The sequence below is a fragment of the Caulobacter segnis genome (genome assembly GCF_023935105.1).
GTDB lineage: Bacteria > Pseudomonadota > Alphaproteobacteria > Caulobacterales > Caulobacteraceae > Caulobacter > Caulobacter segnis_B.
Genome location: NZ_CP096040.1, coordinates 1,952,651 through 2,008,089 on the forward strand (window position 1 = coordinate 1,952,651; position 55,439 = coordinate 2,008,089).

At 68.3% G+C, this 55,439-nt stretch carries 55 protein-coding genes and 1 pseudogene (2 of these 56 running past the window's edge); 37 read left to right on the forward strand and 19 right to left on the reverse strand.

All coding sequences use genetic code 11. The features are described from left to right. The 7 genes from thiC to MZV50_RS09550 all read left to right on the forward strand — a co-directional run. Positions 1–1,126 carry the 3' portion of a phosphomethylpyrimidine synthase ThiC gene (gene thiC / locus MZV50_RS09520; RefSeq protein WP_252634220.1) on the forward strand. It extends 713 nt beyond the left edge of the window, so 1,126 of the gene's 1,839 nt are visible here — the last part of the coding sequence; the start codon falls outside the window, past its left edge; it ends in the stop codon at positions 1,124–1,126. A 46-nt stretch (positions 1,127–1,172) separates the two neighbouring features. After that, positions 1,173–2,546, forward strand: a complete 1,374-nt coding sequence (locus MZV50_RS09525; protein WP_252634222.1) for a S41 family peptidase — start codon at positions 1,173–1,175, stop codon at positions 2,544–2,546. 65 nt (positions 2,547–2,611) lie between these two features. After that, a complete protein-coding gene (locus tag MZV50_RS09530; RefSeq protein WP_252634224.1) occupies positions 2,612–2,965 on the forward strand; it encodes a DUF1428 domain-containing protein in 354 nt (117 codons plus the stop codon). 331 nt (positions 2,966–3,296) lie between these two features. Then, entirely contained in the window at positions 3,297–6,062 is a 2,766-nt protein-coding gene (locus MZV50_RS09535) for a TonB-dependent receptor (protein ID WP_252634226.1), read from the forward strand. 99 nt (positions 6,063–6,161) lie between these two features. Beyond that, complete coding sequence (locus MZV50_RS09540) at positions 6,162–6,551, forward strand: hypothetical protein (RefSeq protein ID WP_252634228.1); 390 nt, start codon at positions 6,162–6,164, stop codon at positions 6,549–6,551. Positions 6,552–6,623: 72 nt separating this feature from the next. Continuing rightward, a complete protein-coding gene (locus tag MZV50_RS09545) occupies positions 6,624–6,959 on the forward strand; it encodes a GIY-YIG nuclease family protein (RefSeq protein ID WP_252634230.1) in 336 nt (111 codons plus the stop codon). Next, positions 6,959–7,519 (forward strand): DUF2239 family protein, encoded by a 561-nt coding sequence (locus MZV50_RS09550; RefSeq protein ID WP_252634231.1) that lies wholly within the window; start codon positions 6,959–6,961, stop codon positions 7,517–7,519. Before MZV50_RS09545 ends, MZV50_RS09550 begins: the two co-directional genes overlap by 1 nt. On the opposite strand, the gene MZV50_RS09555 is transcribed toward MZV50_RS09550, so the two are convergent. Together MZV50_RS09555 and MZV50_RS09560 are read right to left on the reverse strand one after the other, a co-directional pair. Then, positions 7,516–8,556, reverse strand: a complete 1,041-nt coding sequence (locus MZV50_RS09555) for a ThuA domain-containing protein (RefSeq protein WP_252634232.1) — start codon at positions 8,554–8,556, stop codon at positions 7,516–7,518. The genes MZV50_RS09550 and MZV50_RS09555 overlap by 4 nt on opposite strands. Positions 8,557–8,563: 7 nt before the next feature. Continuing rightward, positions 8,564–8,950: a VOC family protein gene (locus MZV50_RS09560; protein WP_252634234.1), complete on the reverse strand. Its 387-nt coding sequence runs from the start codon at positions 8,948–8,950 to the stop codon at positions 8,564–8,566. A 102-nt stretch (positions 8,951–9,052) separates the two neighbouring features. On the opposite strand from MZV50_RS09560, the gene MZV50_RS09565 reads away from it, so the two are divergent. Further along, positions 9,053–9,556 (forward strand): hypothetical protein, encoded by a 504-nt coding sequence (locus MZV50_RS09565; RefSeq protein WP_252634236.1) that lies wholly within the window; start codon positions 9,053–9,055, stop codon positions 9,554–9,556. On the opposite strand, the gene MZV50_RS09570 is transcribed toward MZV50_RS09565, so the two are convergent. Continuing rightward, positions 9,553–10,557: an SDR family oxidoreductase gene (locus MZV50_RS09570; RefSeq protein WP_252634238.1), complete on the reverse strand. Its 1,005-nt coding sequence runs from the start codon at positions 10,555–10,557 to the stop codon at positions 9,553–9,555. The genes MZV50_RS09565 and MZV50_RS09570 overlap by 4 nt on opposite strands. Positions 10,558–10,705: 148 nt before the next feature. Between MZV50_RS09570 and MZV50_RS09575 the strand changes: the two genes are divergently transcribed. Further along, on the forward strand, positions 10,706–12,094 hold the full coding sequence (locus MZV50_RS09575) for an MATE family efflux transporter (protein WP_252634240.1): 1,389 nt from the start codon (positions 10,706–10,708) through the stop codon (positions 12,092–12,094). A 20-nt stretch (positions 12,095–12,114) separates the two neighbouring features. On the opposite strand, the gene MZV50_RS09580 is transcribed toward MZV50_RS09575, so the two are convergent. Continuing rightward, complete coding sequence (locus MZV50_RS09580; RefSeq protein ID WP_252634241.1) at positions 12,115–13,011, reverse strand: cobalamin biosynthesis protein CbiG; 897 nt, start codon at positions 13,009–13,011, stop codon at positions 12,115–12,117. An 88-nt stretch (positions 13,012–13,099) separates the two neighbouring features. Then, positions 13,100–15,091, reverse strand: a complete 1,992-nt coding sequence (gene mdoH / locus MZV50_RS09585) for a glucans biosynthesis glucosyltransferase MdoH (RefSeq protein WP_252634242.1) — start codon at positions 15,089–15,091, stop codon at positions 13,100–13,102. A 287-nt stretch (positions 15,092–15,378) separates the two neighbouring features. Here mdoH and MZV50_RS09590 point away from each other — a divergent pair, with 287 nt between their 5' ends. Continuing rightward, positions 15,379–15,726, forward strand: a complete 348-nt coding sequence (locus MZV50_RS09590; protein WP_252634244.1) for a copper-binding protein — start codon at positions 15,379–15,381, stop codon at positions 15,724–15,726. Between the two features lie 6 nt (positions 15,727–15,732). Here MZV50_RS09590 and MZV50_RS09595 read toward each other — a convergent pair whose 3' ends face one another. Further along, positions 15,733–16,758, reverse strand: coding sequence for an NADP-dependent oxidoreductase (locus MZV50_RS09595; protein ID WP_252634246.1), 1,026 nt, complete (start codon positions 16,756–16,758; stop codon positions 15,733–15,735). Positions 16,759–16,872: 114 nt separating this feature from the next. Here MZV50_RS09595 and MZV50_RS09600 point away from each other — a divergent pair, with 114 nt between their 5' ends. Both MZV50_RS09600 and MZV50_RS09605 read left to right on the forward strand, forming a co-directional pair. Continuing rightward, on the forward strand, positions 16,873–17,790 hold the full coding sequence (locus MZV50_RS09600) for a Gfo/Idh/MocA family protein (protein WP_252634248.1): 918 nt from the start codon (positions 16,873–16,875) through the stop codon (positions 17,788–17,790). A gap of 14 nt (positions 17,791–17,804) precedes the next feature. Further along, positions 17,805–18,449 (forward strand): LysE family translocator, encoded by a 645-nt coding sequence (locus MZV50_RS09605; RefSeq protein ID WP_252634250.1) that lies wholly within the window; start codon positions 17,805–17,807, stop codon positions 18,447–18,449. On the opposite strand, the gene MZV50_RS09610 is transcribed toward MZV50_RS09605, so the two are convergent. The 5 genes from MZV50_RS09610 to erpA form a co-directional block, all read right to left on the reverse strand. After that, on the reverse strand, positions 18,439–20,313 hold the full coding sequence (locus MZV50_RS09610; protein ID WP_252634252.1) for a potassium transporter Kup: 1,875 nt from the start codon (positions 20,311–20,313) through the stop codon (positions 18,439–18,441). The two genes, MZV50_RS09605 and MZV50_RS09610, sit on opposite strands and share 11 nt — an antisense overlap. A 206-nt stretch (positions 20,314–20,519) precedes the next feature. Beyond that, positions 20,520–21,482 (reverse strand): hypothetical protein, encoded by a 963-nt coding sequence (locus MZV50_RS09615; RefSeq protein ID WP_252634253.1) that lies wholly within the window; start codon positions 21,480–21,482, stop codon positions 20,520–20,522. 57 nt (positions 21,483–21,539) lie between these two features. Continuing rightward, positions 21,540–22,328, reverse strand: a complete 789-nt coding sequence (gene xth, locus MZV50_RS09620; RefSeq protein ID WP_252634255.1) for an exodeoxyribonuclease III — start codon at positions 22,326–22,328, stop codon at positions 21,540–21,542. Positions 22,329–22,418: 90 nt separating this feature from the next. Next, positions 22,419–22,967 carry an alpha/beta hydrolase gene (locus MZV50_RS09625; RefSeq protein ID WP_252634257.1) on the reverse strand — a complete coding sequence of 183 codons (549 nt, stop codon included), beginning with the start codon at positions 22,965–22,967 and terminating at the stop codon, positions 22,419–22,421. Positions 22,968–22,975: 8 nt separating this feature from the next. Continuing rightward, positions 22,976–23,308, reverse strand: a complete 333-nt coding sequence (erpA, locus tag MZV50_RS09630) for an iron-sulfur cluster insertion protein ErpA (protein ID WP_252634258.1) — start codon at positions 23,306–23,308, stop codon at positions 22,976–22,978. 88 nt (positions 23,309–23,396) lie between these two features. Between erpA and MZV50_RS09635 the strand changes: the two genes are divergently transcribed. The 5 genes from MZV50_RS09635 to scpB all read left to right on the forward strand — a co-directional run bounded on the left by MZV50_RS09635 (position 23,397) and on the right by scpB (position 28,084). Beyond that, positions 23,397–24,581: a deoxyguanosinetriphosphate triphosphohydrolase gene (locus tag MZV50_RS09635; protein WP_252634260.1), complete on the forward strand. Its 1,185-nt coding sequence runs from the start codon at positions 23,397–23,399 to the stop codon at positions 24,579–24,581. A 146-nt stretch (positions 24,582–24,727) separates the two neighbouring features. Next, on the forward strand, positions 24,728–25,552 hold the full coding sequence (gene ftsN / locus MZV50_RS09640) for a cell division protein FtsN (protein WP_252634262.1): 825 nt from the start codon (positions 24,728–24,730) through the stop codon (positions 25,550–25,552). Next, the gene (gene nagZ / locus MZV50_RS09645; protein ID WP_252634264.1) at positions 25,549–26,589 is read left to right on the forward strand and encodes a beta-N-acetylhexosaminidase; all 1,041 of its coding nucleotides are present in this window, start codon (positions 25,549–25,551) and stop codon (positions 26,587–26,589) included. The genes ftsN and nagZ overlap by 4 nt, the downstream gene beginning before the upstream one ends. After that, entirely contained in the window at positions 26,586–27,410 is an 825-nt protein-coding gene (locus MZV50_RS09650; RefSeq protein WP_252634265.1) for a segregation and condensation protein A, read from the forward strand. The genes nagZ and MZV50_RS09650 overlap by 4 nt, the downstream gene beginning before the upstream one ends. Then, positions 27,407–28,084: an SMC-Scp complex subunit ScpB gene (gene scpB / locus MZV50_RS09655; RefSeq protein WP_252634266.1), complete on the forward strand. Its 678-nt coding sequence runs from the start codon at positions 27,407–27,409 to the stop codon at positions 28,082–28,084. Before MZV50_RS09650 ends, scpB begins: the two co-directional genes overlap by 4 nt. Before the next feature lie 21 nt (positions 28,085–28,105). Here the strand turns inward: scpB and MZV50_RS09660 are convergent, their stop codons facing one another. Further along, positions 28,106–28,417 carry a hypothetical protein gene (locus MZV50_RS09660; RefSeq protein WP_252634267.1) on the reverse strand — a complete coding sequence of 104 codons (312 nt, stop codon included), beginning with the start codon at positions 28,415–28,417 and terminating at the stop codon, positions 28,106–28,108. A gap of 272 nt (positions 28,418–28,689) precedes the next feature. Here MZV50_RS09660 and tatA point away from each other — a divergent pair, with 272 nt between their 5' ends. From tatA to tatC, 3 genes are all read left to right on the forward strand, one after another. Then, positions 28,690–28,914 carry a twin-arginine translocase TatA/TatE family subunit gene (gene tatA, locus MZV50_RS09665; RefSeq protein WP_252634269.1) on the forward strand — a complete coding sequence of 75 codons (225 nt, stop codon included), beginning with the start codon at positions 28,690–28,692 and terminating at the stop codon, positions 28,912–28,914. A gap of 87 nt (positions 28,915–29,001) precedes the next feature. Next, positions 29,002–29,601 carry a Sec-independent protein translocase protein TatB gene (gene tatB / locus MZV50_RS09670; protein WP_252634271.1) on the forward strand — a complete coding sequence of 200 codons (600 nt, stop codon included), beginning with the start codon at positions 29,002–29,004 and terminating at the stop codon, positions 29,599–29,601. Next, positions 29,598–30,500: a twin-arginine translocase subunit TatC gene (gene tatC, locus MZV50_RS09675; protein ID WP_252634272.1), complete on the forward strand. Its 903-nt coding sequence runs from the start codon at positions 29,598–29,600 to the stop codon at positions 30,498–30,500. The genes tatB and tatC overlap by 4 nt, the downstream gene beginning before the upstream one ends. Before the next feature lie 71 nt (positions 30,501–30,571). On the opposite strand, the gene MZV50_RS09680 is transcribed toward tatC, so the two are convergent. Then, the gene (locus MZV50_RS09680) at positions 30,572–31,027 is read right to left on the reverse strand and encodes a hypothetical protein (protein ID WP_252634274.1); all 456 of its coding nucleotides are present in this window, start codon (positions 31,025–31,027) and stop codon (positions 30,572–30,574) included. Positions 31,028–31,396: 369 nt separating this feature from the next. On the opposite strand from MZV50_RS09680, the gene serS reads away from it, so the two are divergent. The 4 genes from serS to dipM all read left to right on the forward strand — a co-directional run bounded on the left by serS (position 31,397) and on the right by dipM (position 36,118). Next, positions 31,397–32,692, forward strand: coding sequence for a serine--tRNA ligase (serS, locus tag MZV50_RS09685; protein ID WP_252634276.1), 1,296 nt, complete (start codon positions 31,397–31,399; stop codon positions 32,690–32,692). After that, entirely contained in the window at positions 32,689–33,483 is a 795-nt protein-coding gene (gene surE, locus MZV50_RS09690) for a 5'/3'-nucleotidase SurE (protein ID WP_252634278.1), read from the forward strand. The genes serS and surE overlap by 4 nt, the downstream gene beginning before the upstream one ends. Then, the gene (locus MZV50_RS09695; RefSeq protein WP_252634279.1) at positions 33,480–34,148 is read left to right on the forward strand and encodes a protein-L-isoaspartate(D-aspartate) O-methyltransferase; all 669 of its coding nucleotides are present in this window, start codon (positions 33,480–33,482) and stop codon (positions 34,146–34,148) included. Before surE ends, MZV50_RS09695 begins: the two co-directional genes overlap by 4 nt. A gap of 92 nt (positions 34,149–34,240) precedes the next feature. After that, complete coding sequence (gene dipM, locus MZV50_RS09700) at positions 34,241–36,118, forward strand: cell division endopeptidase DipM (protein ID WP_252634280.1); 1,878 nt, start codon at positions 34,241–34,243, stop codon at positions 36,116–36,118. A 39-nt stretch (positions 36,119–36,157) separates the two neighbouring features. Here dipM and MZV50_RS09705 read toward each other — a convergent pair whose 3' ends face one another. The 3 genes from MZV50_RS09705 to MZV50_RS09715 form a co-directional block, all read right to left on the reverse strand. Beyond that, complete coding sequence (locus MZV50_RS09705) at positions 36,158–36,907, reverse strand: AraC family transcriptional regulator (protein ID WP_252634281.1); 750 nt, start codon at positions 36,905–36,907, stop codon at positions 36,158–36,160. Next, on the reverse strand, positions 36,904–37,281 hold the full coding sequence (locus MZV50_RS09710; RefSeq protein WP_252634283.1) for a VOC family protein: 378 nt from the start codon (positions 37,279–37,281) through the stop codon (positions 36,904–36,906). The genes MZV50_RS09705 and MZV50_RS09710 overlap by 4 nt, the downstream gene beginning before the upstream one ends. A gap of 104 nt (positions 37,282–37,385) precedes the next feature. Beyond that, a complete protein-coding gene (locus MZV50_RS09715; RefSeq protein WP_252634285.1) occupies positions 37,386–38,237 on the reverse strand; it encodes an ATP-binding protein in 852 nt (283 codons plus the stop codon). Between the two features lie 131 nt (positions 38,238–38,368). Here MZV50_RS09715 and yajC point away from each other — a divergent pair, with 131 nt between their 5' ends. From yajC to MZV50_RS09745, 6 genes and pseudogenes are all read left to right on the forward strand, one after another. Continuing rightward, entirely contained in the window at positions 38,369–38,674 is a 306-nt protein-coding gene (gene yajC, locus MZV50_RS09720) for a preprotein translocase subunit YajC (protein ID WP_252634287.1), read from the forward strand. A 53-nt stretch (positions 38,675–38,727) separates the two neighbouring features. Next, positions 38,728–40,326, forward strand: coding sequence for a protein translocase subunit SecD (gene secD, locus MZV50_RS09725; protein WP_252634289.1), 1,599 nt, complete (start codon positions 38,728–38,730; stop codon positions 40,324–40,326). 11 nt (positions 40,327–40,337) lie between these two features. After that, a complete protein-coding gene (gene secF, locus MZV50_RS09730) occupies positions 40,338–41,288 on the forward strand; it encodes a protein translocase subunit SecF (RefSeq protein ID WP_252634290.1) in 951 nt (316 codons plus the stop codon). Then, entirely contained in the window at positions 41,288–41,641 is a 354-nt protein-coding gene (locus MZV50_RS09735) for an Mth938-like domain-containing protein (RefSeq protein WP_252634292.1), read from the forward strand. Before secF ends, MZV50_RS09735 begins: the two co-directional genes overlap by 1 nt. A gap of 140 nt (positions 41,642–41,781) precedes the next feature. Beyond that, complete coding sequence (locus MZV50_RS09740; RefSeq protein ID WP_252634294.1) at positions 41,782–42,396, forward strand: urate hydroxylase PuuD; 615 nt, start codon at positions 41,782–41,784, stop codon at positions 42,394–42,396. A 71-nt stretch (positions 42,397–42,467) separates the two neighbouring features. Next, positions 42,468–43,180: pseudogene (locus MZV50_RS09745) on the forward strand (squalene/phytoene synthase family protein). Between the two features lie 151 nt (positions 43,181–43,331). On the opposite strand, the gene MZV50_RS09750 reads toward MZV50_RS09745, so the two are convergent. Continuing rightward, entirely contained in the window at positions 43,332–45,437 is a 2,106-nt protein-coding gene (locus tag MZV50_RS09750) for an alpha/beta hydrolase family protein (protein ID WP_252634296.1), read from the reverse strand. A 285-nt stretch (positions 45,438–45,722) separates the two neighbouring features. On the opposite strand from MZV50_RS09750, the gene lpxC reads away from it, so the two are divergent. From lpxC to MZV50_RS09780, 6 genes are all read left to right on the forward strand, one after another. Beyond that, positions 45,723–46,619, forward strand: a complete 897-nt coding sequence (gene lpxC / locus MZV50_RS09755; protein ID WP_252634298.1) for a UDP-3-O-acyl-N-acetylglucosamine deacetylase — start codon at positions 45,723–45,725, stop codon at positions 46,617–46,619. 99 nt (positions 46,620–46,718) lie between these two features. Further along, positions 46,719–47,648, forward strand: coding sequence for an outer membrane protein assembly factor BamD (locus tag MZV50_RS09760; RefSeq protein ID WP_252634300.1), 930 nt, complete (start codon positions 46,719–46,721; stop codon positions 47,646–47,648). A gap of 95 nt (positions 47,649–47,743) precedes the next feature. Further along, positions 47,744–49,441, forward strand: a complete 1,698-nt coding sequence (recN, locus tag MZV50_RS09765) for a DNA repair protein RecN (RefSeq protein ID WP_252634301.1) — start codon at positions 47,744–47,746, stop codon at positions 49,439–49,441. A gap of 67 nt (positions 49,442–49,508) precedes the next feature. Beyond that, positions 49,509–51,860: an NAD-dependent DNA ligase LigA gene (ligA, locus tag MZV50_RS09770; RefSeq protein ID WP_252634303.1), complete on the forward strand. Its 2,352-nt coding sequence runs from the start codon at positions 49,509–49,511 to the stop codon at positions 51,858–51,860. After that, positions 51,836–52,471, forward strand: coding sequence for a 3'-5' exonuclease (locus tag MZV50_RS09775; protein WP_436792215.1), 636 nt, complete (start codon positions 51,836–51,838; stop codon positions 52,469–52,471). Before ligA ends, MZV50_RS09775 begins: the two co-directional genes overlap by 25 nt. A 120-nt stretch (positions 52,472–52,591) precedes the next feature. Further along, positions 52,592–53,008, forward strand: a complete 417-nt coding sequence (locus tag MZV50_RS09780) for a DUF2147 domain-containing protein (protein WP_252634306.1) — start codon at positions 52,592–52,594, stop codon at positions 53,006–53,008. 3 nt (positions 53,009–53,011) lie between these two features. Here the strand turns inward: MZV50_RS09780 and MZV50_RS09785 are convergent, their stop codons facing one another. Continuing rightward, the gene (locus tag MZV50_RS09785) at positions 53,012–53,464 is read right to left on the reverse strand and encodes a MarR family winged helix-turn-helix transcriptional regulator (RefSeq protein WP_252634308.1); all 453 of its coding nucleotides are present in this window, start codon (positions 53,462–53,464) and stop codon (positions 53,012–53,014) included. 104 nt (positions 53,465–53,568) lie between these two features. On the opposite strand from MZV50_RS09785, the gene MZV50_RS09790 reads away from it, so the two are divergent. Next, on the forward strand, positions 53,569–54,912 hold the full coding sequence (locus MZV50_RS09790; RefSeq protein ID WP_252634310.1) for a chloride channel protein: 1,344 nt from the start codon (positions 53,569–53,571) through the stop codon (positions 54,910–54,912). Here MZV50_RS09790 and MZV50_RS09795 read toward each other — a convergent pair. Next, positions 54,909–55,439, reverse strand: partial view of an aminopeptidase P family protein gene (locus MZV50_RS09795; RefSeq protein ID WP_252634311.1) — the end only. It continues 1,281 nt past the right edge of the window; only the last 531 of its 1,812 coding nucleotides appear in the window; its start codon lies beyond the right edge, outside the window; its stop codon occupies positions 54,909–54,911. The two genes, MZV50_RS09790 and MZV50_RS09795, sit on opposite strands and share 4 nt — an antisense overlap.

Here is a 55,439-nt window from a genome sequence, read left to right on the forward strand (position 1 = left end):
GGCTACGCGCTGGGGCGCCGACACGGTCATGGACCTGTCGACCGGCCGCAACATCCACAACATCCGCGACTGGATCATTCGCAACAGCTCGGTGCCGATCGGCACGGTGCCGATCTACCAGGCGCTGGAGAAGGTCAACGGCGTGGCCGAGGACCTGAACTGGGAGGTGTTCCGCGATACCCTGATCGAGCAGTGCGAGCAGGGCGTCGACTACTTCACGATCCACGCCGGCGTGCGCCTGCCGTTCATCCCGATGACGGCCAAGCGCGTGACCGGCATCGTCTCGCGCGGCGGCTCGATCATGGCCAAGTGGTGCCTGGCCCACCACAAGGAGAACTTCCTCTACGAGCGCTTCGAGGACATCTGCGAGATCATGCGCGCCTACGACGTGTCGTTCTCGCTGGGCGATGGCTTGCGACCGGGCTCGACCGCCGACGCCAACGACGAGGCCCAGTTCTCGGAGCTGCGCACCCTGGGCGAACTGACCAAGGTCGCCTGGAACCACGGTGTCCAGGTGATGATCGAGGGGCCTGGCCACGTGGCCATGCACAAGATCAAGGCCAACATGGACGAGCAGCTGAAGCACTGCCACGAGGCCCCCTTCTACACCCTCGGCCCGTTGACCACGGACATCGCCCCTGGCTACGACCACATCACCTCGGCCATCGGCGCGGCGATGATCGGCTGGTTCGGCACGGCGATGCTCTGCTACGTTACGCCCAAGGAGCACCTGGGCCTGCCCGACCGCGACGACGTCAAGACCGGCGTCATCACCTACAAGCTGGCCGCCCATGCCGCCGACCTCGCCAAGGGCCACCCGGGCGCGGCGATGTGGGACGACGCCATCAGCCGCGCGCGCTTCGAGTTCCGCTGGGAGGACCAGTTCAACCTGGGCCTGGATCCGGAGACCGCCCGCAAGTTCCACGACGAGACCCTGCCGAAGGAGGCGCACAAGACCGCCCACTTCTGCTCGATGTGCGGCCCCAAGTTCTGCTCGATGAAGATCAGCCAGGAAGTCCGCGACTTCGCGGCCGGCAAGGCGCCCAACAGCACCGAACTGGGCATGGCCGAGATGAGCGAGAAGTTCAAGGAACAGGGCTCGGAGATCTATCTGAAGACGGAGTAGGCCGATTTCACTGGCGCGGCGGCGGGGACATCTTCACCGTCGCGCCATGAAACGCCTGAGTCTCCTAGCGGCCGTCGCCAGTCTCGCCATCGCCGCGCCGGCTTTCGCCGAAAGTCCGTTCTGGCCGGTCCAGGCCAAGGGCGGAATGGTGGCGGCCGAGCTGCGCGGGGCCTGGAAGTCGCGCGGCTATGGCTGGATCGTGCAGTTCGGGCCGGACGGCGCTCAGCTGTTTCAGGCCGCCGGCGAGGGCTGCTACCCCGATCCGCGTCGCGAGCCCGACCCCGACGGCGTCATGACGCTGTGGCGGTCGGAGGGGCAGGGGACCATCACCCTGACCGGCGACCCGTCCGGCACGCGCTATCTGTTCGATCGTCTGCCGAACTTGCCCACCCCCTGCATCGCGGCGGCCGCGTGGACGCCCGACCGCATCGTCGCCTTCGCCGCCGACACCTTCGCCGAGGTCTATCCCCGCTCGACCGAGCGGGGTCTGGACTGGAAGGTGCGCAAGGCCGAGGCCCTGGCCAAGGTCTCGCCCACCGCGACGGACGTCCAGCTATGGACGGCGCTGTCGGGCCTGCTGGCCGGTCTGGATGATCCTCATGTCGAGCTGCACGGCATGGTGGATGGGGCGCGCCGCGACCTGGAGCCCGGCGACCCGCCGACCCTGATCCGCGTTCACGCGGCCGATCCGGCCGGTGACGAGAAGGCCTGGCTGCAGGCCTATCGCGAGGGCGTCCTAACCCAGGTGCTGCAAGGGCGTGGGCGGCAGGCGGCCAACAACCGCGTCTTCTGGGGCCGTGTCGACGACATCGGCTATCTGAACCTGGTGACCATGGGCGCCTTCGCCCGCAACGCCGCGCCGGACGATCCCCGGCCGCTGGACGCGGTGCTGGACGAGGCCATGGCCGCCTTCGCCGGCGCCAAGGCGGTGATCGTCGACGTCAGCAACAACCGGGGCGGCTACGACACCATAAGCGCCCGGATCGCGGCGCGCTTCGCCGACCAGCCCCAGCTGGCCTATTCGAAGGTCGCGGTCGGGGCCAAGGCGCCGCCGCAGCCGCTGCGGGTCGAGCCGGCCGGCGGTCCGCGGTTCACGGGGCCCGTCTATCTGGTCACCAGCGACGTCACGGTCAGCGCCGGCGAGACCTTCGCCCTGATGATGAAGGCCCTGCCCAACGTGAAGCAGGTCGGAATGACCACGCGCGGCGCCTTCTCGGATCAGTTGCCCAAGCCCTTGCCGAACGGCTGGGCTCTGGCCCTTCCGGCCGAGCTCTACAAGGGTCCCAAGGGAGAGGACATGGAGGGCAGGGGGCTGGCGCCCGACATGCCGCTGGACGTCTTTCCCGCCAATGACCTGAATGGTGGCCACGCCAAGGCCATCCAGGCGCTGATGGCGAAAATCCGCGCCGAAGCGCGCTAGGCCTGTCGGAACCGGGGCTGGTCGGACGTCCTTGATCCGTCAACGACGATCAGAGGAGGAACATCATGGCCTATGTCGACGGTTTCCTGGTGCCCGTGCCCAAGGACAAGCTGGACGCTTACAAGGAGATGGCCCGCCTGGGGGCCGAGGTCTGGATGGAGTACGGCGCGCTGTCGTACGTGGAATGCGTCGCCGACGACGTTCCGTATGGCGAGGTCACCTCGTTCCCGCGCGCGGTGCAGGTCAAGGACGACGAGATCGTGATCTTCTCGTGGATCACCTACAAGGATCGCGCCAGCCGCGACGAGATCAACGCCAAGGTCATGGCAGACGAACGCCTCAAGGCCTACATGGCCGACATGCCGTTCGACGGTAAGCGGATGATCTTCGGCGGCTTCCAGCCCTTCTTGGAAAAGTAGCCCGTTCAGGTTGTGTCGCCTGGCGGCCGGTCCGCCGGGCGACGACCGATCTGGCTGCTCCGGCGCGTCGCGCGCCTTAAGGCTCAGTTTGTTTCCCATTTGTAACATCATTTCCGTGACAACATGTCGTCATCCAGAATGTGACGATAATTCAACGCTTCCCCGAGATAGCGGCGTTAGAAGACACACCAGTGTGCGCTTTATGCTGCATTGCCTTGTCTTGGCGCCGGGGGGCGTTGCGACGCGAGGCGCGGCCTCGTAAGAGCGACAACTCAGCGTTGGCGCCGGCAAGGGCCGGGGTCTTCCGTCACTCGTGTTTTCGTGGGCCTGAATGACCCTTTCGACCATCCTTCTGTACGGGCTGGCCGCCGCCGCGCTCGACCCGACGGCCGCCGCTTCGGCGTCGCCGGCGTCCTTGGCGACTCCACCCGAGGTGGTCGCCGAGGACGACCAGAAGAAGCCGCAGGTCAAGGATGAGGGACCCAACGAGGTCGAGGGCCTGACCATCCAGGCCGATCCGCGTGGCAAGGTCGAGGGCAATATCGAGCCCGAGATCGAGCTGAACGAGGCCGAGATCCAGAGCTTCGGCGCCGCCAGCATCGGCGAGCTGCTGACCATGCTGACCCCGCAGACCACCAGCACGCGCGGCCGCGATAGCAGCGGCGGGCCAGTGCTGTTGGTCAACGGTCGCCGTATCTCGGGCTTCCAAGAGATCCAGGGCGTGCCGCCGGAAGCCATCGAGCGCTTCCAGATCCTGCCGGAGGAGGTCGCGCTCAGTTACGGCTACAAGGCCGACCAGCGGGTCGTGAACATCATCCTGAAGAAGAACTACAACGCCCTGATGGCCCAGGCCCAGGCGACCGTCGCGACCGACGGCGGCCGCGTGGCGCCTGGCGCCGGCGGCAACCGGGTGCATATCAATGGCGACCGGCGCTGGAACCTCGACGTCCAGCTGTCGCACGACCCCTATCTGCTGGAGAAGGATCGCGACATCGTCCGCGCGCCGAACGGCCAGCCGTTCGACCTGGTTGGCAATATCAGCGGGCTAAACGGCGGTGAGATCGATCCCGCGCTCTCGGCCCTGGCGGGCGGCGCGGTGACCTTCGCCGGCGCGCCCGTCGCGACCCAGGCCGGCAAGGCCAGCCTGGCCGATTACGCCGCGAACGCCAACGCCTACAACACCGGTGATCTGACCCGAGACCGCTCGCTGATCTCGCGTTCCGACAAGGCCACGCTGCGCGGTTCCTACAGCCGCGACCTCAACAAGCAGACCCAGTTGACCGTCAGCGGCAACCTGGAAGACACCAGCAGCCACGCGCTGCTGGGTTTGCCGGGCGTGACCTTCACCCTGCCGTCCGCCAGTCCGTTTTCGCCGTTCGCCAACACCGTGACCGGCTATCGCTACATCAATGCGGCGGGCACGATGGCGCGGGACGTCGACACGCTGCGCACCCAGCTCAGCGCCGCCGCCAACGGTCGGTTCAAGGACTGGCGCTGGAACCTGACCGGCGACTTCGACCGCACCAAGACCGACACCACGACCGGGAGGGGCCTGGACGCCTCGGCCTTCCAGGCGGCGGTCGCGGCCGGCGACCCGACGGTCAATCCGTTCGGCGCCATTTCGAGCAGCCTGTACAAGACTGCCGCGGCGGACACGGCCCACTCGGTCTCGACCTCCGCCAGCGCCGAGCTGGTGCTGAACGGCAACCTGTTCCAGCTGCCGGCCGGTCCTCTGCAGACCACGGTCAAGGTCGGCGCCAACAGCAGGGGCCTGGACTCCAAGACGGTCCGTTCCGGCGTGACGACGACGCGCGACATCACCCGCACCACCGAGAGCTTCCAGGGCAGCTTCAACCTGCCGCTGACCAGCACGCGCCAGGACTTCCTGGCCAAGGCTGGCGACCTCTCGGTCAACGTCAACCTCGGCTATGACGACTTGTCGGACCTGGGCGGGCTGACCACCCTGGGCGGCGGCCTGAACTGGAGCCCGATCAAGAAGATCAGCTTCATCGCCAGCTACACCGACGAAGAGGGCGCGCCGACCACCAACCAGATCAACGACCCGCTGGTGGTGACCCCGAACGTCTCGGTGTTCGACTTCACGACCGGCCAGACGGTGTTGATCACCCGCACCGACGGCGGCAACGCCGCTCTGCGCAACGACAATCGCCAGGTCCAGAAGCTGGGCGTGAACTACAAGCCGATCGACAAGGTCGAGCTGACCTTCAACGTCACCTACACGCGGTCCGAGACCAAGAACATGATCGCCGCGTTCCCGGCGATCACCCCGGACCTGGAGGCGGCGTTCCCCGATCGCTTCACGCGCGATTCCACTGGCCGCCTGCTGGCGATCGACGCCCGGCCGGTGAACTTCGCCAGCGCCGAGAGCGAGAACATCCGCTGGGGCTTCAACTTGTTCAAGCCGATCGGCAAGCCGACGCCGGGCGCGATGGGGCGGGGTCGTTTCGGTGGTGGCCCAGGCGGCCCCGGCGGTGGAGGCGGCATGCGCTTCGGTGGCCCTCCAGGCGGCGGTGGCGGCGGTCCGGGCGGGCCCGGCGGTGGTCCGGGCGGCGGTGGTCCGCCGATGGGCATGATGCGGCCTGGGCAGGGCCTGTTCCAGCTGTCGGTCTACCACACCTGGCGGCTGACCGATGAGCTGACCATCCGCAAGGGCCTGCCGGTGCTGGACCAGCTGGACGGCGCGGCGATCAGCGCGCGCGCCGGCCAGGCGCGGCACGAGGTCCAGGTCCAGGGCGGCTACTTCAAGGACGGCCTGGGCATGCGTTTCAACGGAACCTGGAAGGCCTCGACCTGGGTGGACGGCGGCGCGACCGGCGGCCAGACCCTGTACTTCTCAGATCTGGCCACCGTGGGCGTGAACGTCTTCGCCAACTTCAGCGTCCCCGCGCGCAAGAAGGCGGTCGACAAGTTCCCGATCCTGAAGGGCGCGCAAGTGTCGCTGAACTTCGAGAACCTGCTGGACGCCAAGCAAACGGTCCGCGACCAGAACGGCGTCACGCCCCAGGCCTATCAGAAGGACTATCTGGATCCGCTGGGCCGCACGGTGCGGATCAGCTTCCGCAAGTTGCTCAGCTAAGGGCGCGCTGGACGGGTCGGCAGGGCTAACCCGTCCTTAAGCTGTCGGGCGCAGGCTTCTTTTCCCAAACGGCCTGTCTTGGCCGGATCGGAGACCGTCATGGCGATCATGACATCCAGCACCCGCCGCGTGGGCGACCACTTCGAGCCCAGCGACGTCGATCCGCAGGTCCAGCGACGGCTGCGCGGCTATCTCGAGCAGATCGACTACACCGCCTTCGCCTCGAACAAGGCGGTGCTGGGCGCGACCGTCGCTCATGTCGACGCCGAACGCTTCCAGCGCCTGGCCGTCGCCGCCGCCACCGCCCGCGCCAAGTGGGTGGCCGAGGCCGCGGCGATGACCGAGGCGGGAACCACCCTCTCCGAGGCTCAGGTCGCGCGCCTGGCCCACCTTCGCGCGGCCTATGACGAGCTGTCGGCGGTCTACGAGGCCACGCGGCGCATGGTCGAGCGGGGTTACATCGCCTACCGGCCGGCGGCTCAAGGGTAATTTACCCGGATATTATTGACTTCATATTTCATCCGGGTAAAAGGCGCGCTCAAGAACGCTTGAGAGGTCGTCATGTCCGGACGCAAGGCGCTGCTGCGCGCCTATAGGGAACGCAAGGTCGAGGCTGGGATCTACGCCGTGCACTGCCAGGTCACCGGCCAGGCCTGGGTCGGGGCGACGCCGGATCTCTCGACCCGACAGAACGGCGTCTGGTTCTCGCTCCGGCAGGGCTCGCATCGCGAGAAGACCCTGCAGACCGCCTGGAACGCCCACGGCCCTGAAGCCTTCGCGTTCGAGGCGGTCGAGGCGATAGACACCGAGGGGCTGGACAGGTTCGGGCGAGACAGCCGACTGAAGGACCGTCGCGAGCACTGGATCGCGATGCTGAACGCCACGGGGCTGATGTGATGCCGGAAAACGAGAACGGGCGTTACGTGGTTTTCCTCGGCCGGGACCGCGTGGCCGCCGGCTCGCGCCTGGACGCGGCGCTGGCGGCCCAGCGGCTGGCGAGGGAGACGGGCGTCCTGATTTTCGGGCCGGACGGTCGGGGCGTGGACTTCGACCTCAGCGGCGGGCCCGAGGCTCTGTCCGCGCGGCTGGCGCCGCCCGAAGAAGCGCCGCGCGGGCGAGGGCGGCCCAAGCTGGGCGTGACGTCCCGCGAAGTGACGCTGCTGCCGCGCCATTGGGACTGGCTGGCCAGCCAGCCGGGCGGGGCGTCGGTGGCGCTGCGCAAGCTGGTCGAGGCCGCCCGCCGTGAAAGCGAAGGTCCCGATCGCATCCGTGCGGCGCGCGAGGCGGCCTACCGTTTCGCCTCGGCGATCGGCGGGGACCTGCCGGGCTTCGAGGAGGCGATGCGGGCCCTGTTCGCCGGCGACGACGCCGCCTTCGAAGCGCGGATCCAGGCCTGGCCGGCCGGCATCGCCGCCCAGTTGCGCACCTATGCCGCCGAGGCTTTCGGGGCGGACTAACCGCCGGACTTGGCCACGATTTCGTCCAGCACCGCCTTGTAGGCCGCCTCGAACGGGGCCTTGTCGCTGTCGGGCTTGGCCGGCCACAGGGGACGCAGGGCGGCGGTGCGGGCGGCGGCGTCGCGCAGCCAGGCCGGATCGGCCTTGGCCAGCTTGGCGACTCGCGCCTCGACCTCGGCCTTGGGACGGCCGTCATAGGCCAGCAGCGAGCGCAGCGCCCACAGCGCTTGCTCGTCAGGATTGGGCTTCGCCGACCCCGGCGCGCGGTGGGTCGTCCAGCGGATGGCGTCGACCAGTTGGGCGCGATAGCGCGGGTCGTCCCAGGTGCTGGGCGTGTGGCCCAGATTGGTGTGGTAGAGGCGGCCCTGGCCGATCTGGCGGGTCCAGGTGATCGGCACGAACCAGGGACGCTTCAGCGCCGTCTCGGTGAAGTCCAGGGCCTGCAACGCACGAACCTTGGCGGGGTCATAGTCTGAGTACTGATAGATTTCCTCGGCATAGGCGAAGCGGGCCGGCCAGGCGGCGGTGAGCGGGTCCTTTCCACCCAGAGCCTGGACGGTGATCGGCGTGCCCTGCGTCCACGGATGGCCCGCGAACTTGCCGTTGATGAAGGCGGTGTAGGTCTGGCCAGGACCCGTGTAGTCCCAATGGGTGTCGGTCGAGCTGTGCAGGCCGATGAACCCGCCTTTGCCGCTCGCGACCCAGGCCTGGATCGCGGCCCAGTTTTCGGCCGAAATCGGCAGCTCTCCGGTGGTGTAGAAGGCCAGGACGTCGACGTCCTTGAGCTTCTCCGGCGTGATCGTGCGGGCGTCCTGGGTGGACTCGACGGTGAAGGCGCCGGTCTTGGCGGCGATCTCGGCGAGGGCGATCTCGGAGGGAGATGGTCCGTTGCTGTTCTGGGGCCGCGCGACGGGCCGGTGCACGAAGCCCACCGATTGGTCGAGATACAGCAGGCGGATCTTGGCAGGACCAGCCTGGGCGGCGAGCGGCAGGCAAAGCGCGGCGAGCGCCGCGATGAGGGTCGGCAAGCGGGCCATCTTGATCTCAGCTCTTGGGTTGCAGAAGGTCCCAGCGATTGCCGGAAAGGTCCTCGAACACCGCCACCGTGCCGTAGGCTTCGTGGCGGGGCTCCTCCAGGAAGGTGACGCCGGCGGCGGTCATGCGGGCGTGGTCGCCGGCGAAGTCGTCGGTGTGCAGGAACAGCCAGACGCGGCCGCCGCCCTGCTGGCCGATCGCCCGGGCCTGGTCGCCGACCGCCTGGGCCAGCAGGAAGTTCGTGCCGTCACTGCCCGGCGAGACCACCACCCAGCGCTTGCCGTGGCCCATCTCGGTGTCTTCCACCAGCGTGAAGCCCAGCTTGCCGACATAGAAGGCGATCGCCTCGTCGTAGTCGGCGACGAGCAGGGACACGAGGGCGACGCGGCGGGCCATTTGCGACTCCGTATTGGGCGCTGACTGCATAGCATGCGTCAGGCGGTTGTCAGCGTCGGCGTTTTAGAAGGGCTCATCCTCACCACCTCCAAGGAGAAGCTCATGAACCGCTCCCTCGTGCTGACCCTCGCCGCCCTGGCCCTGGCGCCGCTGCCGGCCCTGGCCGACGGCCCGAAGACCAAGGTCACCGACGTGGCCGTCAAGGACATTCCCGCCGCCGTGGTGTCGGTGGTCAAGGCCGCCGCGCCGCGAATGACCATCAAGGAAGCCGAACTGAAGGAGCGCGCCGACCGCCGCTACTACGACGTCGAGGGCGTGATGCCGGACGGTTCGGAGATCGAGTTCGATCTTCTGGAAAGGAACGGCCGCTGGGAGATCGTCGAGACCCAGCGCGACATCGCCTGGTCGACCGCGCCCAAGCTGGTGCGTGACACGGCCGCCGCCTCGGGCAAGGCGATCAAGCCTGTCCGCGTGATCGAGAGCAAGCAGGCCGACGGCATGGTGATCTACGAGCTGTTCGCGGCCGGCAAGCCTGACGAGCCTTCGATGGAAGTCAGCCTCAAGAACGGCCAGGCCAAGGTGCCGGCCGAGGTCTGGCCGCACTAACCGCCCGAATACCCGCCGATGATCGGCAGGATCTCGCCGGTGATGTAGCTCGACGTCTGTGGTGAGGCCAGGAACACGTAGGCCGGCGCGATCTCCTCGGGTTGCGCCGCCCGCTTCATCGGGGTCTTGGCCCCGAATTCCGCCACCTGCGGTCCCAGCTTGTCGGCGGGGTTCAGCGGGGTCCAGACCGGGCCCGGCGCCACGGCGTTCACGCGGATGCCCTTGTCGATCAGATGGGTGGCCAGCGACCGGGTGAAGGCGTGAATGCCGCCCTTGGTCATCGAGTAGTCGAGCAGGTCCTTGTTGCCCAGCAGGCCGGTGACCGAGCCGGTGTTGATGATCGAACCGCCGTTGGGCAGGTGCTTCACCGCCGCCTTGGCCATGTGGAAATAGCCATAGAGGTTGGTCCGCAGGGTGCGGTCGAAATGCTCTTCGGTCAGGTCCTCGAAGTCGGTGACGTGCTCCTGGAAAGCCGCGTTGTTGACCAGGATGTCCAGATGGCCCAGCTCGGCCACGGTCTTCTCGACCGCCGCCTTGGCGTAGGCCGGGTCGGCGACGTCGCCAGGCAGCAGGATGGCGCGGCGGCCCTCCAGCTCCACCGCCAGGCGGGTTTCCTCGGCGTCGCGATCCTCGGACAAATAGGCGATGGCCACGTCCGCGCCCTCGCGGGCGAACAGCACCGCCACGGCGCGGCCGATGCCGCTATCGGCCCCCGTGATCAGGGCGACCTTGCCCTCCAGCTTGCCCGAGCCCTTGTAGAACGGGGCGTCGTACATCGGGGCCGGATCCAGCTTCCACTCCTCGCCTGGCTTGGCCTGGTGCTGCTCGGGGAAGGGCGGGGCAGGGTAGCGTCGGGCGCCGGCCTGCATCGCCTGGTCCTTCTTCCCCTTGGGCTCGAACGAGCGCGCCTCCTTGGCGTCCAGTGGGGCCTGGATGTCGCGCTCGGCCTGGGCGGCGCGGTCGGCGGTGGTCTCGAACTCGGGGGTCTGGGTCTCGGCCATGGCGCGCTCCTGAGAAACTGAGCCCGGAAAACCACTGGGCCGGCGCGATGTTCCAACCGTCACCAAATGCGGGTTGCCCGGAAAACGGGCATGCGCCACTTTGCGCGCCTTCTTTCACTCCCTCCTTTTTGACCCTGGGGTGACGACCATGCCGCGCGACGCGGCCGGGACGGCGTTCCCCCCGGAGCAGCCGCGCGGCCCTATTCTGAGCGACCTCATCGATCTGCTCCGCCTGGCGGGGCCGGTGGTGCTGTCGCGCCTGGGCATCATGGTCATGGGCCTGACCGACGCCATCGTCGTCGGCCACTTCTCGGCCCGCCAGCTGGGTTTCCACGCCATGGCCTGGGCACCGTCCTCGATCTTCATCACCATGAACGTCGGCCTCCTGGTCGGGGTGCAGGTGATGACCGCCCGCGCGATCGGGGCGGGCAAGCGCCACGAGACCGGCGCGGTGTTGCGGCGGGGGCTGAGCTACGGCCTATGGCTGGGCCTGGGGTCTATGGCGCTGCTGGCGCTGTTCGGGCCGCTGTTCCTGCACAGCATGGGCCTGAAGGACGGCCTGGCCGACGGCGCGACCCTGCCGCTGATCGTCTTCTCGCTGTCGCTGCCGATCTATTCGGTGTCGGTGGCGCTGACCTTCTGGCTGGAGGGCCTGGGCCGGCCGGGGCCTGGCGCGGTGTTCATGTGGCTGGCCAACATCGTCAACCTGGGCGCCAACCTGCTGTTCGTGCCGGGGACCTTCGGCCTGCCGGCGATGGGAGCGACGGGCGGCGCCTGGTCGACCTTCGTGGCGCGGCTGGCCCTGGCGGCGGCCTTGGCCGTCTACGTGGCCAGGATGAAGGAGGCGCGTGAGCTGGGCGTCTTCGACAAGCCGGCCCGCGACCGACCGGCCGAGGCCGAGCAGCGCAAGATCGGCTATGGGGCCGGCGCGTCGAACTTCTTCGAGGTCTCGGCCTTCGCCGGCATGAACCTGATCTGCGGCTGGATCGGCGGGTTGGCCGTGGCCGCCTACGCGGTGGTGCTGAACGTCTCGGCGATCGTCTTCATGGTCCCCCTGGGCGTGGCGACGGCGACCGCCGTGCTGGTGGGCCGAGCCTATGGCGCGCGCGACCCCGAGGGCATGAAGCGGGCCGGCTGGATCGCCTTCGCCGTGATCGCGGTGGTCGGGACGCTGTTTGGCCTGCTGCTCTATCCGACCAAGCATTGGGTGGCCCTGGCCTACACCACCGACCCGGCGGCCCTGACCCTGATCCTGCCGGCCATGGCGCTGAGTTGCCTGTTCTTCGCGCCAGACGCGGTGCAGGTCGTGGCGGCCCAGGCGCTGCGGGCGCGGGGCGAGGTGTGGATCCCGACGATCACCCACCTGATCAGCTACGCCCTGGTGATGGGGCCGCTGGCCTGGTGGCTGGCCATCCCGCGCGGCATGGGCCTGAACGGGGTGCTGGTGTCGATTATCGTCACCAGCTTTCTGGCGGCGGCGTTCCTGCTGACGCGATTCCGGATGCTGGACTGGCGGGACCGGAGGAACGCTCGGTAGCGCCGTCCCCGACGGCGGATCTACGCCCCCAGGATCCAGCCTTCCTCGGTCTCGGCCGCGGCCAGGGCGTCGTCGGCCAGCCCCTTCGGCGCGGCGAAGATCGCGCCCAGCTTGCCGGCCTCGTCCAGCTTGGCGAAGTGTTCGGCCAGGCCGCGCACCTGGGCCAGGTCCTTGACCTCGCTCGCCGCCGGAACGGCCTTGATCAGCGACGGATAGACCTCGGCCACCACCACGGCGACGCCGTCGAGGTCGGCGTCGGTGAGGGCCTTGAAGCCGGTCTCGAACGGCCAAACGCGAACAGCCTCGCCGCGCGCGTCTTTCAGGCGGCGCACGGCCGGGATGCCGACGATCGCCTGACCGCCGACCGAGCCGTTGTAATAGAGCTTCCAGATCGAGTGCGCGCCTTTCGCGGCCTCGTCGGCATGGCGAAACTCCGGCAGATCGTCGGGACCGTGCTCGCGCGGGCGCTTGGGCTGCAGCGTGGTCAGGGCGTCCTTCGGCGGGCAGCCCCAGAACGGGAAGGGGCCGCCGGTCAGGCGGCGGTTGATCTCCGACCCGACGCCGAAGCGGTTGTTGGTGTTGTCGGCCTTGTCCTTGACCATCTTGGCCAGCTGGTCCCAGACCGCGCGCCAGCGGGTGTCTCCCGGCAGGGCAAGCGCCTGCGAGAGCCCACGCGGGAAGCCCAGCGGGAAGTCGAAGCCGACAAGGGCCCGCTCACCGCGCTTCTTCAGGTCGTCGAGGATGGCCGCCAGCCGGGTCTCGGCCTCGGTGCGGGTGGCCGGATTGTAGCTCTCGAACGTCAAGCGAAAGCGCACGTCGCGCTTGAGGACGCCGATCCAGATGGAATCCGCGCCCGTCGTCGGCTTGGCGGCCGCGCTCCAGTCGACGATCACATAGGCGCTGAACAGACGCGACACGGCCCGCGGCTCCGTGAGGGAAGGAAGCCGCGCTTCTACCCCGTCGACAGCCTCAAGGCGAGCCTAGGAAAGCGCTTGACGCCCGATATCAGGCGGCGTCGCGCACTTCCTTGGCCGGGCCGATCGGGCGGCCTTCGCGGGCGAACCAGCGGATCGGCGGCTCGCAGGCCGGGCCCAGGGCCGCGCGGACGATGGCGGGCGGGCGGCGCTCTTCCGGGGTCATGAACAGGCCGTTGGTCTTCAGCTTCAGGCCGGCGACCTTGTGGGCGCCCAGCATGGTCAGCGGCACGGCCAAAACGAGGCCCATCAGGATGGGGGCGGTCGAGGTGAACAGGTCCGGCGTGAACCAGAAGACGCCGCCCAGCACCAGGCCCGTGGCGCTGATCCAGCCCATGGCGGCGCAGGCCTCCTTGAAGGCGACCTTGTCGGCGTCGCGGCGCTGGGTGGCCCAGCCGCCGACCTTGCCGGCCAGGATCTCGACGATGGCGCGGGTCTGGGTGAACATCAGCATCGGGGCGACCAGGGCCGAGAACAGCATCTCGACGGCCAGGCCGGCGGCCACGCGGCGCTTGCCGCCGAAGCCCTTGATCTCGCTCTTGCGCGACAGGACCAGGATCGAGCCCAGGATCTTGGGGCCGAACAGCAGCACGAAGGTGATGATCATGGCCCAGGCGGTGGCCTGGATCTCGCGCCAGTCGATCAGCGCGTGGGCGGCGGCCTGCAGGTCGGCCATGGTGAAGGCCGCCTTCTTCAGCTCGGGCATCAGGGCGCGCGAGGTGATGCCGGCGCTCAGGGCGATGAACCACAGCGGCGACAGGGCATAGCTCAGCACGCCGATCACCAGGTGCAGGCGGCTCATCCAGTGCAGGCCGGGCAGGGTGACCAGCGGCACGTGCTGGACGTTGCCCCGGCACCAGCGGCGGTCACGGGTGGCGAAGTCCAGCAGGTTCGAGGGGCTCTCCTCGTACGAGCCTTCCAGATAGGGCGCCAGGTGGACGCTCCAGCCGCCGCGGCGCAGCAGGGCGCTTTCCAGGGCGTCGTGGCTCATGACCTCGCCGCCGAACGGCTTGGGGCCAGCCAGGTGCGGCAGGCCGCAGGTCTCGGCGAAGGCGCGGGTGCGGACGATGGCGTTGTGGCCCCAGAACGAGCTCTCCGAGCCCGACCACCAGGCCAGGCCCGTCCAGGCGACGCGGCCGTACAGGCGCGTAGCGAACTGCAGGGTGCGGGCGAAGATCGTCTGGGCGTTGATGATCATCGGCATGGTCTGGATCAGGCCGGCGCCCGGGTGACGCTCCATGGCGTCGGCCAGACGGACCATGGCCTCGCCGGTCATCAGGCTGTCGGCGTCCAGCACCAGCATGTGCTCGTAGGCGCTACCCCAGCGGCGCACCCAGTCGGCGACATTGCCGGCCTTGCGGCCCGTGTTTTCCTTGCGGACGCGGTAGAAGACGTTGCTGTGGGCCTCGCGGCGGAAGCGGGCGAAGCAGGCCTGCTCGGCCAGGGCCACCTGGGCGTCACGGGTGTCGCTGAGCACGAAGATGTCGAAGTGGCGGCTCATGCCTGTCTCGGCGATCGAGGCGTCCATGGCGCGCAGGCGGGCGAAGACGCCGGCGGCGTCCTCGTTGTGCACCGGCATCAGGATGGCGGTGCGGGTGTGCAGCTTGGGCATCGGGGCCTCGCCGTCGATGCCCAGCGGATCCTTGGGCTTGCCCAGCAGGATGACGAAGCCGGCCACGGCCGTGCAGAACCACAGCGACAGCGCCAGGAACAGCGGGGCCAGCAGGGTCAGGACCACGCCTTCCAGGTGCGTGACGCCGCCCAGGGCCACGGTGTCGAAGGTGGCCTTCCAGCCGGCGAAACCCATGACGATCGTCGCCAGGGCCACGACCCAGCGGCGGAAGGTCATGTCGGCGACCACGGCGGCGGCGCGGCGCGAGCCGCCCTGCCAGAAGCCCAGGGGCTGGACCGGCATGGCCAGCGGCGCTTCGGCCGGGATTTCGACGGTCTCGCGGCGAACGACCTGATCGAGGGTCACGCTCGTGGAGGAGCGCACGTCGAAGAGGGCGGAGCGATCGCTCATATCGTCAGATCTCGGACTTTTCCGGCGAGCCGGGCTCTCTCCGCGCGTTTCGACGCCGAGAGCCTCTTTCCGCCCCGCCGCGCCTCCGCTAGGGGAAGGCGATGGGGTGTGTGACGGCTCCGTGACGGTCGAAAACCGGCGTGGAGAGCCGCCGGTCGTTTCTTAGAGTAAAACTTCGATCACAAATTCGCTACCGGAAATCACATCGATTTCGCAGTTGCGAGAAAAATTATGGGAAACGCGTCGCGCGAGCGGCGCTCGCTCGTCTGGGGAATTTTTGTAAAGCTATGAATTTTCGATATTTTGTCGCCGCGATCACTATCCTGGGCCTCGCCGCGTGCGGAAAAGCTTCACAGGAAGCTCCGTCACATCCGGCCGCCGTTCAGGCCATGCCGTCGACGGAATCGCTGCCGGCCTATGACGCCCAGGGGGTGATTTCGAGCCTCGATGGCCAGATTCTCACGCTCGATCACGACGGCGCGAGCACTGCGGGCCTCAAGCCGGGACGCGACCAGTTCAAGGTCTATGCGGATGTGATCGCCGAGGCGCCGATCACGCCGGGCGCGCGGGTGAAGTTCCAGTTCAAGAAGACGCCGACGGGGCTCGAGGTTTCGAAGCTCGAACCCCGCGACTGATAGCCTCTAGGCCAGCTTCACCAGCATCTTCCCGAGGTTCTCGCCAGAGAACAGCTTGAGGAACGCGTCTGGAGCGCGCTCGACGCCTTCCTCGACGGTCTCGTTCCACTTGATCTTCCCGGCCTTGATCCACTCGCCCATGTCCTTGGCGAACTGCGGGTAGAGGTCGTAGTGGTTCGAGACGATGAAGCCCTCCAGGCGCAGGCTCTTGCCCACGGCCAGGATGATGTTCGGCGGGCCCTCGGGCTTACCGGTCTCATTGTATTGCGAGATCATCCCGCATAGGGCGAAGCGGGCGAACGGGCGGGCCGAGTTCAGGGCTGCCTCCAGGTGCACGCCGCCGACGTTCTCGAAATAGACGTCGATGCCCTTGGGGGCGACCTTGGCCAGTTCGGCGACGACGTCGGGCGTGGCCTTGTAGTCGATCACGTGGTCGACGCCGATCGACTTCAGGAACGCCACCTTCTCCGGGCCGCCGGCCGAGCCGATCACGGTATGGCCCTTCAGCTTGGCGATCTGGCAGACGACCGAGCCCACCGCGCCGGCGGCGGCCGAGACGAAGACCACATCGCCGTCCTTCAGCGCCGCCACGCGTAGCAAGCCCGCATAGGCCGTCATGCCCGGCATGCCGGCCACGCCCAGGAAGGCCTGGGGCGGGACGCCCTGGGTGTCGATCTTGGTGATGGCGCCCATGCCGGCGGCGGCCAGCGCCTTGGGATTGGCGTTGAAGCCCTCGCGCCAGCCGAACATCGAGCTGACGACGTCGCCCGGCTTGAAGTCGGGGTCGTTGGAAGCGGTGATCTCGCCAATCGCGCCGCCCTGCAGGGCCTGGCCGATCTGGAACGGCGGCACATAGCTGGGACGGTCGTACATGCGGCCGCGCATGTACGGATCGACCGACATCCAGAGGTTCTTCACCTGCACCTCGCCGTCGCCCGGCGCCGGCAGCTCGACGGTCGCCAGTTCGAAGTCGGAGGCCTTGGGCAGGCCCACGGGACGGCTCTTCAGGCGGATTTCGCGCGACGTGGTCATGATGTTCCTCCCCTTGGCTGCGCCAAGCGTTGCAAATTTAAACGGATGTTTAGCGCGCCCTTACGGAAGGCTCTAGTCCTTCTATGCGCTAGCGAAGCGCGGTAGACAGTCGGGATGATCCAGGACTTGAAGGCAGGCGTCGTCGGCGCCGGTGTGTTCGGCGGCTATCACGCCAAGAAGTACGTCGAGCTGAAAGGGGTGACCCTGGTTGGCGTCTACGACGTCGACCTCGCGCGCGCCGAGGCGCTGGCGGGTCCGCTGGGCGCCCAGGCCTTCGACGGCATCGACGCCTTCCTGGCCGCCGTCGACGTGGTCACCGTCGCCGCGCCGGCCGTCCATCACGCCGCGCCCGCCCTGGCGGCGCTGAAGGCGGGCAAGCCGGTCTATTCGGAAAAGCCTCTGGCCGTATCGCCCGAGGACGCCGACCGGATGGTCGCCGCGGCGGCCAAGGCCGGGGTGCCGCTGGCTTGCGGCCACCAGGAGCGCGTGGTGTTCCAGGCCATGGGCCTGCTGGACATCCCCGAGCAGCCGCTGCGCCTCGAGGCGGTCCGTCGCGGCACGCCGTCCGACCGCAACCTCGACGTCTCGGTGGTGCTGGACCTGATGATCCACGACATCGACCTGGCTCTGGCGCTCTGCGACGGCCAGCCGATCGCGGTGGAAGGCGAGGGGGCGATCACCCGCTCGACCTCGCTCGATTGGGTCAAGGCCGAGGCCACCTTCGACAACGGCTTCACGGCCGTCTTCGACAGCTCCCGCGTGGCCGAAGCCCGCGAGCGGACGATGAAGGTCGTCTATCCCTCGGGCGAGGTCGAGATCGACTTCCTGGCCCGCACCTTCCGCAATACCACCCCGTTCCCGCTGATCGAGAACTTCACCGAGACCCCGGCCGGCAAGGACCCGCTGGGCCTTTCGGTGGCCGGCTTCCTCAAGGCCGTTCGCGGCGAGGCTCCTCGGCCCGTGGTGACCGGCGAAGAGGCGGCGCGGGCGCTGGACCTGGCCCTGGCCGTCGAGCAGGCGGCGGAAGGTTAGCGAACGGAGCGCCGATGCCGCACGAGGCCTGGCCCGTCGATCCCGGAGCGATCGCGCCGTTCCTGGCGGCGGTGGTCCTGATCGAGCTGACGCCGGGTCCCAACATGGGCTACCTGGCCGGGCTCTCGGCCGTCGAGGGTCGCCGCGCGGGCCTGGTCACCGTGGCCGGGATCACCTGTGGCCTGCTGGTCTACATGCTGGCCTCGGTGGCGGGGGTGACCCAGGTCCTGGGCGCGCATCGTCCGCTGTACGAACTGCTGCGCTGGGCCGGCGTGGCCTATATCGCGTGGCTGGCGCTGGACGCCTGGCGCGGCGGCGAGCGCGCCGAGACGGCGCCCGGCCGCGTCACGGACTGGACCCTGTTCCGCAAGGGACTGTTGGCCAACCTCCTGAACCCGAAGGCGGCGCTGTTCTACGTGACCTTGCTGCCGGGGTTCGTGCAGCCGGGGCACGCCTCGCCCACGACCCAGGCCCTGATCCTGGGCGGCATCCACATCCTGGTCAGCGTCGCCGTACACGGCGGCATCGTGCTGTCGTCCGACGGCCTGGCCCGGCGGATCGCCGCCCTGGGCGACGGCGTCCGGGCGCGGCGGATCTTCGCGGTCGCCCTGCTGGCCACCGCCGTCTGGATCGCTTTCGAGACCCGCCTCAGAGGCTGACCTGGGTCCCCAGCTCGACCACCCGCCCGGGCGGCAGGTGGAAGAAGGTGGTCGGGTCGGCGGCGTTGCGGGTCAGGAAGGTGAACAGCTTGCGCTTCCAACTGGGCAGGGCGTCGCTGGCCGTCGACGGCACGATCGTGCGGCGGCTGACGAAGAACGACGTGCTCATGATGTCGAACTTCAGGCCCTGCTTGCGGCAGGCGGCCAGGGCCTGCGGGATGTTCGGGCTCTCCATGTAACCGTAGCGCAGCGAGATCAGCCACCAGCGGTCGTCGAGGGCTTTGGTCTCGATCCGCTCGGCCTCGGGTACGTAGGGGCGAGTCTCGTTGACGATGGTCAGCAGCACGTTGCGCTCGTGCAGCACCTTGAAGTGCTTGAGGCTGTGCATCAGGGCCGGCGGGGTGGTGTCCGGGTCCGAGGTCAGAAACACGGCGGTGCCCGGCGTCGAGGTCGTCGAGCGACGCAGGATCATCTCGCGGAAATCGCTGAACGGCAGGCCGTCCTTGCTGAGCTTGGCGCGCAGGCGTTCGGTGGCGGTGACGAAGATCGACATCAGCAGGCACAGGCCCGCGCCCAGGGCCAGCGGGGCCCAGCCGCCGGTCAGCACCTTCAGCAGGTTGGCGCTGAAGAAGGTCAGGTCCAGGAGCAGGAGGGGCACGATCAGCGCCAGGGCGGTGGCCAGGCGCCATTTCCAGACGTGGCGCACGACGATGTAGGCCAGCATGGTGGTCACGACCATCGTGCCGGTCACCGAGATCCCGTAGGCGTGAGCCAGGGCCGAGGACGAGCGGAACGACAGCACCACCAGCACGACGCCGACGAACAGCAGCCAGTTGATCGGGGCGACATAGATCTGGCCGGCCTCGGTCTTAGAGGTGATCTTGATGTCCATGCGGGGCAGCAGGCCCAACTGGATGGCTTGCTGGGTCAGGGAGAAGGCCCCGGTGATCACCGCCTGGCTGGCGATAACGGTGGCGACGCCCGAGAACAGGACGAGGGCCAGCCGCCACTGGTGCGGGGCCATCAGGAAAAACCAGTCGGCGTTGGGCAGGGCGGTCCCCGCGGCCTCGGCGGCGGTCAGGGCCTTAGAGGCCAGGGCGGCCTGGCCGAAATAGTTCAGGGCCAGCATCGGCAGGGCCAGACCGAACCACGACAGCTGGATCGGGCCACGCCCGAAGTGGCCCATGTCGGCGGTCAGGGCCTCGGCCCCGGTCACGGTCAAGAACACCGCGCCCATGACCAGGAAGCCTGTCAGGCCGTGGTGGGCCAGGAAATAGATGGCGTAGGTCGGCGAGAGCGCGCCCAGCACGCTGGGGTCGTCCTTGATATGCCAGACGCCCAGAGCGCCCAGGCACAGGAACCAGCAGACCATGATCGGGCCGAAGATGCCGGCCACCTTGGCCGTGCCCTTGGCCTGGAAGCTGAACAGGGCGGTCAGGATCACCAGGCTGACGACGATGACTTCCTGCGTGCCGAACCAGTGCTCGAAGCCCTTGACCGACTTCAGGCCCTCGACCGCCGACAGCACCGACACCGCAGGGGTGATGACGCCGTCGCCGTAGAACAGGGCCGCGCCGATGGCGCCGAGGGCGAAGATCAGGCCGGTGCGGCCCGCCGCGCCCTGCTGGGCCAGGGCCATCAGCGATAGCACCCCGCCTTCGCCCTTGTTGGAGGCGCGCATCAGGAACAGGACGTATTTGACCGTCACGACCAGGATCAGCGCCCACAGGGCCAGGGACAACACGCCCATGATCTCGGGACGGACCAGGCCATCGCGGGCGGCCTCGGCCAGCGCGTCGCGGAAGGCGTAGAGGGGGCTGGTGCCGATGTCGCCGAACACCACGCCCACGCTGCCCAGCGCCAACGGCCAGAAACGCGCCGCCGCGTGACCGTGATGTGAGGCTTCGATTGTGGGGGTGACAGAGTCGGACGCGGCGAGGGGTTCTTTACCCGCCATCTAAAGCTCGAGGCTCCAAAGCGCCGGCTCTGGTCCGGCTGGCGGCGCTTTACGCCCGCGTTTGCGTTGCAGCAATCGAAAAGGCGAAATTCTCGAAAGCGTGATCCCGGCGCTTAGTCGTCCAGGTCGAACGGCAGTTCGTCCTGATCACTGGCGGTTTCGCGGCGGGCCTTCGAGACCGGCTTGTAGCTCGGTTCCGGTTCCGGCGGCGGGGTGGGCGCGATGTCCTCGTCGTCCCAGGGCGGATCGCCGAACATGTCCAGCTCGGCCTCACGAGCGGGCGGCTGGGGGGCGGCCGTGGCCGGAGGGGGCGCGGTCGGGCGCGAGATCGGCTGGGCGGCGGCCAGTGGAACATCGTCAAACGACGAGCGGCGTGCCAGCGGCGGCGGGGTGTCGGGCAGGGGAGGTGGCGGCCGGACGTCGTCATCGTCCGTCGCGTCATCGTCCATCTCGTCATCGAACGGCTTGGAAAGCGGCGCGGGCGCGGCGGCGGCCGGACGTGGCGCGACCGGCGCGGCGGCGGGCTGTGCGGCGGGCGCGGGGCGAGGGGGCAGAGGGCGGCGGACGATGGCCTCGCAGCGGGCCAGCCAGCGGTTGGCTTCCTGCACCAGTTCGGCCGGCGAGCGGCTCTCGCGGCGCAGCTCGTCGCCCGGGACCCAAAGCTCGAGCGCGAAGTCGGGGTGGCGCGGATCGTCGAACACCAGCCGCAGGGTGACGGTCTCGGCCTGAGGCGACACGTGGTCTATGGCCCGGCGGCCCTCGCCCCGGAACACCCGGCCCATCACCTGGCCGTCGATCAGCAGCTCGGCGCCCATCAGTTCGTCCAGGCGATAGACCAGACACCAGCCGCCCCGGTCCCAGGCCACGGCCATCAGGTTGGTGGCGAACGAGAAGCCGGCCCCGCGGCCGCGACCACGCGCCACGACCACCCCTTCGGGCTCGCCCTTCAGGACGTTGCGCAGGGCCCGGCGGATGCGCCGGTCCTCGTCGCCATACCAGATGGCCAGGCTGCCCAGGAACGTCACCGCCGAGCCGGCGATGGCCACGAACAGCAAAAGACGCGCGAGTTCGCTCATAGTGGAGGGCAGGCTAGCGAGAGTCCTGATTCCCGGACAGGGGGCGTCTTTGGGGGTCTAGACCCTGAAGTGGCCGACGACCGGAACATGGTCCGAGGGCTTTTCCTTGTCGCGCTCGTCACGGTGGATGACGACGTCGGTCAGGCGATCGGCGGCTTGCGACGACAGCAGCAGGTGGTCGATGCGAATCCCGAGATTCCGCTGCCAGGCGCCGGCCTGGTAGTCCCAGAAGGTGTAGCCGCCCGGCGCGCCGTCGACCTGCATGTAGCCGTCGGTCAAGCCCAGGTTCTTGAGGGCCCGGAACGCGGCACGGCTCTCCGGCTGGAACAGGGCGTCGCCCAGCCAGGCCTCGGGATTGGCCACGTCCTGCGCCTCGGGAATGACGTTGTAGTCGCCCAGGATGACCAGCGGTTCCTCGAAGGCCAGCAGGGCCTGGGCGTGGGCGTGCAGACGGCGCATCCACGCCAGCTTGTAGTCGAACTTCTCGGTGCCGATCGGATTGCCATTGGGCAGGTAGATACCGACCACCCGGAACGGGACCGGCGCGCCGATCACCGCCTCGACATAGCGCGACTGCTCGTCGACCTCGTCCTCGGACAGGAAGGGCAGGCCCTTGCGGACATCCTCGACCGGAAACTTCGAGAGCAGGGCCACGCCGTTGTAGGTCTTCTGGCCGTGGACGACGACGTTATAGCCGAGCCGCTCGAAGGCCTCGGCCGGGAACTTCTCGTCGACGCACTTGATCTCCTGCAGCACCGCGACGTCGGGCGCTTCGGCCTCGAACCAGGCCAGGACATTCTCCAGGCGGGCATTAACCGAATTGACGTTCCAGGTGGCGATGCGCATCGACGGCTCCGAAGTGAGCCCGGAAGCTAGGAGGCGGGCTCTAGTGGGGCAAGCCTGGAACCCACACCTCCGCCGATCGATCCGTGGATCTCAAAGCAGCGCGAGGATGTCGGCGGCGACTTCGGACATGTCATCGTTCAGCTGGTGGTCTCGCCGCTCCAACCGGTGGAGGATCGCCGCCGGAATCGCCGCCGCGTAAAGATCCGCATGGTGCGGCGGGACGGTGTCATCCGCATCGCCCTGGTACAGATGAATGGGAATTCGCGGAAGCTTGGCGCCGAGGTCAGACGTGGAGGAGATCTCGTCGCTTGGCCACCCGCCGTTTCCGATGAACGGCGCGGCGATCAGAAAGACGCCCGCCAATTCAATTTTCGGCGGCATTCGGGCGAGGTGATGAATGAGCACCGTCCCGCCGATCGAGTGACCGACGAGCATCGCGCCCTCGCTCAGCTTGTCGATCTCTTGTGTGAGCGCGGAGCTCCACACCGAGAACCGAGGGTCCGCCTCGTCCGGCATCCGTGGATAACGGATTTCCACAATGGGGCCGAGCTTGCGGGCCAGGCTACTGACCAGCTTGCTGTCCCAATCGTCGTACGCGCCAGCGCCAGCGCCTTGGACGAACAGAAGCTGGCGCGCCATGGACGATCCTAGATCGAGAAGCTGACCCCGCAGCCGCAGCTGGACTTGGCGTTCGGATTGCGCACCCGGAACTCCGCGCCGGCCAACTCGTCGACGAAGTCGATCTCCGAACCCTTCAGCAGGGCCAGGGAGACGACGTCGACCAGGGCCACGGCGTCGTCGCGCTCGACCTTCAGGTCGTCGTCCTCGACGGTGTCGACCAAGTCGAAGCGGTACTGGAAGCCGGAGCAACCGCCGCCGTCGACAGCGACGCGCAGCATCAGCGGTCTGCCCTCGCTGCTGGCGATGGCCTTGATCCGACGGGCGGCGTTTTCGGAAAGCGTTAAGTCTGTTTGGGTCATGGCTGTGGAAAAGTCACCTTCGGACTATATGAGGGTGTCGCGGCCTCTTCGGAAGGGGCCAAATCGTCCAAAGCGATAAAGGCGGTTCATGTCCTCCACCCCGTACTTCGTTCCTCGCGCGCCCTACGCCGAAGATCCGTTCAAGTCCAAGGGGCGCCGTTTCAAGGAAGAAGAGAGCCGGACCCGGACGCCGTTCGCGCGGGATCGCGACCGCATCATCCACACCTCGGCCTTTCGTCGGCTGAAGGAGAAGACCCAGGTCTTCGTGGCGCACGAGGGCGACAACTTCCGCACTCGCCTGACCCACTCGCTCGAGGTGGCGCAGGTGGCCCGCTCGCTGGCCACGGCCCTGGGGCTGGACGCCGACCTGGCCGAGACCATTGCTCTGGGCCACGACCTGGGCCACCCGCCGTTCGGCCATGCCGGCGAGGACGAGCTGGAGATCCAGATGAAGCCGTACGGCGGCTTCGACCACAATGTGCAGACCTTCCGCGTGGTGACTGAGCTGGAGCACCGCTATCCGGACTTCCTGGGCCTGAACCTGACCTGGGAGACCCTGGAAGGGATCATCAAGCACAACGGTCCGGTGACCAACAAGCTGGGCAAGCCCTCCTGGAAGGCGATCCAGAAGTACGACGACGAGTACAAGCTGGGCCTGGACACCTGGGCCTCGGCCGAGGCCCAGGTCGCGGCCCTGGCCGACGACATCGCCTACAACAACCACGACGTCGACGACGGCGTCACCGCCGGCCTGTTCACCCTGGACGAGTTGATGGACGTGCCGTTGATCGGCCCGATCCTGGCGGCCGTGAAGAGCGAGCGGCCCGATCTCGACCCGCGCCTGACCCACCTGGAAGCCGTGCGCCGCATGATCGGGGCGATGGTCGACGACGTGATGGGCGAGACCCTGCAGCGCGCCGCCGCCACCGGCGTGTCGTCGGCGGATGACGTCCGCGGCCTGGACCACGCGCTGGTCGCCTTCTCGCCGGACATGGCCGAGGACCTGGCCCGCCTGCGCGGCTTCCTCTACGAGCGGATGTACCGCCACTGGAAGGTCAATCGCACCCGCAGCCAGGCGCGCCGTATTCTGGGCGAAATGTTCGCGCTATTCCTGAGGGAGCCGGAGGTCCTGCCGACCGTCTGGTTCAACAAGTCGCAGAACCGCGACGAAGCCGGCCGGGCCCGCGTGGTGTGTGACTATATCGCGGGCATGACCGACCGCTTCGCGATAGAAGAGCACCGCAAGCTGTTCCACCTCGACGTCTGGAACTAGGCCTTAGGGCTCTGGTCTCCCGTGCGGGGCTGACGCTTCTGGGACGGGCCGCCGTTGGGTAACCTCAAGGCGCGCGCGTCTGATTCGATCGTTCGATCCGTGCGCCCCCTGTTCGGGGTTTTAAGAGTATCTGGAGCCTGCCTGAGATGTCCGATCCGCACCGCGGGGCCTATACGCCGCCCACCGACGCGCCGCTGTCCTTCGACGCGCGTCAGCCCGTGCGGGGCGCGCGCCCGCTGCCCATGACCTTGATCATCAGCGCGGTGGTGCTGGTGACGCTTGTCGTCGCCGTGGTGATGATCTATCGCGGCGGCGTTCGGGGTCCGAACGAGCCGCCGCAGGCGGTGGGGACCGAGGTCGCCCAGATGAAGACTCCGCCACCGGCCGGCAGCCAGCCGCAGGATCCTGCCGCGGGCCTGCAGATCTATCACAACGACGAGGCGCAGCCGTCGGCCACCTTCGCCGCGCCGCCCGAACAGCCGCAGGCCCGTCCGGCGGTTCCGCTGCCCACGGCGCCGGTCCAGACCGCGACCCTGCCGGCCGCGCAACCCGCGCCGACGGCGACGCAGCCGGCGACTCCAGCCGCTAAGCCGGCGCCGACCATCGAGTCCCTGGCCACCGCCGCCAACCAGAAGCCGGTCGCCGCCCAGCCCAAGCCGGTCCAGGTGGCCGCCGCCAAGCCCACCCCGACGCCCGCGCCTGTCGCGACCAAGCCCGTCGCGAGCACCACGGGCCCCGCCTCGGTGCAGATCGGCGCGCTGTCGTCGCCGGCCCTGGCCGACAAGGCCTGGACCGACGCCACGCGCCTGGCGCCCGGCCTGGCCGCCGGCAAGGGCAAGAAGGTCGAGGCGATCGACAAGAACGGCACGACCCTCTACCGCACCTCGGTGACGGGCTTCGCCTCGCGTGAAGCGGCCAAGGCCTTCTGCGAGGCCATCTCGGCCTCGGGCAAGTCCTGCTTCGTCAAATGAGCCTCTTGATGGGCGCCGCCTCTTCCGCCGCCATCCTCGGCTGCTCCGGGACCACGCTGACGGCCGAGGAGGTCGCGTTCTTCAAGGACGTGAAGCCCTGGGGCTTCATCCTCTTCAAGCGCAACATCGCCGACCCCAACCAGGTCCGGGCCCTGACCGCCGCCTTACGCGAGACGGTCGGGCGCGCCGATGCGCCGATCCTGATCGACCAGGAGGGCGGCCGCGTCGCCCGCCTGCAGCCGCCGCACTGGCGCACCTATCCGCCGGGCCGCGCCTATGGCGCGCTGGTGGCCAACGACCCGCTGACGGCGCGCGAGATCACCCGTCTGGGCGCGCGCCTGATCGCGCATGATCTGACGTCGCTGGGCATCAATGTCGACTGCGTGCCGGTGCTTGACGTGCCGGACCCCAAGGGGCACGAGATCATCGGCGACCGCGCCTATTGCGACACGCCCGAGCAGGTGGCGACCCTGGGTCGCGCGGCCGCCGAGGGGCTGCTGGCCGGCGGGGTACTGCCGATCATCAAGCACATCCCCGGCCACGGCCGCGCCCTGAGCGACAGCCATCTGGAGCTGCCGGTCGTGAAGGCCAAGCTGACCGAACTGGACGCTCGCGACTTCGCGCCATTCCGGGTGCTGTCGGACATGCCGATGGCGATGACGGCCCACGTCGTCTACACGGCCATCGACAGCAAGAACCCGGCCACGACCTCCAAGAAGGCCATCAAGAAGGTCATTCGCGAGTCGATCGGCTTCGACGGCCTGCTGATGAGCGACGACCTGTCGATGAAGGCGCTGAGCGGCGACTTCAAGCAGCGCGCCAAGGACAGCTTGTCGGCCGGCTGCGACGTCGTCCTGCACTGCAACGGCGACATGGCCGAGATGAAGGCCGTGATGTCGGGCGTCGGCAAGATGGGCAAGGAAGCTCGCCGCCGCGCTCAGGCCGTGATGGGGCGTTTGGTCAAGGTTCCCGAGCCCTTCGACGTGGCGGAGGCCCGCGCCCGCTTCGACGCGGCGTTCGACGGAAAGTTTGCGTGAGCACGGGCTTCCAGCCCACCTTCGACTTCGAGGCCGCCAACGAGGCGGCCGAGGACGGCGCCGCGCTGGTCATCGATATCGACGGCTATGAAGGCCCATTGCACGTCCTTTTGGCGCTCGCGCGCAGTCAAAAGGTCGACCTGCTGCAGCTGTCGATCACCCGCCTGGCCGAGCAGTATCTGGCCTTCGTGCAGCAGGCCCGTCGCGTGCGCTTCGCCCTGGCGGCCGACTATCTGGTGATGGCCGCCTGGCTGGCCTATCTGAAGTCGCGCCTGCTGCTGCCCAAGCCCGAGCGCGCCAAGGCCGAGGAGCCGCCGGCCGAGGAGATGGCCGCCCAGCTGGCCTTCCGCCTGGCCAAGCTGGACGTCATGCGCAAGGCCGTCGAGGCCCTGAAGGACCGTCCGATCCTGGGTCGCGACGTCTTCATGCGCGGCGACCCCGAGGCGGTGAAGATCGTCTCTTCCACACGGCTGGAAGGCGATCTCTACGGTCTGATGAGCGCCTATATCGAGCAGCGCAAGCGCGAGCACAGCCGTCACTACGCCCCACGTCCGCCGACCGCCTATCCGCTGGAGGACGCCCGCGATCGGTTGCGCAGTCTGCTGCCGAAGATGGAGGACTGGACGGTCCTGTCGACCATCGCCCCGATCGAGCGGGCGCTGGAGGAGGAAGATGGCCCGACGCCGGCCTCGTACCTGGCCTCGACCCTGTCGGCCTCGCTGGAGCTCGTGAAGGAAGGCATCCTGGAGGCGCGCCAGATGGAGCACTTCCAGGACATCTACTTGCGGACCCGGGCGGAGCCTCTAGAGGTCACCGAATGACCGTCGAACTCGAGCCCCTCTTCGTCGAGCGCTGCATCGAGGCCCTGCTGTTCGCGGCGGCCGAGCCGCTCAGCGACGTCGATCTGGCCAAGCGCCTGCCCGAAGGGGCGGACATCGCCGCCGGGCTCGCGGCGTTGCGCGCCCGCTACGAGGGCCGAGGGATCGAACTGGTCGAGGTGGCCGGGCGCTGGCGGTTCCAGACCGCCAACGACCTGTCGTTCCTGATGACGGAAGAGCGCGAGGAGCCGCGGCGCTTGTCCAAGGCGGCCCAGGAGACCCTGGCCATCGTCGCCTACCACCAGCCGGTGACGCGGGCCGAGATCGAGGCCGTGCGGGGCGTCCAGGCCAGCCGGGGCACGATCGACGTGCTGCTGGAGCTGGGCTTGATCCGCATGCGTGGCCGCCGTCGCACACCGGGCCGGCCAGTGACGTTCGGCACCACCGACGCCTTCCTGGAGCACTACGGCCTGGCGAACCTGGGCGACCTGCCGGGCATCGCCGAGATGAAGGCCGCGGGCCTCCTGGAAATGAACCTGCCGCCAGGCTTCAACGTGCCCGATCCGCTGGGCCTGCGCGCCAGCGAGGACGAGGATCCGCTGGACCTGGAAGATGGCGAAACGCCGGAATTCGCCCAGGACTTCCTGGGCGAGCCGGAAAAGGCGGAAACCCCATAGCCCGTTCGACGGGTTTTTGGCCTAAGCCAAGATATCCGCCACCAGGCCCCTTTGCCCCTTCTTGTCCGGGTCGTTCTGGACCTGCTGCTTGACCATGTCCTTGAGCTTGTCCTCGATCTTCTTGCGCTCCTCGGGCGACATGGCCTTGAGCTGCTCTTCGGTGACGCCCAGCTTGGCCAGCATCATGGCCCGCATCTTTTGGGCCGGGGTCATGGCCTGGAACTTCAGGAACTCGTCCTTGGCCGAGGTCTCGCCGACCGGCGAGGACGTCGAGGCGCTTACGCCGGCATAGGGGCTGTAGGTCGAGGAAGAACCGATCGCGGAAATCGACATGCGCACGCGCTCCCGAACTCAAAGGGTGCGACATCCTGGCAAGAAGCGCGCCAGCAATGCTAAGCGCGGCTTTTCAAAGGCTTGTGCCGAAAGGGATCGGCCAAAGCTCCACCAGGCGGTCAACTTGACCGAGCAGAACTTGCCGCCGCTCACGCGACCTCCCGTCTCACGGGCGAACGATGGTCGGCGGCCCCGTGAGCGCCTATATTCTCCGACATGTTGTAACGACGCGTCGCAGCGGCTATCTGGCGCTGTCGCAAGGAGTCTCGGTTATGGGAAGTTTCGGTCCTATCCACTGGATCATCGTCGCGGTCGTCGTGCTGCTGCTGTTCGGCGGTCGCGGCAAGCTGTCGGGCATCATGGGCGACGCGGCCAAGGGCATCCGGGCGTTCAAGGACGGCCTGAAGGACGACGTCAGCACTGAAGTCGCTGACAACAAGACCAAGGGCTCGCTGCCGCGCACCGAGCAGGAAGCCGAAGAGCTTCGCAAGTCGTAAGACCTTGAGGCGCGCGGGGAGGGGTTCTTCGCGCGCGACGATCCAACCACGCGGGGGCCGTCGGGCCGGCCGCTCTAAGGCGCGTCCATGCTTCCTGATATCGGTGGCACAGAACTCCTTGTCATCGCCGCTGTCGCCCTGATCGTGGTCGGACCCAAGGACCTGCCCGTTCTGCTGCGCAAGCTCGGCCAGTTCGTCGGTCGCATGCGCGGCATGGCGTCTGAATTCCGAGCCAGCTTCGACGAAATGGCGCGCCAGTCCGAGCTGGACGAGCTGCGCCGCGAGGTCCAGGCCATGCGCTCGGGCCAGTTCGCCAATCCCGTGCAGGAGGCCGCCGACGCGGCCAAGGACGCGGGCGTGGACCAGGTCTTCGCCGACATCGACGCCTCGCTATCCAGCGGCGCGACCCAGATGCACCCCTATGCCGGGGGCGAGATCCACAATCCGTCTCTGACCGCCGACAATTCGATCCTGCCGCCGGCCGCGGAAATCGTCGAGAAGCCCAAGCGCGCGCCGCGCAAGAAGGCCGCCGCCGCCCAGTCGTCGATCGTCGAGCCGGCCAAGGCCCCGCGCAAGAAGGCGGCCTCTAAGAAGGACATCACCGTCGAGACCCCCACGGCCGCCCCGGCGCCGCGTAAGCGAGCGACCAAGGCCCGCGGCTCGAACGCTTCGGATACCGTCTCGTGAACGACAAGGCCTACGACACCGAGGACGAGATCGAATCCTCGCGCGCGCCCCTGCTAGATCACCTGATCGAGCTGCGCACCCGCCTGATCATCTGCGTCGCCGCGATCGCCGTGGCGTTCGGGATCTGCTTCGCCTTCGTCAAGCCGATCTTCCTGTTCCTGGTCCGCCCGTTCACGGTGGCCGAGGGGCTGAAGGCCGTGCAGGACGCCGGCGGTCACCACGGCTCGTTCGACCTGCTGCTGGCCCTGGTCGGCATCAAGAAGGTCCCGGCCGCCTCGCTGGCCCAGATCACGCTGCAGGCCACCGCGCCGCTGGAGCAGTTCTTCACCAACATCAAGCTGGCCGCGTTCGGGGCCATTATCCTGGCCTTCCCGATCATCGCCTGGCAGCTGTACCGCTTCGTCGCGCCGGGCCTGTACAAGAAGGAACGCAACGCGTTCCTGCCGTTCCTGATCGCCTCGCCGGTGCTGTTCCTGATGGGCGCGTCGCTGGTCTACTATGTGATGCTGCCGTTCGTGCTGTGGTTCTCGCTGAGCCAGCAGATCGTCGGCGAGGGCGTCAAGGTCGTGCTGCAGACGCGGGTCTCGGAGTATCTGACCCTGGTCACCACCCTGCTTCTGGCCTTCGGTCTCAGCTTTCAGCTCCCGGTCGTGCTGTCCCTGGCCGGGCTCGCGGGTCTGGTCGATTCCAAGATGCTGCGGGCGGGCCGCCGCTACGCCATTGTCGCCGTCTTCGTGGTGGCCGCCATCGTCACCCCGCCCGATCCCATCAGCCAGATCACGCTCGCCGTGCCTCTGTGCCTGCTCTACGAGATCTCGATCTGGTGCGTCTGGCTGATCGAACGCCGCCGCAAGCGGGAAGAGGACGAGGACGCCGGCACGGACGTCGTGGCGGTTTGACCCGGACATGAAAAGGGCCCCGCGGCTTCAGCCGCGGAGCCCTTCAATCCACTCAAATACGCGAGTGAAACTTAGGCGGCGTCGCCGACGCGGGCTTGCAGCTGGGCCTTGGCGGCGCGGACCGTATCGATCACGCAGGCTTGGTAGCTGACGACGCTGAAGCTCGGCTGGGCGCGGCAGACCGTGGCGGCGGCCGTGCGGATCTCGGCGTGGATCTGGTCGCGGGTCTTGCCCTTCAGCGAGATGCGGACGACCGAGACGGTTTCGATGGCCGGGGTCTTGCCGGCTTCACGGGTGCGCAGGATTGAGGCCAGCTGGCGGTGGGCGCTCATCAGGGCGCCGTCGACGCAGTCCTGACCGCCGTTGCCGGCGCAGACCGAGGCGGCGGCCGCCTTCAGTTCGTTCTCGATCTGGACCGAGTTCTTGCCCGAGATCGAGACGCGCACTTCGGCGGCGGTCTTGGCGCCGGCCGGAGCGGCGACGGCGGCGGCGATGGCGAGGGCGGCGAAAGCGGCGAACATCTTCATGGTGTGTAGTCCTGTCTATGTCGGGAGGGCCGGGGAGGGCCGCTGGAAAAGGACGCGTACTGAATTTCGGCGCGGCTTTTCGGCGATGGGGATTAAGTCCGCGTGTGGAAGCACGCCTAATCTCCGTTAAGAGTTGGGTGTTTCGTGTCGAAGTGGGGCTTTACGGGCAAAAAGGCGCCTTTTCAGCCTGCGTCATCCGGCCGCACCATTCGGATTTTCCGGTTTTTGAGCAATGGAACGCTGCCGGCTGTCCGCCGGTGTGGGATCACGAAGCCGTTGAGAGCCCGCGCGCTCGTCCGGAAAGCTTGGCGCCCCCGCCGACGCGCCTTAGAGAGGGCGTTTCTCCTACCTCTCCCGAGCTAGCGTTCGATGCACGACATCAAGGCCATTCGCGACAATCCCGACGCTTTCGACCGCCAGTGGTCGGCCAAGGGGCGGTCGGGCGCGGCGGCCGAGGCCGTCAAGCTGGACGCCCAACTGCGCGCGGCCCAGACGGCCCTGCAGGAGGCCCAGGCCAAGCGCAATGAGAGCTCCAAGCTGATCGGCATGGCCAAGGCCAAGAAGGACGAGGCCGAGGCTCAGCGCCTGATGGCCGAGGTCGAGGCGCTGAAGGGGGTCATGGCCACCGCCGCCGAAGAGGAAGCCCTGGTCGGCGGCAAGCTGAAGGACCTGCTGGCCAGCCTGCCCAACATTCCGGCCCCCGAGGTTCCGGCGGGCGAGGACGAGCACGGCAATGTCGAGCAGCGCAGCTGGGGCGACGCCAAGGCCCTGCCGGCCGGCAAGCTGAACGCGCCTAAGGACCACGTTGACCTGGGCGCGGCCCTGGGCGGCATGGACTTCGAGGCCGCCGCCCGCATGAGCGGCGCGCGCTTCGTGGTGCTGAAGAAGGAGATCGCCCGTCTGGAGCGCGCTATCGGCCAGTTCATGCTGGACCTGCAGACGGTCGAGCACGGCTACACCGAGATCAGCCCGCCGCTGCTGGTGAAGAGCGACGCCCTTTACGGCACCGGTCAGCTGCCGAAGTTCGCCGAGGATCTGTTCCACACCGATGACGACCGCTGGCTGATCCCGACCGCCGAAGTCTCGCTGACCAACATCGTGCGCGAGCAACTGGTCGCCGAGGAAGAGCTGCCGATGCGCCTGACGGCCCTGACGCCGTCGTTCCGCGCCGAGGCTGGCTCGGCCGGCCGCGACACCCGCGGCATGATCCGCCAGCACCAGTTCTACAAGGTCGAGCTGGTCTCGATCACCACGCCCGACCAGTCGGAAGCCGAGCACCAGCGCATGGTCGAGTGCGCGGAGGCGGTGCTGAAGAAACTGGAGCTGCCGTTCCGCACCATGCTGCTGTGCACCGGCGACATGGGCTTTGGCGCCAGGAAGACCTACGACCTTGAGGTCTGGCTGCCGTCGCAGAACATGTATCGCGAGGTCAGCTCGTGCTCCAACTGCGGCGACTTCCAGGCCCGTCGCATGGACGCGCGCTACCGTAAGACCGGCGAGAAGGGCGGCCACTTCGTCCATACCCTGAACGGCTCGGGCCTGGCCGTCGGCCGCACCCTGGTGGCCGTGCTGGAGAACTACCAGGACGAGGCCGGCCGCATCCACATCCCGGCCGCGCTGCAGCCCTATATGGGCGGCGTGACGCACATCGGGGGCGCCGCGTGAGGATCCTCCTCACCAACGACGACGGCATCCACGCGCCGGGCCTGAAGGCCCTGGAGACGATCGCCCGCGCCCTGACCGACGACGTCTGGATCTGCGCGCCGGAATACGAGCAGTCGGGCGCCAGCCGGGCCCTGACCCTGTCGGACCCGATCCGCGTGCGGAAGCTGGATGACCGCCGCTTCGCCGTCGAGGGCACGCCGACCGACTGTGTGATGATGGCCGTGCAGCAGCTGATCGACGGTCCCGCGCCGGATCTGGTGCTGTCGGGCGTCAATCGCGGTCAGAACCTGGCCGAGGACGTCACCCTGTCGGGCACGGTGGCCGGCGCCATCGAGGGCATGGCCCACGGCATCCCGTCGATCGCCCTGTCGCAGACCATGACCTTCTTCCACGAGGAGGTCGTCGCCCACTGGGAAACGGCCGAGCACTTCGGTCCGGGGATCGTCCAGCGGTTGTTGGAGGTGGGCTGGCCCGCCGACGTGGTGATGAACGTCAACTTCCCGGCGCTGCCGATCGAAGAGGTCGGCGCGGTCGAGGTGACCCGTCAGGGCTTCCGCGACGGCCTGCTGCGCAACATGGAAAAGCGCACCGACCTGCGCGGCCGCGACTACTACTGGATGGGCTTCTCGGCCAAGGCCTCGCAGCCGGCCGAGGGCACCGACCTGCGTGCCATCTACGAAGGCCGCATCTCGGTCACCCCGCTGCACATCGACCTGACGCACCATGAGACCGTCCACGCGCTGAAGGGCGTCCTGGGCGGCGCGCCGCCGAAGCTGAAGGTGGGCGAATGAGCGGACGGACGACCAAGGCCGCCGAGAACGCCAAGGCCGACCTGCCGCGCCTGATGCAGGCCCTGCGCGACCAGGGGGTCACCGACCTCCAGGTGCTGAAGGCCATCGAGACCACGCCGCGCGATCTGTTCACGCCCGACCTGTTCAAGGACCGCTCGTGGGAGGATTCGGCCCTGCCGATCGCCTGCGGCCAGACCATCAGCCAGCCCTACATCGTGGGCCTGATGACCCAGGCCCTGACCGTCGAGCCGCGCTCGCGCGTGCTCGAGATCGGCACGGGCTCGGGCTACCAGACGACGATCCTCAGCAAGGTCTCGCGCCTCGTCTACACGATCGAGCGCTACCGGACGCTGATGAAGGAGGCCGAGGGCCGCTTCCACAAGCTGGGCCTGACCAACGTCATCACCAAGTTCGGCGACGGCGGCGAGGGCTGGGCCGAACAGGCGCCGTTCGACCGCATTATGGTCACGGCCGCCGCCGAAGATGATCCCAAGCGGCTGCTTTCGCAGCTGAAACCCAATGGCGTGCTGGTCGCGCCGGTGGGGAAGGGGCCTGTACAGAGCCTTCGCCGCTACGCGGGCGACGGCAAGGGGGGCTTCCGGGTCGAGATCCTGTGCGACGTGCGCTTCGTGCCCCTGCTGGCCGGCGTCGCCAAGGACCAGTGAGTTTGGAGGACGCGGCTTCCGCGGCCTTCGGTGTTAAAGATTGATTCACCCTGGCGGAGCCCTCTGGTGGCCCCGGCGGGAAAGGAGACGTTATGAGGCAGTTGTGGACGCAAGCGGCGGTGATCGCCCTGACGGCTGGAACGCTCTCCGCTTGTGCTACCGACGCGCCGCAGTATCCGGCGCGTGAGGGGCAGGCTTCGGCGCCCGCCCGGAGCATGCCGACGCCGAACTTCCCGATCAGCCAGGGCCCGGCCAGCCAGTCGCAGGCCGACGCGCCCCAGGCCACGGCGCCCAGCAAGACGACCGAAACCGACGCCGCCGAAACCTTGCCGCCGGCCCAGCCGATCCCCACGCAGTCGGCGCCGCCGGTGACGCGCACCGAGCTGCCGCCCGCGCCGGCGCCGCGCCCGGCCCCCGCGCCGCAGCCCGTGCTGCGCTCGGTTCCGCCCAAGACCGTGGTCACTACCACCGTCACGGGCTCGGTGGTCGAGGTGGCCGGCGAGCCGGAGGTGCATGTCGTCAAGTCCGGCGACACCCTGACCTCGATCGCCAAGCGCTTCGGCGTCAACGTCAACGACCTGGCCAAGGACAACGAGATCAAGAAGGGCCAGACCCTGCGCCTGGGCCAGAAGATCAGCGGTCCGGCCAGCGAGCGTAAGGCCTATGTCGTCCAGACCGGCGACACCATCTTCGCCATCGCCAAGCGCTTCAACGTCACCGCCGCGGCCCTGGCCAACGAGAACGACCTGAAGACCGGTTCGTCGATCCGGAAGGGCCAGAAGCTGGTGCTGCCGGATGGCTACAAGGACAAGGGCCCGATCAAGACCACCACGGTGATTCCGGGGACGCCAGGCTTGGCGACGGTCGTGGCCGACGAGAGCCCCGCGCCGGCGGCGACCACCCCGCGCCGGGGCTCGACGCGCCCCGCGCCGGTCGACGATACGCCCGAACCCACGACGGTCAGCACGACCTCGCTCAGCGTCACCGGATCCGTGGTCTCGGTGGCCGGCCCGCGTCAGGTCCACACCGTCAAGTCGGGTGACACCCTGACCTCGATCGCCCGCAAGTTCGACATGAGCGTCAGCGACCTGGCCGACGCCAACGATCTGAGCACCAAGAAGACCCTGCGCCCGGGCGCCAAGATCAAGGGCCCGGCGACGACCAACAAGGCCTATGTCGTCCAGAGCGGCGACACCCTGGGCGACATCGCCAAGCGCTTCAACGTCAGTGTCCGCTCGCTGGCGGGCGAGAACAACCTGCGCTCCACGGCCTCGCTCAAGAAGGGCCAGAAGATCGTCCTGCCCGACGGCTACAAGGACAAGGGTCCGATCCGGACCACGACCACGGCGGCGGTCCGCTCGCCCGAGCCGTCGAACACCTATGCCTGGGCCGAGACGCCCCCGCCGCGCTCCTCGACGCCGTCCGCCCCGGTGCCCTACACCCCCAGCGGCAACAGCTATCCGCGCCCCAGCGCGCCGGTCGCGTCCCAGCCGGTCACCCCGCCGCCCTCGACCGCGCGTCCGATCATCGAGAGCAGCGCCGCTCCGACCGAGGCCGAGATCATCGCCTCGGGCAAGGGCAAGTTCGCCTGGCCGGTGCGCGGCGAGATCATCTCGGGCTTCGGCTCCAATGGACCGGGTCAGCGCAACGACGGCCTGGACATCCGCGCGCCGCAGGGCGCGCCGGTGCTGGCGGCCGCCGATGGCAAGGTGGCCTATGCCGGCAACCAGGTGCCCAGCTTCGGCAACCTCGTGCTGGTCAAGCACGCAGACGGCTGGGTGACGGCCTACGCCCACCTCTCCAGCATCAACGTCAAGATGCAGCAGGACGTGCGCCAAGGCGAACAGCTGGGCGCGGTCGGCTCCACGGGCGGGGCCAACGAGTCCAAGCTGCACTTCGAGATGCGCTATGCGCCGACCGTCAAGGACAAGGCCAAGCCGGTCGACCCCGGCCTGGTGCTCCCACGCTGACGAAAAGACGGCCCGCTTCGAAAGAGGCGGGCCGTTTCGTTATCGCGGGGCGAAGCGTCCGGGCGTCACGCCGAACTGACGGACGAAGGCTTCGCTGAAGGCGGCAAGACTCTGGTAGCCGCAGTCCAGGGCCGCCTCGGTGACGCTGGCCCCGGCCGCCAGGCGCACCACGGCGTGGACCAACCGGGCCTTCTGCCGCCAGCCTTCCAGCGTCAGGCCGGTCTCGCGCGGGAACAGGCGCTGCAGGGTGCGGAGGCTGGCGCCGACGCTCCGGGCCGCTTCGGCCAGGTCGCGCGTGTCGGCGGGGTTCTCGCGCCAGGTCTCGGCCAGTCGCAGGGCGCGGGCGTCGCGAGGCAGGGGCAGCGCCAAGTCCTCGTCGGGCGCATCCAGCAGCAGATCGACCAGCAGGCCGGCGAGGCGATCGTGCGGCGGCCGCGCCGGGTCCAGCATCCCGACCTCGAGGATACGCAGGATCAGCTCACGCAGCAGCGGCGCCACCGCCAGCACGCGCGGTCGATCCGGAAGCGGGTCAGAACGTGGCCGGTCGATGTAGAGCGTGCGCATGGCGACTTCGCCGCGCGCGACGATAGCGTGGCGCACGCCGGCCGGGGCCCAGATGGCGCGCGTCGGCGGGACGGTCCAGGTGGCCTCGTCGGTGATCACCTGCATGACCCCCGAGGCGGCGAAGATCAGCTGGCCCCATCCGTGGGCATGGGCTGGCAGGACGGTCCCGGCGTGCAGCCCCGCCGCGTAGGTGCGGACGTCGAAGCCGTCGCCTTGAGCGCTCAATCGAACACCCCGGGATCGTACTGCATGGCCCCGACCAGATTGCCCTCGGTGTCCTCGAAATAGATCAGCTCGCCGACACCCTCGATGCGATAGGGCGGCATGACGATCCTGCCGCCGCCAGCCTCGATGGCGGCGATGGTCGCCTTCAGATTCTCGACGCCGAAGCTGACCTCGTAGCTGGCCATGCGCACGCCGGGCGCTAATTCGCGCCGTCCCTGCAGGGCGCCCAGCAGGCCCTGCCCGGCGTTCTTGATCTGGTAGAAGTCCGGTGGCCCCCACGGGTCGAAGCGCCAGCCGAACACGTCCTCGTAGAAGTGTCTGGCGCGAACGGTGTCGTCGGCGTTGATGGCGAAATGTCTGAACGTCGCGGGCATGGCGCGCTCTCCTGGGGTCGCGAGGACCTCCAGTTAAGCGCGGCTTGCGTTGGCGCGCTTCAGGTTAAATGCCAAAATCATACGACTATGCGCCAGCCTTTGGCTTACGCCGGCAGTTTGACGCCCAGTTCGCCCGCCAGATCGCGCACGAACTGCCAGGCGACCCGGCCCGAGCGGGCGCCGCGCTGAGTCGACCACTGCAGGGCGCGGCGATCCAGGTCGGCGGTGACGAGGCCGAACTGCTCGGCATAGCCTCGGATGGCGGCCAGATAGGTGTCCTGGTCCATCGGCGGGAAGCCGATCCACAGGCCGAAGCGGTCGGAGACGCTCATCTCCTCCTCGGCGTTCTCGGCCGCGGCGATGGCGCCCTGGCGCTCGACGTGGTCGCGCGGCATCAGGTGGCGGCGGTTCGAGGTGGCCACGAACAGGACATTCTCGGGCGGACCCGAGACGCCGCCCTCCAGCGCCGACTTCAGGGCCTTGGCGGCCGCCGCGCCGTCCTCGAACGAGAGGTCGTCGCACAGGACCACGAAACGCTCGGACCGCGCGCGCAGCAGGTCGAACAGCGGCGGCAGGGCTACGACCTCGTCGCGATCGACCTCGATCAGCTTCAGGTCGGGGAACTCATGGGCCAGGGCGACGAAGGCGGCCTTGGTCACCGAGCTCTTGCCCGTGCCGCGCACGCCCCACAGCAGCACGTGGTTGCAGGGCATGCCCACGGCGAAACGGCGCAGATTCTCGACGAAGCGGGTCTTTTGGCGATCGATTCCGACCAGGGAGTCCAGCGACAGGGGATAGTCGGGCGCGGGCACGAAGGCGCCGTCCTTGGGCTCGTGCCGAAAGAGGCGCGCGGCCCCGAAATCCGGCGCGGGCGGCGGCGGCGGCGCCAGGCGTTCCAGGGCGTCGGCGATGCGGGCGAGCAGGGGAGCGTGCAAGGCGTTTGGCGCTTCGGTCATGGGCAAGCTGCATACCGGGTGCGCTCGCATTGCAAAAGGGGAGGCGAACGCATAGCTTCCGCCGACTTGGCGCGACCCTTTGGGCTTGACCCTTGCCGGGCGGCGCGCCTCACGGAATTTTCGGAGTCCCTATGAACAACCTGAACGCTCAGATCATCCAGCTCGCCCCCATCCTCCTGATGGTCGTGCTGTTCTACTTCATGCTGATCCGTCCCCAGCAGAAGCGCGCCAAGGACCACCAGAACATGCTCTCCAACCTGAAGCGCGGCGACAGCGTCGTGCTCTCGTCGGGCGTGCTGGGCAAGATCGTGCGTGTCGAGGACAAGGAAGTCGGCGTCGAGATCGCTCAGGGCGTGACCGTGAAGGTCGTGAAGGGCATGATCACCGAGGTCCGCGCCAAAGGCGAGCCGGCCGCGGCCAACGACGCCAAGAACTAAGGCGCTAACCCGTTCGCTAGGCGTTTTTGGCGCCGCCTGAAAAGTCCCGATCCATGCTGACCCTTTCCCGCTGGAAGATCATCGCCGTCACCCTGTCGGTGGTCTTCGGCATTCTGTTCTCCCTGCCCAACGTGCTTCCGCAGAAGACGTTGGACGCCATGCCTGGCTGGCTGCCGCATCAGAAGCTGAATCTCGGCCTCGACCTGCAAGGCGGTTCGTACCTGCTGTACGAGGTCGATACCGAGGCTTTGCGCCGCGAGCGCCTGTCGAACATGGTCGAGGACGTGCGCACCCAGCTGCGTAACGAACAGATCCCGTTCGGCGAGCTGGTCCAGCAGGGCGAGGCGGTCAGTGTCCGCATCGGCGACGCCGGGCGCTATAACGACGCCCTGAACCTGCTGCGCAAGAACATCGGCGCGCCGATGGCCGGCGTGATCGGTGGCCGTGACGTGTCGATCTCGGGCAAGGGCGACCAGCGCATCGAGATCCGCTACGTGCCGGAGGCGATCCGCGCCGACGCCGCCAAGGCGGTCGAGCAGTCGATCGAGACCATCCGTCGCCGGATCGACAGCCTGGGCACCAAGGAGCCCTCCATCAACCGCCAGGGCGACAACCGGATCATGATCCAGGCCCCGGGCGAGAGCGACCCGGAGAAGCTGCGGGCCATCATCGGCAAGACCGCCAAGCTGACCTTCCAGATGGTCGACGACACGGTGACCCCCGAGGACATCCAGGCCGGTCGCATTCCGCCCGGTTCGGAACTTCTGCCTGGCGACCAGTACTCGCCCGTCTACGTCGTCAAGAAGCGCGCCCTGGTGTCGGGCGAGGAACTGACCAACGCCTCGCAGGGCTTCGACCCGCAAAGCGGTCACCCGGTCGTTCAACTCCAGTTCAACGCCTCGGGCGGTCGCAAGTTTGGCGATCTCACGGCCCGCAACGTCGGCAAGCGTTTCGCCATCGTCCTCGACAAGAAGGTGATCTCGGCCCCGACCATCAACGGCGCCATCCCGGGCGGTAGCGGCATCATCACCGGCAACTTCACGGTCGAGAGCGCCAACGAGCTGTCGCTGCTGCTGCGTTCGGGCGCTCTGCCCGCGCCGCTGAACATCGAGGACCAGCGCACGGTCAGCGCCGAGCTGGGCGCCGACGCCGTCAAGGCCGGCTCGATCTCGCTGGCCATCGGCGCGGCGTCGATGTTCGTGTTCGTCGTCCTGGCCTATGGCCTGTTCGGCGCCTTCGCGGCCGTCGCCCTGGTGGTCAACGTCCTGATGATCATCGGCATCATGTCGTTCAGCCAGGCGACCCTGACCTTCCCGGGCATCGCCGGCCTGATCCTGACCCTGGCCGTCGCCGTCGACGCCAACGTGCTGATCTACGAGCGCATGCGCGACGAGGCCAATGCGGGCAGGACGCCCATGGCCGCCGCCGACCATGGCTACAAGCTGGCCCTGACCTCGATCCTGGACGCCAACATCACCAGCCTGATCTCGGGCATGATCATGTTCAGCTTCGGCTCGGGCCCGGTGAAGGGCTTTGCCTGGACGCTGGTGATCGGCGTGTTCACGTCGCTGTTCACCGCTATCTTCATCACGCAAGTGCTCATCGGCTGGTGGTTCAAGGCCACGAAGCCGAAGAAGCTGCCGATCGCATAGGAGACCCGACCATGCGTTGGCCCCTCATTCGCTACATCCCGCGCTCGACCCACTACCAGTTCGTGCGCTGGGCGCCCGTCGCGGCCATCTTCTCGGCGGTCCTGATCGTCGGCTCGATCGCCTCGCTGTTCATCCAGGGCTTGAACCTGGGCATCGACTTCAAGGGCGGCAACGCGCTGGAAATCGTCCGGGCCCAGGCCGTATCGCAGTCCGAGCTGCGGACGGCGATGGACCAGATCGGCGTCCATGACGCCCAGGTCCAGCCGTTCACCAGCCAGCCGAACTCGGCGATGATCAAGTTCCTGCCGGCGAAGGGCGAAAGCCCCAGCGCCGCCTCGGCCCATGTCGAGGCCGAGCTGGTCAAGCGCTTCCCCGACCTGAAGGTGACCAGCCGCTCGCAGGTCGGCGCAAAGGTCTCGGGCGAGCTGCTGCTGTCGGGCTTCAAGGCCCTGGCCGTCGCTCTGCTGCTGACCCTGGGCTACATCTGGTTCCGCTTCGGCCTTTCGTACGGCACGGGCGCGGTCGTGGCCGTGATCCACGACATCGTCCTGACCCTGGGCCTGTTGTCGGTGGTGCACATCGAGTTCTCGATGACCGAGATCGCGGCCCTGCTGACGGTCATCGGCTATTCGATGAACGAGAAGGTCATCACCTTCGACCGTCTGAAAGAGAACCTGCGCAAGTACAAGACGACGCCGCTGCGCGACATCATCGACCTGTCGGAGAACGAGCGTCTGTCGCGGACGATCATCACCGGCACCACGGCCCTGCTGGCCCTGGGCGGCACGATGGCGTTCGGCGGCCCGGTGCTGTTCCCGCTGGTCACGACCATGATCTTCGGCATCGTCATCGGCACCTATTCGTCGATCTACATCGCCCTGCCGATGATCCTGATCTGGGGCGTCAAGCGCGGCGACGAGGAAGCCACGCCGATCAAGCTCGGCGCGGCCTCGCGGCCCTGATGCGTCAGCCGCCGTCCATCGACGCCTGGGGCGGCGGCGGCTTTCGGGTCGCCGGCGACTGGCGGCCCGGCTCGCTGCTGATCCTCGACGACCAGCCGCGGGACTGGGGTGTGACCGCCCTGGCCGACCTCAAGCCCGAGGACTTCGCCGAGGTTCTCGCGGCCGGCGCGGCGGTGGAGTTCATCCTGTTGGGCACGGGCCTGGTCAACGCCTTGCCGCCGCGCCCCGTGCGCGACGCGCTTAAGGCCGCCGGCGTGGGCCTGGAGTTCATGAGCACCGAGGCGGCCGCCCGCACCTACAACGTCCTGGCCAGCGAGGGCCGGCGAATGGCGGCGGCGCTGATCGCGGTCTGATCTTCAGGCCGCGCCTGGACCTCAGGCGCGAGGCCTGGGGAGGTGAACGCGGAATACCTGCGTTTGCTCAAAGCTTTACCGACTCCGCGAAACACCCCATGGTCCCTCCTCAAGGAAAGAGGGATCCGAGGGGGAAACCGATGTCTGGACTGCTTTCGAACTTCCGCAACACCATCATCGTCAGCGTCATCCTGGCCCTGGTGATCGTCGTCGGCTACGGGCACAGCCCGCACGGCCATGACAGCAGCTACTTCCAGGCCATCTTCCGGCTGCTGCACGTCTGGTTCGGCATCCTGTGGATCGGGCTGCTGTACTATTTCAACTTCGTGCAGATCCGGGTGATGCCGCAGATCCCGGCCGAGCTGAAGCCGGCGGTCAGCAAGTACATCGCGCCGGAAGCCCTGTTCTGGTTCCGCTGGGCGGCGTTGTTCACCTGGGTGATGGGCGTGATCCTGGCCTTCAGCCGCGGCTACCTTCTGGAAGCGGCGACCCTGGGCCTGGCCGGCGGCTACACGCCCGGCGTCGACATGGGCTTCACCTTCATCGGCACGGGCATGTGGCTGGCCACGGTGATGTTCTTCAATGTCTGGGTCTTCATCTGGCCGAACCAGAAGATCGCCCTGGGCATGGTCGAGGCCGACGCCGACGCCAAGGCCAAGGCGGCCAAGACGGCGATGCTGTTCTCGCGCACCAACACCCTGCTCAGCATCCCGATGCTGGCGACCATGGCGATGAACCAGACGCTGTTCGGCTAAACACCGCCGCGAATTCGTGTAAGGGGAGGGCCCGTCATCTCGACGGGCCCTTTTCCGTGTTCCGAAGACCCATGGCCGACACCGAAACCCTCGACGACCTCGTCCGCCGCGTCGATCCCGACCGCTGGCTGGCCAGCCGGTTCATCGGCGACGCCGCCGCCCGCACCGACGTCATCGCGCTCTACGCCATGAACTACGAACTGGCCCGGGTGGCCGGCGGGGTCTCCAACGCCCTGATGGGCGAGATCCGCCTGACCTGGTGGCGCGAGGCGATGGAGGAGATCGCGGCCGGCAAGGCTCCGCGCAAGCATCCCAATGTCGAGGCGCTGGCCGCCTCGGGCTTCGACCCGAACGCCCTGGCCACCCTGGCTGACGCCCGCTTCACCGACCTGGACGCGGGGCCGCTGAAGGACGAGGCGGCGGTGCTGACCTATGTCGACGGCACGGCCGGCGCGCTGGCGGTGCTGGCCGCCCGGCGGCTGGACGCCAGCGCCGACCCGCACGCGGTCAAGGGCGCGGCGCGGGCCTGGGGGCTGTCGGGCCTGTGGCGGCTGAAGCAGGCGGGCCGCGACAGGCTGCCAGCGGACTGGACGCAAGCCGACGTGAAGCGCCGTGTCGAGCAGCAGCTGAAGGCCGCGCGCGGCGAGGTGAGGGGCTGCCCGTGGCGGCCTTCCCGGCCGTGGCCCCGGCGGCCCTGGCGCGGGCCTACATGGCTGGGCGCGAGATGGGCGAGCTGGAGAAGAAGGCGCGGCTGACTTGGGCGGTGGCGACGGGGCGGCTGTAGCCAAACCACCTCCGATTTCCCGGCGAAAGCCGGGACCCAGATCGTAGGGCTGGGCGGCGCATGCAGAAACGCCCGCGATCCTGTCCGGAACGCGGGCGCTCTTGCATCTGGGCCCCGGCTTTCGCCGGGGAGACGGTTTAGGGGCAGGCGATCACTTCCCCGGTCGGCTATTCCCGGTCCACTGGTCCAGCCAGTCTAGCACTTCCTTGTGCCACTGGACCGAGTTCTGGGCCTTCAGCACCCAGTGGTTCTCGTTCGGGAAGTACAGCAGCTTGCTGGGCACGCCCTTGCGCTGCAGGGCGGTGAAGGCCGACAGGCCCTGTTCGACCGGGATGCGGTAGTCCAACTGGCCCTGGATCACCAACTGCGGCTTGCTCCAGTTGGCCACGTGGTCGACGGGATTGAACTTTTCGTAGGTGTTGCCCGGAGCCCAGGGCGTGCCGCCGTTCTCCCACTCGGTGAACCACAGCTCTTCTGTGGCGTAGCCCATCGAGCGGGTGTCGAAGACGCCGTCGTGGTCCACCAGGCACTTCCAGGGCGCGTTCCAGTTGCCGGCGATCCAGTTGACCATGTAGCCGCCGTACGAGGCGCCCAGGGCGCAGGCGCGGTCGGCGTCCAGGAAGCCGTACTTCTGGGTCGCGAAGGCCCAGCCCTTCTGCAGATCCTCGAGCGGACGGTCGCCCCAGTGCTGGCTGATCGCGTCGGTGAAGGCCTGGCCGTAGCCGGTCGAGCCGTGGAAATCGACCATCACCACGGCGTAGCCGGCGTTGGCGTAGATCTGCGGGTTCCAGCGGTACGACCAGCTGTTGCTGAACGAGCCCTGCGGACCGCCGTGGATCAGGAAGGCCACCGGATACTTCTTGGCCGGGTCGAAGTTGGCGGGCTTCAAAACGAAGCCGCGGACGGTCTCGTCGTTCCAGCCCTTGAAGCTGAACTGCTCGGGCTCGCCCCAGGCGACGTCCTTCAAAGCTTCGCTGGAGGCGCTAGCGATCTTCACCGGCGGGCCCTTCTTGGCCAGGAGGAACAGCTCGGACGGGCTCTTCAGCGAATCCGAGGCGTAGACGACGCCGGCGGGCGAGACGTCGAAGGCCGTGACGTGGCCGTCGCCGGTCAGGGCGGTGACCTTGCCGGTCTTGACGTCGATGGCGAAAAGCTTGCCCTGGCCGACGTCCAGGGCCGTCGCGTAGATCGTCTTGCCGTCGGCGCTCCAGGCGATGGCGTCGGCCGAGCGGTCCCAGGTCGGGGCGAGTTCGCGCACCTTCTGGGTCGTCTCGTCGTAGATCATGATCGCGAAACGGTCGGCCTCGAAGCCCGGGCGCTTCATGGCGCGATAGGCGATAAGCTTGCCGTCCGGCGACGCGGTCCCGGTCGTGTCCCAGGCCTTGTTGTCGGCAGTGTAGTTGACCGGTTTCGCCGATCCGTCCAGCGGGACGCCCCACATGTCGTAATTGGTGGTCCAAGGCTCGTCCTTGCCCGCCACCTTGGCCGAGAAGACCACCGTCTTGCTATCGAAGCTGACCGTGAAGTCCTCGTCACCGCCATAGGGCTTGGTCGGCGTGTCGCCGTCGAAACCCTTCATCAGGTCGATCGGCTGGCCGGTCGCCACGCCGTCCGGACCCAGGGTCCAGGCGAACAGGTGGTTCTTGGTCCCGTCGTTCCAGGTGTCCCAGTGGCGCACGAAGAGCTTGTCGTAGACGACGCCGGTGGCCTTGGTCGCCGTCTTGGCGGCCAGCTTGGCCTCGGTGCAGGCGAAGTCGGCGCAGTCGGGGAACACCGCCTGGGCGACGACGATGGTCTTGTCGTCCGGGGCGACCTTGTAGGCCAGCACGTCGAACGGGGCCTTGGTCACCTGGGTCGCCGTCTCGCCGCTCGCATCGGTGCGGAACACCTGCTCGGTCCCACCGCTGCGGCTGGACGAGAAGTAGATCGCCTTGCCGTCCGCGCTCCAGCGGCCGCTCGAGGCACCGCCGTCCGAGATCTTCAGCCGGAGCGGGGCCATCTTGGCCTTCAGGTCGGCGATCCACAGCGACATCGAGGCCTTGTTGGCCGGATAGTCCAGGGTGCGCACCGAATAGAGCACGTAGCGGCCGTCGGGCGAGACGCGCGGATCGCTGAGCCGATCCAGGCTGGCCATGTCCTTGGCGGTGAAGACATGAGGCTTCTCGGCGGGCTTCTGCGGAGCCTGGGCATGGGCCGCGCCGGCCACGGCGACGGATAGGGCCACTGCGGAGGCGGCGAAACGCAAGCTCTTGATCATGAAACCGAAATTCCCGGAAACGGTTATCCCTTTGGCGGCGGAGCCTAGTCCCGCTTTTGCCGGCCCGCTAGGGGAGCGAGGCAAGAGAATCCCGAGCACGGATCGCCGATCGGCGTTCTGTTTCGATGCATGCGCCTACGTAACAAAAATGTAATTAAGTCAGTCGCTTAGCGCGTAACAATCCGAAACAGGACTTGCTTTGCCGCGGCGCAGCATCCTTCTTACATGGTTAGTCGGGGCGATAGGATGGCCGTAGAGCCGTCCGTCCAACGATAAGGGTCTCTGGTGTCGGCTTCGGGTTATTTTCAGCACACGGTCGCGGGACCGGTGATCTTCGCGGGGATCGGCCTGCACACCGGCGCGCACGTGCGCGTCGCGGTGCGCCCGGCGGCTCCCGACGCGGGCATCATCTTCGTGCGGACCGATGTGCACGACCGTGACAACCGCGTCCCCGTCACCGCCCAGGCGGTCTGCCAGACGCAATTGGGCACGGTGATCAACAACGGCGACGACGTTCGCGTCTCGACCATCGAGCATCTGATGGCGGCCTTGGCGGCCCTGTCGATCGACAACTGCATCGTCGAGCTGGACGGTCCGGAAGTGCCGATCATGGACGGCTCGTCCGAGCCCTTCGTCCAGATCCTGGACCGCGCCGGCCGCCGCAAGCAGGAGGCCGTCCGCCAGTACATCGAGATCCTGGCCCCGATCATGGTCGAGGAGGGCGACAAACGCGCCAGCCTGCTGCCGTCGGACCGCTTCGAGGTGGCCTTCGAGATCGCCTTCGGCAGCAAGGCCATCGGTCGCCAAGCCGTGGACCTGACCGTCGACGAGGAATCGTTCCGCGCCGAGCTGTCGGCCTGCCGCACCTTCGGCTTCGTCCGCGACGTCGAGGCCCTGCGCGCCATCGGCTTGGCCCGTGGCGGCTCGATGGACAACGCCGTGGTCATCGACGGCGATCGCGTGCTGAACCCGGAAGGCCTGCGCCGCCCGGACGAGTTCGTGCGCCACAAGGCGCTGGACGCCATCGGCGACCTCTACGTGCTGGGCAAGCCGATCCTCGGCCGTTTCGAAGGCTTTCTTGCCGGCCATGGCCTCAATAACGCCGTGGTTAGAGCGTTGCTGTCCCAGCCGCGCGCCTGGCGCCTGCGCGCTCTCGCGCCGGCCTTGGCTGAAGCGGTCTAGGTAGCACTCCGAGAGTCGGGGCTCGGCGTTCGCATTTGCGCCTTTAGCGGCGTGGTGTAGAAGCCTTGCACGGCGCTGGGGCGCGCGTTTGCTTCGAAGGTGAGAGACTCCGTGCTTCGTAATTTCTCGGGACGTTCGGCCGTCACTATCGCCGCTGTTCTCGCCGCCGTTTCGGTGGCGGGCTGCGCCGGCAAGTCCAAGAAGCCGACCCTCGCCTACGAAGAGCGCCCCGTCGAACTGCTGTATTCCACCGGCGCCGATCGCCTGGACCGCGGCAACTGGAACGAGGCCGTCGACTATTTCCGCGAGGTCGAGCGCCAGCACCCGTATTCGGAATGGTCGCGCCGCTCGATCCTGATGACCGGCTACGCCCACTACATGGGCAACCAGTACAACGACGCCATCGGCGACGCCGACCGGTTCATCTCGCTGTATCCTGGTAACCCGTCGGCCCAGTACGCCTTCTACCTGAAGGCCATCTGCTACTTCGAACAGATCGTCGACGTGAACCGCGACCAGGCCGCCACCGAGCAGGCCCTGGCGGCCCTGCGCGACGTCGTCCAGCGCTATCCGAACACCGAATACGCCACCGACTCGCGCCTGAAGATCGACATGGTCAACGACCAGCTGGCCGGCAAGGAAATGGCCATCGGTCGCTACTACCTGAAGAATGGCCAGACCCTGGCCGCGATCGGCCGCTTCAAGACCGTCATCGAGAAGCACCAGACCACGTCGCACACGCCGGAAGCCCTGTTCCGCCTGGTCGAGGCCTATCTGACCCTGGGCCTGACCGAGGAAGCCAAGCGCAACGGCGCGGTCCTGGGCTACAACTTCCCGGGCGATCGCTGGTACGCCGACGCCTACAAGCTCTTGAACGACAATGGCCTGCGTCCGGCCGTCGAGCCCCTGAAAGCCGGCGCCAAGCGCAACGCCCTCGAGCGCGCCCTGTCGCGCGACAAGAGCACGACCCTGGCGCCCCCCGGCGAAAAGAAAGCCAAGAAGGGCCTGATGGGCGTCCTAGGCATGTAGTCCCGACGGGGCCGACGACACTATCGGACGGCTGGTCCCGTTTCGTTCTACCTTTGCGCTTTCAAAAACCCTGATTCCCGGCGATCTTGCGCGTCATGCTGATCGGCCTCTCCATCCGTGACGTCGTGCTCATCGAGAGCCTGGATCTCGCCATCGGCGAGGGCCTGACCGCGCTGACTGGCGAAACCGGGGCGGGGAAGTCGATCATTCTCGACGCCCTGGGCCTAGCCACCGGCGCGCGCGCCGACGCCGGGCTGGTGCGGCGAGGAGCCGCCGGCCACGCCTCGGCCACGGCGATCTTCGCCCTGCCGGCCGACCATCCCGCCTTCGCTTATCTGGACGACAAGGGCCTGGACTACGTGCGGGACGAGGATCTCGTCCTGCGCCGCCAGCTGTCGCCGGACGGTCGGTCCCGAGCCTTCGTCAACGACCAGGCGACCAGTGTCGGGGTGCTCAAGGACCTGGGCGGTCTGTTGCTGGAGGTTCACGGCCAGCACGAGACCGTCGGCCTGCTTGATCCCAAGACCCACCGGGGCCTGCTCGACGCCTTCGGCGGCGTCAGCGTCGGGGCGGTCGCCGCGGCCTGGAGCGGCTGGCGCGCCGCGCGCGAGACGGCCGAGGGGCTGCGCGACCTGGCCGGCCGCGCCGCCGCCGAGACCGAAGAACTGACCCTGCGCCTCTCCGAGCTGGATCGCCTGGATCCCCGCGACGGCGAGGAGCAGAGCCTGGCCGAGGAGCGGGCCCTGTTGAGCTCGGCCGAAAAGGCCATGACCGACATCGCCGCCGCTCAGGACGCCCTTGACGGCGACAGCCTGTCAGGACGTCTGGCCCAGGCCTATCGCGCCCTGGAACGGGCCCGCGACCGCGCCTTGCAGGCCGGGGCGCCGGCCGACGGCGCGGCCATGACCCGCCTATCGGCCGCCTGCGAGGCCGTCGACCGCGCCATCGTCGAGGCGCAGGAAGCCAGCGCTACGATCGACGCCGTGGCCGAGACCTTCGAATTCGATCCCGACCGTCTGGAAAAGGCCGAGGAGCGCCTGTTCGCTCTGCGCGGCATGGCCCGCAAGCTGAACGTGCTGGTCGAGGACCTGCCGGCCAAGCGCGCCGAGTTCGCCGCCCGCCTGCAGGCCATCGAGACCTCCGAGGACGCGCTGAAGGCCGCCGACAAGGCCGCCGCCGAGGCGCGGGAGGCCTATCTCTTCGCAGCGGAAGCCTTGTCGGCCGAGCGCCGCGCCGCCGGCGACGCCCTGGCCAAGGCGGTCGAGGCCGAGCTGGCCCCGCTGAAGCTGGAAAAGGCCAAGTTCCGCGTCGCCGTCGAGCCGCTAGCCGAGGATCGCGCCGGCCCGACGGGCCTGGACCGCATCGCCTTCGAGATCTCGACCAATCCCGGCGCGCCGTTCGGTCCGATGGAAGATATCGCCTCGGGCGGCGAGTTGGCCCGCTTCGCCCTGGCGCTGAAGGCCGCCCTGGCGGGACGCGGCGGCGGTCCGCAGCCGCTGATGATCTTCGACGAGGTCGACCAGGGCGTCGGCGGGGCCGTGGCCGACGCGGTCGGCCTGCGTCTCAAGCGGCTGGCCGCCAACGCCCAGGTGCTGGTGGTCACCCACTCGGCCCAGGTGGCGGCGCGCGGCGACGCCCATTGGCGGATTTCCAAGTCCGGCGACGACACCTCGACCCGGACCAAGGTCGAACCCCTGACCCCCGCCCAGCGCGAGGAAGAGATCGCCCGCATGCTGTCGGGCGCCGAGGTCACCGAGGCCGCGCGCGCGGCGGCGCGCGCCCTGATGGCCTGATCCCGATCTCGCGCCGCCCCGGCGAGATTGCTAACGTCTGGGCTTCTTGCCGCCTCCGGATTCGCCCGTGTCCCAGATCCCCGTCGCCGACCTCACCGAAGCCCAGGCCGTCGAGGAACTGGAGGCATTGGCCGACGCCCTGGCCGCGCACGACATCGCCTATCACCAGCAGGACGCGCCGAAGATCAGCGACGCCGAGTACGATGCGCTGAAGCGCCGTAACCTCGACATCGAGACCCGCTTCCCGCACCTGGTGCGCGACAATTCCCCGTCCATGCGGGTGGGCGCGGCGCGAGCCGAGCAGTTTTCGCCCGTCGAGCATGGCGTGCCGATGCTCAGCCTGGACAACGCCTTCTCCAACGACGAGGCGACCGAGTTCGACGCCCGGGTCCGGCGGTTCCTGCGGCTGTCACCGTCCGACACCGTGGCCTACACCGCCGAGCCGAAGATCGATGGCCTGTCGGCCTCGCTGCGCTACGAGAAGGGCCTGCTGGTCCAGGGCGCGACGCGCGGCGACGGCCGGGTGGGCGAGGACGTCACCGCCAATCTGCGCACCATCGCCGACATCCCGCATCGCCTGAAAGGTTCAGGCTGGCCCGACGTGATCGAGGTGCGGGGCGAGGTCTATGTCGAGCTGGCCGCCTTCGCCGCCTTCAACCAAGCCGCCGAGGAGGCGGGCCAGCGCACCTACGCCAACCCCCGCAACTTCGCCGCCGGGTCGCTGCGCCAGATCGATCCGAAGATCAGCGCCCAGCGGCCGCTGCGCTTCTTCGGCTACGCGTGGGGCCTGGTCTCGGAACCTTTCGCCGACACCCAGTGGGGCGCGCTGGAAAAGCTCCGCGAATGGGGCTTCGTGACCACGGCCCCACCGGCCAAGCGGGTCGACAACGCGCAAGGCCTGCTGGACGTCTACGCCCAGTTCGAGACCCTGCGGCCGACCTTGGGCTTCGACATCGACGGCGTGGTCTATAAGGTCGACGACCTGGAGCAGCAGCGCCGCCTGGGCTTCGTCTCGCGCTCGCCGCGCTGGGCGATCGCCCGCAAGTTCCCGGCCCAGCGGGCTCGCACCATCCTGGAGGCCATCGATCTGCAGGTAGGTCGTACCGGCGCCATCACGCCCGTCGCCCGCCTCAAGCCGGTGACCGTCGGCGGCGTCTCGGTGACCAACGCCACCCTGCACAACGGTGACGAGATCGCCCGCCTGGACGTCCGCGTCGGCGACACCGTGGTCATCCAGCGGGCCGGCGACGTGATCCCGCAGATCGTCGAGGTCGCTTTGGACGCGCGGCCCGATCCCGCGCCCGAGCCCTACGAATTTCCGCACGCCTGCCCGTGCCCCCTCCAGACGCCGCTGGCCCGCGAGGTCACGGCCTCGGGCCAGGAATCGGTCGTGCGCCGCTGCACCGGCGAGTTCGCCTGTCCGTTCCAGCGGGTCGAGCACCTGCGCCACTTCGTGTCCCGCCGCGCCTTCGACATCGAGGGGCTGGGCGAGAAGCAGCTGCAGGCCTTCTTCGACGAGGGCTGGATCACCGAGCCGGCCGACATCTTCAAGCTGGCCAAGGATGAGGAGAAGCTGGCGGCCCTACGCGATCGCGACGGCTATGGCGAGACCTCGGTCGCCAACCTGGTCAAGGGCATCGAGGCGCGCCGCACGATCGGCATGGACCGGATGATCTACGGCCTGGGCGCGCGCGATATCGGCGAGACGACCTCGACCGTGCTGGCCCGCCACTTCGACCGGTTCGAGGAGCTGCAGACCGCCGCCGAGGCCGCCGCCCAAGGTCTGCCGGGCGAGACCTATCTGGCGCTGTCCACCGCCCAGGGCGTCGGCCCCAAGGCGCTGGATCTGCTGATCGAAGCGGGGAAGGGCGGCCTGATCGCCGATCCGTGGCCCGAAGCCGCCGACCTGGAAATCAAGATCGGCCACGCCGTGCCCAAGCTGACCAAGCCCGCCCGCACTGCCTTGGCGCAGCGTTACGGGACTTGGGAGGCCTTCGCCCAAGGCCTGGCCGAGGCCGCCTCGGGCGCGCCGGGCGACGACTATCTGCACCTGGCCGCCGTCGACGGCGTCGGGCCCGTGGCCGCGCAATCCTTGGCGCGGTTCTTCGCGGAGGAGCACAACCGCCAGAAGGTCGCCAACCTGGTCGCCGAGCTGGACATCCAGCCGGTGGCTAAGCCCAAGACCGACACGGCCGTGGCCGGCAAGACCATCGTCTTCACCGGCGCCTTGGAGAAGATGACCCGCGACGAGGCCAAGGCTCAGGCCGAAAGCCTGGGCGCGAAGGTCGCCTCGTCGGTGTCCAAGAAGACCGACCTGGTCGTCGCCGGCCCCGGGGCGGGCTCCAAGCTGAAGACCGCCACCGAGCTGGGCGTCCAGGTGATGACCGAGGACGAGTGGCTGGCGATGGTGGCGCCGTGAGAGTCATCGCTCTGGACTTCGAGACGGCCAACGAGCAGCGCGCCAGCCCGTGCTCGATCGGTCTGGCCTGGATTGAGGACGGAGAGGTGGCGCGGATCGAGCACCACTACATCCGCCCGCCCGGCAACCGTTTCGCGTCGTTCAACATGGCCTTCCACGGCATCCGGCCGGAACATGTCGAGGACGCCGACGAGTGGCCGGACGTGCTGGAGCGGCTGCGGCCAGAGTTGGAGGGGGCGCTGGTCCTGGCTCACAACGCCTCGTTCGACATCAGCGTGATCCGCCGCACCTGCGAGCACTACGATGTACGTCCGCCAGGCTTCGACTATTTCTGCACGGTGCAGGTGGCGCGCGGCGTGTGGCCGGAGCTGCCGTCGCACAAGCTGAACGTGGTCTGCGGACACCTGGGCGTCGACTTCGCCCACCACGATGCGGCGGCCGACGCCTATGCCTGCGGCCGGGTAGCGCTGGCGGCGGCGTCGCTGAACGCCGTCACGCACGTGCGCGACCTTCCGGGCAGTCTCGGCATCGCCGTGGGGCGGCTGACGCCCGACGGCTACACGCCGCCCAAGGGGGCTCCGCGCTATCGCCGACCGGCCTTCGCCCGCTGAGACGCTTCGCCGCAATCCGAAATCCCGCCTCGTTTTCGCCTTCGGCCTTGTCCTGACTGGAGCGATCGCGCAACGAGGGACGTAAAACGCGCGTTGGAAACGCGCACTAGGGAGACATACATGCTTCGCACCGCCTTGATCGCCGCCGCCCTGACATTCGTCTCGGGCTCGGCCTTCGCCGCCGACGTCGCCGGCCTGTGGCAGACGCCCACCAATGGCGGCCAGGTCGAGATCACCCACTGCGGCAACAGTCTGTGCGGCAAGCTGGTGAGCTCGGATCACATCCGCGCCAATCCCGCGCAGAAGGACGAGAAGAACAAGGACAAGGCCCAGCGCGGCCGGACCCTGAAGAACCTGCAGATGCTGTACGATTTCACCGGCGGCCCGACCAAGTGGACCGGCGGCAAGGTCTACAACCCCGACGACGGCGGCACCTATTCGGGCACGGTCGAACTGCTCAGCGACAACGAGCTGAAGCTGAAGGGCTGCATCGTCGCGCCGCTGTGCAAGACGCAGAAGTGGACGCGGTTGCGGTAGATCTCAATCGCGCGCCGGTCCGATCCGGCGCGCGGTCTCGACCAGACCGGTCATGATGTCGGCGGCTTGGCTCAGTTGCGCCAGATTGCGGCGTGAGATCGCGGCGATCACCGCCTCGCCGCGCGGGCGTAAGCTGATAGCCACGCGCCGACGATCCGCCGCGAAAGGACGGCGCGACACCAGATCGCGCTCCACCAGTCGCTCCACCAGGCCGACGGCGCTGTGGTTCTTGATCAACAGGCTGTCGGCGAGTTCGCCAATCGACATGGGCTCTGGCCCGGGATGGCATTTCACGGCCAGCAGGGCCTGGTGTTGCTGCGTCGTCAGGCCGAGGTCGCGCGCGCCGGCCTCGCTGAACGCCAGGAATTCGCGGATCGCCCTGCGGAAGGCGCCCAGGGCCTGATAGTCCTCGGGGCCTAGATCCTGTTCGGCGGGGGCGGTTTTCAACTCGGCCATGACCGGTTCCGTATCACGTCAGCGCATGCCGCGCGCCGCCTCGATTGACGCGAGCGGGCGAGCGTTCTAGCAGAAACATCGTATCACGATGTAATTGAGCGATCATGACCCTTTCGCCTGTCGAGACGCTGGTCCGCCAGCGCAAGTTGGTTCGACTGAGAGCCCGTCGGTCCCTGCGCACCGGCGCGGTGATCGCCGCGGCGGTCGCGGCCGGCGCGGCGGCGGTGGGCTTCGCGCGGCTCTGCGACGGGGCCATGGCGCTGCATCAGCGCTGGGCGGCGGCCAGCCCTTGGATGGGGCCGCTGCTGCTGGTGGTCGGCATGCCGCTGTGCGTCTGGCTGACCCGGCGCCTGGCGCCGGCGGCGGCCGGCAGCGGCATCCCCCAGGTGATCGCGGCGGGCGACGTCGGCCGAGGACGGGATGCGTCGGGCGCCAAGGTGCATGACGATCGGGTCTCGATGCGCACCGTCCTCGTCAAGGTGGCGCTGGCCTGCCTGCTGCTGGCCTGTGGCGGCTCGATCGGTCGCGAGGGACCGACGGTGCAGGTGGTCGCGGCGGTCATGGTGTTTCTGACGGGGTGGCTGCGGGGCGGGCCGGACCGTCGGACGCTGTTGGTCGCGGGCGGCGCGGCGGGCGTGGCGGCGGCCTTCAACACGCCGATCGCCGGCATCGTGTTCGCGGTCGAGGAATTGGCGCGCGGCTTCGACAAGCGGGCCAACACCGTGGTGATTCTGGCGGTGATTTCGGCGGGCGTCGCCGCGTACGCGATCGGCGGAAACTACGCCTATTTCGGCGACATGTCGGGTTCCGCCGGCTGGAACGCCTGGATCAGCGCGCCGATCCTGGGCGTCGTCACCGGCGTGGCCGGAGGCCTGTTCTCCAGATGCCTGACGGCGATACTGGTTGGCGACAACCCAATCCGGCGCTGGCGAGCGCGGCGGCCCATCGTGTTCGCGGCGCTGTGCGGTGTGACGGCGGCCCTGGCGGCCGTGATCAGCGGCGGCGCGACATACGGCGCGGGCTACGAGCGGGCGCGATCGCTGCTGTTCGGTCGGTTCGCCTCGGGGCTGGATTTGGCCGGTGGCAAATGGCTCGCCACCCTGGCCGCCGCCGCCAGCGGCGCGCCCGGCCGTATCTTCGCTCCGTCGCTGGCGACCGGGGCCGGGCTGGGCGCGCTGTTCTCACACGTCGCGCCCTGGTCGGTGGGCCGGGACGCGGTGACGCTGGGCATGGCCGGCTACCTGACCGGCGTCGTACAGGCACCGCTGACCAGCGCGGTCATCTTGATGGAGATGACCCGCGATCCCTCCCTGGTCGGACCCTTGCTCACGTGCGCCCTGGTGGCGCGACGCTGCTCGGAAGCGATCGCGCCGACGCCTCTCTACCACGCCCTGGCCCGGGCCTGGACCCGTCCCCGCCGCCGGGCCGAGGCGGCCGAGAACGCCTAAAGCGGCGCGCAGGCCTCTTCCATCCAGGCCCGCACCTCCGGCTCGACGCGCGGCCCGATCTCGGCCAGCACGCGGGCGTGGTAGGCGTCGAACTGGGCGACCTCCTCGGGCGTCAGCAGGCTCTTGTCGATCACCCGGCGGTCGATCGGCGCCAGGGTCAGGGCCTCGAAGCGGTGCATCGGGCGATCGCCGTCGCCGACCGGCTCGGCGGGCATGACGACTTCCAGGTTCTCGATCCGGATGCCGTATTCGCCGTCCTTGTAGTAGCCGGGCTCGTTCGAGACGATCATGCCGGGCTGCAGGGCGATGGTGTTCGGGGCCTTGGAGATCCGCTGCGGACCCTCGTGAACGCCCAGATAGACGCCGACGCCGTGACCCGTGCCGTGATCGTAGTCCAGGCCGTGCGACCAAAGCGCCATCCGCGCCAGGGCGTCGATGGCCGAGCCGGTGGTGCCGGGCGGGAAGCGCAGGCGGGCGATGGCCAGGTGACCCTTGAGGACCAGGGTGTTGCGCTGGACCATCTCGGC

Bases quoted from the DNA above. Each gene is read 5' to 3' on its own strand.
- MZV50_RS09525 (WP_252634222.1), top strand. From the start codon at position 1,173: ATGAAACGCCTGAGTCTCCTAGCGGCCGTCGCCAGTCTCGCCATCGCC.
- MZV50_RS09530 (WP_252634224.1), top strand. From the start codon at position 2,612: ATGGCCTATGTCGACGGTTTCCTGGTGCCCGTGCCCAAGGACAAGCTG.
- MZV50_RS09535 (WP_252634226.1), top strand. From the start codon at position 3,297: ATGACCCTTTCGACCATCCTTCTGTACGGGCTGGCCGCCGCCGCGCTC.
- MZV50_RS09540 (WP_252634228.1), top strand. From the start codon at position 6,162: ATGGCGATCATGACATCCAGCACCCGCCGCGTGGGCGACCACTTCGAG.
- MZV50_RS09545 (WP_252634230.1), top strand. From the start codon at position 6,624: ATGTCCGGACGCAAGGCGCTGCTGCGCGCCTATAGGGAACGCAAGGTC.
- MZV50_RS09550 (WP_252634231.1), top strand. From the start codon at position 6,959: ATGCCGGAAAACGAGAACGGGCGTTACGTGGTTTTCCTCGGCCGGGAC.
- MZV50_RS09555 (WP_252634232.1), bottom strand. From the start codon at position 8,556: ATGGCCCGCTTGCCGACCCTCATCGCGGCGCTCGCCGCGCTTTGCCTG.
- MZV50_RS09560 (WP_252634234.1), bottom strand. From the start codon at position 8,950: ATGGCCCGCCGCGTCGCCCTCGTGTCCCTGCTCGTCGCCGACTACGAC.
- MZV50_RS09565 (WP_252634236.1), top strand. From the start codon at position 9,053: ATGAACCGCTCCCTCGTGCTGACCCTCGCCGCCCTGGCCCTGGCGCCG.
- MZV50_RS09570 (WP_252634238.1), bottom strand. From the start codon at position 10,557: ATGGCCGAGACCCAGACCCCCGAGTTCGAGACCACCGCCGACCGCGCC.
- MZV50_RS09575 (WP_252634240.1), top strand. From the start codon at position 10,706: ATGCCGCGCGACGCGGCCGGGACGGCGTTCCCCCCGGAGCAGCCGCGC.
- mdoH (WP_252634242.1), bottom strand. From the start codon at position 15,091: ATGAGCGATCGCTCCGCCCTCTTCGACGTGCGCTCCTCCACGAGCGTG.
- MZV50_RS09590 (WP_252634244.1), top strand. From the start codon at position 15,379: ATGAATTTTCGATATTTTGTCGCCGCGATCACTATCCTGGGCCTCGCC.
- MZV50_RS09595 (WP_252634246.1), bottom strand. From the start codon at position 16,758: ATGACCACGTCGCGCGAAATCCGCCTGAAGAGCCGTCCCGTGGGCCTG.
- MZV50_RS09600 (WP_252634248.1), top strand. From the start codon at position 16,873: ATGATCCAGGACTTGAAGGCAGGCGTCGTCGGCGCCGGTGTGTTCGGC.
- MZV50_RS09605 (WP_252634250.1), top strand. From the start codon at position 17,805: ATGCCGCACGAGGCCTGGCCCGTCGATCCCGGAGCGATCGCGCCGTTC.
- MZV50_RS09615 (WP_252634253.1), bottom strand. From the start codon at position 21,482: ATGAGCGAACTCGCGCGTCTTTTGCTGTTCGTGGCCATCGCCGGCTCG.
- xth (WP_252634255.1), bottom strand. From the start codon at position 22,328: ATGCGCATCGCCACCTGGAACGTCAATTCGGTTAATGCCCGCCTGGAG.
- MZV50_RS09625 (WP_252634257.1), bottom strand. From the start codon at position 22,967: ATGGCGCGCCAGCTTCTGTTCGTCCAAGGCGCTGGCGCTGGCGCGTAC.
- erpA (WP_252634258.1), bottom strand. From the start codon at position 23,308: ATGACCCAAACAGACTTAACGCTTTCCGAAAACGCCGCCCGTCGGATC.
- MZV50_RS09635 (WP_252634260.1), top strand. From the start codon at position 23,397: ATGTCCTCCACCCCGTACTTCGTTCCTCGCGCGCCCTACGCCGAAGAT.
- ftsN (WP_252634262.1), top strand. From the start codon at position 24,728: ATGTCCGATCCGCACCGCGGGGCCTATACGCCGCCCACCGACGCGCCG.
- nagZ (WP_252634264.1), top strand. From the start codon at position 25,549: ATGAGCCTCTTGATGGGCGCCGCCTCTTCCGCCGCCATCCTCGGCTGC.
- scpB (WP_252634266.1), top strand. From the start codon at position 27,407: ATGACCGTCGAACTCGAGCCCCTCTTCGTCGAGCGCTGCATCGAGGCC.
- MZV50_RS09660 (WP_252634267.1), bottom strand. From the start codon at position 28,417: ATGTCGATTTCCGCGATCGGTTCTTCCTCGACCTACAGCCCCTATGCC.
- tatA (WP_252634269.1), top strand. From the start codon at position 28,690: ATGGGAAGTTTCGGTCCTATCCACTGGATCATCGTCGCGGTCGTCGTG.
- tatB (WP_252634271.1), top strand. From the start codon at position 29,002: ATGCTTCCTGATATCGGTGGCACAGAACTCCTTGTCATCGCCGCTGTC.
- MZV50_RS09680 (WP_252634274.1), bottom strand. From the start codon at position 31,027: ATGAAGATGTTCGCCGCTTTCGCCGCCCTCGCCATCGCCGCCGCCGTC.
- serS (WP_252634276.1), top strand. From the start codon at position 31,397: ATGCACGACATCAAGGCCATTCGCGACAATCCCGACGCTTTCGACCGC.
- MZV50_RS09695 (WP_252634279.1), top strand. From the start codon at position 33,480: ATGAGCGGACGGACGACCAAGGCCGCCGAGAACGCCAAGGCCGACCTG.
- dipM (WP_252634280.1), top strand. From the start codon at position 34,241: ATGAGGCAGTTGTGGACGCAAGCGGCGGTGATCGCCCTGACGGCTGGA.
- MZV50_RS09710 (WP_252634283.1), bottom strand. From the start codon at position 37,281: ATGCCCGCGACGTTCAGACATTTCGCCATCAACGCCGACGACACCGTT.
- MZV50_RS09715 (WP_252634285.1), bottom strand. From the start codon at position 38,237: ATGACCGAAGCGCCAAACGCCTTGCACGCTCCCCTGCTCGCCCGCATC.
- yajC (WP_252634287.1), top strand. From the start codon at position 38,369: ATGAACAACCTGAACGCTCAGATCATCCAGCTCGCCCCCATCCTCCTG.
- secD (WP_252634289.1), top strand. From the start codon at position 38,728: ATGCTGACCCTTTCCCGCTGGAAGATCATCGCCGTCACCCTGTCGGTG.
- secF (WP_252634290.1), top strand. From the start codon at position 40,338: ATGCGTTGGCCCCTCATTCGCTACATCCCGCGCTCGACCCACTACCAG.
- MZV50_RS09735 (WP_252634292.1), top strand. From the start codon at position 41,288: ATGCGTCAGCCGCCGTCCATCGACGCCTGGGGCGGCGGCGGCTTTCGG.
- MZV50_RS09740 (WP_252634294.1), top strand. From the start codon at position 41,782: ATGTCTGGACTGCTTTCGAACTTCCGCAACACCATCATCGTCAGCGTC.
- MZV50_RS09750 (WP_252634296.1), bottom strand. From the start codon at position 45,437: ATGATCAAGAGCTTGCGTTTCGCCGCCTCCGCAGTGGCCCTATCCGTC.
- recN (WP_252634301.1), top strand. From the start codon at position 47,744: ATGCTGATCGGCCTCTCCATCCGTGACGTCGTGCTCATCGAGAGCCTG.
- MZV50_RS09780 (WP_252634306.1), top strand. From the start codon at position 52,592: ATGCTTCGCACCGCCTTGATCGCCGCCGCCCTGACATTCGTCTCGGGC.
- MZV50_RS09785 (WP_252634308.1), bottom strand. From the start codon at position 53,464: ATGGCCGAGTTGAAAACCGCCCCCGCCGAACAGGATCTAGGCCCCGAG.
- MZV50_RS09790 (WP_252634310.1), top strand. From the start codon at position 53,569: ATGACCCTTTCGCCTGTCGAGACGCTGGTCCGCCAGCGCAAGTTGGTT.